The organism is Delftia sp. SD018 (genome assembly GCF_017355445.1).
In the GTDB taxonomy this organism is placed as follows: Bacteria; Pseudomonadota; Gammaproteobacteria; order Burkholderiales; family Burkholderiaceae_C; genus Comamonas; species Comamonas acidovorans.
Genome location: NZ_JADDRN010000001.1, coordinates 110,246 through 165,180 on the forward strand (window position 1 = coordinate 110,246; position 54,935 = coordinate 165,180).

Sequence of the window (54,935 nt, forward strand, 5' to 3'; positions counted from 1 at the left end):
TGGGCTGGTTTCCCAGCGGCGGCAGCTTTTCTGCCGGGGCAGACCTGCAGGGCTGGTCTGCCTGGACGGACCGAGCCTGGCATCTGGCGCTGCCCGCGCTGGCACTGTCCACCTTCTTCGTGGCCATCTATGCGCGGCTGACGCGCGCCGCCATGCTGGAGATGGCCGGGCAGGACTTCGTGCGCACGGCGCGCGCCAAGGGCGTGGGGCCGGTGACCGTGCAGTTGCGCCATGTGCTGCGCAATGCCCTCATTCCCGTCACCACGGTGGCTGGCCTGCACATCGGCAACCTGCTGGGCGGCTCGGTGGTGATCGAAACCGTGTTCGGCTGGCCCGGCATGGGCAGCCTGGCGCTGGAGGCCGTGATGGCGCGCGACTTCCGATTGCTGCTGGGCGTCCTGCTGCTGGCCTCGCTGGTGGTCATCGTGGCCAATGTGCTGGTCGATCTGCTGCATGCGGCCATTGACCCGCGCATGTCCGTGGCATCCAGGGCCGCCACGGCGGCGGGAGGGTAGGGCCATGCCATCGCGCATTTCCCTGTCTGCCCTGCTGGGCCTGGCCATTCTTGCGCTGTTTGTCGTCACCGCCGCGCTGGCGGGCTGGCTCTACCCGGGTGATCCGCTGGATATGGCCGGTCCTGCATTGCTGTGGCCCCTGCAGGACCCCGCCTTTGCGCTGGGAACGGATGCGCTGGGACGTGATCTGGCAGCCCAGCTCGCCCATGGTGCCCGGGCCTCGCTGCAGGTGGGGGCCTGCGCGGCCCTGGTGGGACTGTCCATAGGCACGGTGGCCGGTGCCGTGGGCGGCTACTACGGCGGCTGGGCGGACAAGGCGCTCACGCGCCTGACCGAACTCTTCCAGACCACGCCGACCTTGCTCATGGCCGTGGTCATCGTCGCCATTGCAGGCCCGTCATCGCGCACGGTGGCCTTCGCCATCGGCCTGGCGTCGTGGCCGGGCTGCGCCCGCCTGGTACGGGCCCAGTTTCGCCAGTTGCGGGAGGCCGACTTTGTGCTGGCCGCGCGCAGCCAGGGCTTTGGCGATCTGCACATCATCTGCCGCGAAATCCTGCCCAATGCGCTGGCGCCCGTCATCGTCACCGCCTCGGCGATGGTGGCCAGCGCCATCCTGCTCGAATCCGCGCTGTCCTTCCTGGGCATAGGCGACCCCGAGGTGCTCAGTTGGGGCGGCATGATAGGCGCGGGCCGCGATGCGCTGCGCACCGACTGGTACCTGAGCACATTGCCCGGCGCTGCCATCTCGGTGGTGGTGCTGGCCCTGAACCTGGTGGGCGATGCGCTCAACGACCACCTCAACCCGCGCCTGCGCGGGCGCTGACGGCGGCCCCCCAATGGATATCACCCTGCTGTCCGCCCAGGACCTGGCCCGGCGGTTCGCCGCGCGTGAACTCTCCCCCGTGGAGGTGGCGGTTGCCACCTTCGAACGCATCGAGGCGATGCAGGCGCTGGACACGCCGTTGCGCCTGTTCACCTGGACCGGGCGCGATGCCGCACTGCAGGCCGCGCACCGCGCCGAGCGTGCCTGGCGCGAGCGGCGCGACAACCATCCGCTGTGCGGCGTGCCCTTTTCCGTCAAGGACTGCCTGGCCGTGCGGGCGGCACCGCGCACCCATGGATCGGCACTGTTCGGCGGACAGCTGTGCGCACACGACGATCCGGCGGTGGCGCGGCTGCGCGCTGCTGGCGCTGTCTTCGTCGGCATGAACAACATGCCCGAGTTCGGCCACCGGCCGACCAACCAGAACGCCCACTATGGCACCGCGCTCAACCCCTGGGACGCCCGCCGCACACCGGGTGGCTCCAGCGGCGGCAGTGCGGCCAGCGTGGCCGTGGGCGCCAGCACGCTGGCACTGGGCACGGACGCGGGCGGCTCGGTGCGCGTGCCGGCCGCCTGCTGCGGCGTGCTGGGCCTGAAGGCCACGCATGGCCTGATCCCCAGTGACGATCCGCCCGACGGCTTCGGCTCCCTGGGGCAGACCGGGCCGATGGCGCGTACCGTGCATGACCTGGCCACCGTGCTGCAGACCATTGCAGGCCCCCATGCCGGTGATCCCTGGTCTCAGGCCGCGCCGCCTGCCACGGGCCTGCGTGAAGCGGCCGAGGCTGGCCGCAGCCTGCGCGCCATTCCTGGCTTGCGCCTGCGCTGGTTGCCGTTCATGGCTGCCGGTGAAGGCGCCGAAGGGCTGGACGCGGAAGTGCGCGCGCTGTGCGAGCAGGCACTGACCAGGCTGGCCGGTGCAGGGGCGGGTGTGGAAGAGGGGCACGTGGACCTCGGCGCTTCCAGCGCCATCCTCGGGGCTGTGGCTGCGGCCGTGAACCAGCACCGCTTCGGCGACCTGCTGCGCGAGCACGCTGCCGCACTGCCTCCCACATTCCGCCAACGCCTGCAGGCCGGTGCACGGCTGGGCCGGGAGCCCTTGCTGCAGGGACTGCACGGGCGCACGGCCATGTTCCGGCAGGTGCAGGCGCTGTTCGAGCAGGCCGATGTGGTGGCCACGCCCACGCTGTCGGCCCCGGCCGTGCTGGCCGAGGCCGAACCATCGGCCGATCTGATCATCGACGGACAGGCCTGGGGCCCGCTGCGCACGGCCTGGATACACCACTGTCATCCCTTCAACCTCAGCGGCCATCCTGCCCTGACCGTGCCGGTGGGCTGGACGCGCGCCGGCCTGCCCGTGGGCCTGCAACTGGTCGGCCCCTGGCATGGCGAGCTGCGGCTGCTGCAGCTGGCCGCCGCGCTGGAATGCCTGGCTCCCTGGGCGCAGCAGCGCCCGCCCTGTGTGGCCCCTGGGTGAACCCCGTGCGCATCCCTGTTTCCTTACCTGTCTGACTGGAGTGTCTATGTCTGTTGTCCACGGCATGCCGCGCCGGGGCTTTCTGGCCCTGGCCGGCCCTGGCCTGCTGTTTCCCTGGTGCGCCCGCGCCCAGGACTCTTCCTCCCTGCCCTTACCCCCACCGGTGCGGGGCGGCACGCTCACCGTCATCGGCGCCGAGCCGCCGGCCCTGCTATCGCTGGCGAACATCACCGTGGGCACGCGTGACATCTCGGCCAAGATCACCGAAGGGCTGCTGCGCTTTGACGACCGCTTTGCGCCGCAGCCGCTGCTGGCCACGGCATGGTCGGTCTCGGCCGACGGCCGGCGCTACCGCTTCACGCTGCGCCGGAATGTGCGCTGGCATGACGGCCAGCCCTTTACCTCGGCCGACGTGGCCTTTTCCCTGCAGGAGCTGCAGCGTGTGAATCCGCGCGGGCGTGGCACGCTGGCCCAGCTGGAGCGGGTGGAGACGCCGGATGCGCACACGGCCGTGCTGCACCTGAAGGCGCCTGCGCCCTATCTGCTGCGCTCGCTGTCATCGGCCGAGTCGCCCATCGTGCCGCGCCATCTCCATGCCCAGGGCCCGGAGGCGGCAGCGCGCAACGCGGCCGCGCCCGTGGGCACGGGGCCGTTCCGTTTCAGGCAATGGGTGCGCGGCTCGCATGCCGAGCTGGAGCGCAACCCCGATTACTGGGACGTGGGACTGCCCTATCTGGACCGCCTCATCTACCGCTTTTCGGCAGATCCTGCGGCCATTGCCGCTGCGCTGGAGACGGGGGCCGCAGACTTCAGCACCTCCGTATCGCTCAACGATATCGCCCGGCTGTCAAAACATCCGCGCCTGCATGCACAGGCTCTGCCCAGTGCCTACCTGAACAACATCGCGGCCGTGGAGTTCAATCTCGGCAATCCGCATTTCTCCCATGCCCAGGTGCGCCGTGCCGTGGCCCACGCGCTCAACCTGGACTTTCTCAACAAGGCCGCTTACCAGGGCCTGGCCCAGCCGCTGGCCACGCCCGTGCCACCCGCGCTGGCGCCCTGGCATGACGCCACGCTGCGGCCCTATGCCCACGATGTGGACCGCGCCAACGCGCTGCTGGACCAGGCAGGCTTTGCCCGGGGCCAGGGCGGGCGGCGCTTCTCGGTCACGCTGGACTACTTTCCCACCGCCACGCTCAAGCTGGTGGCCGATTACGTGAAGGCGGCGCTGTCGCGGGTGGGCATCCATGTCACCGTGCGCAGCCAGGACCTGGGTGGCTTTGTGCAGCGCGTGTACAAGCAGCGCGATTTCGACTTCGAGGTCAACGGTCTGGGCGCCCTGTTCGACCCCACTGCGGGCGTGCAGCGCCTGTATGCCTCGGCCGATGCGGGCAAGGGCATTCCCTTTGTCAATGCCTCGGGCTTTCGCAATGCGCAGGCCGACGACTTGCTGGCGCAGGCCGCGCTGGAGACCGACGAGACGCGTCGCACCGCGCTGTGGCATCGCCTGCAGAAGATCGCCATGGACGAGCTGCCGCTGCTGCCCCTGGTCAGCGTGCCGCGCGGCAACGTGTGGAGCCGCCGTGTGCACGGGCTGCTGGAGGGCGTGGAGGAATCTGCCGGCAGCTTCTCCCGTGCCTGGGTGGAGCCCAAGGCGCCGTGATCCCAAACACGCATCGCGTGATCCCCAGCTTCGAATAGTCGAAACCACAGGCGCTGCCTAGACTGGATTTCAAGGGGCAGGACGTTGCGCAGGCGGCGGGTGCCGCGATCCGCTGCAACCCGCCACGGCCCACCGCAACCCCTGCCCCGGCCCGATCTTTCAACGCTTTCCAGAGCACTTTCAGTCAAAGGATTCCCGGTCCATGTACGGCAAGACATTTTTCATCGGCGTGGCCACCGCAGGCACGCTGGCCTCGGCAGTGCCGGCGTTTGCCCAGGCGGATGCAGACACCCAGGAGGCCGCAGGCGGCGGACGCTCGCAGGTCACCCTCTACGGTGCGGTGGACCTGGGCATGGAGCGCGCCAGCAATGGGCAGTCGCATGTGGGTCGGCTCAGCTCGGGGCTGCAGACGGTGTCGCGCTTCGGCTTTCGCGGCAGCGAGGACCTGGGCGGCGGGCTCAGGGCCAGCTTCCGCCTGGAATCGGCCATCAATGCCGATGAAGGCACACAGAACAATGCCTCCAAGTTCTTCGGGCGCTGGGTGCATGTGGGCCTGTCCGGGCCCTGGGGCGCCATCGACATGGGGCGCATGTGGTCGCCGACCTTCGTTGTCGGGCTGACCTCCGATCCGCTGGCGCGCAACCGCACCTCGCTGGGCTGGAACATGTTCCTGCAGCAGACGGGCGCGACATCGACGGCTTTCACGCCGGGCTTTCAGGACAACTCCTTGCGCTACACCAGCCCGCGCGTGGGCGGTGTCTGGAGCGAGGCCATGGTCACGGCGGGCGAGGCCGGTAACAGCTCCGGGCGCGGCCTGGGCTTCAACCTGCAGTATGCGCAGGGCCCGGTCTATCTGGGCTACGGCTACCAGCGCAACTACAACGGTACGGCGGCGGCGCCTGTGGCCCAGCCCCGTTTCAGTGAATCGCACTTTCTGGGCGCCACCTACCGGCTGGGCGATGTCACGCTGTATGCCACCTTCAACCGCAATCTGTCGCAGTTGCCGGGGGTGCCGGCCAGCAGCAACGGCATGCTGTCGGCACGCTGGAACGTGCAGGGGCCGCACGCGCTGATCGCACAACTGGCGCAGCGGCGCGTCAGCGGTACGGACAGCCGGGCCACCGGTCTGCAACTTGGCTACAACTACGCGCTGTCCAAACGCACCACGCTCTATGCCCGCTATGCGCGCGTGAACAACGAAGGGGCTTCCGCCATCACCCTCAACGGCCTGGCCCTCGCCGGCGCAGGCGCCGATCCCTCGTTCACGGCCATCGGCGTGTCCCATCTGTTCTGAGCATCAGGCGTTCCCGGCTGCCCCTGCGCCCAGCAGGTCCCTGAACGCCTGCGCGGCGGGCGCCAGCGGCCGGCCGCGCGGGCGCACCACGCCCACGCTGCGGGCCACGGCCGGCTCCACCAGGGGAATGCCCACCAGGCCCGGGCGCATGGCCAGGCGCGGCACCACGCCCACGCCCACACCGGCCTGCACCAGGCTCAACAGGGCTGGCACATGGCGCACCTCGCAGCTCCAGCGCACGCGCGCCGCGGTGGTGCCCAGCGCCTGGTCGATCAGCATGCGGTTGCCGCTGCCCGGCGCCAGCATCACGCAGTCATGCCCGTCCAGTTCAGCCCATTGCAGCCTGCGCCGGCGCGCCAGCGGGTGGTCGCTGCGGCAGGCCAGCACGAAGGGCTCCGACAGCAGGGGCTCGAAATCCAGGTCCGGCTCCTGCGTGCCCAGGTAGCTGATGCCGAAGTCGGCCTCGCCCCGGGCCACGGCCAGCAGGATGTCGGGCGCGCTCTGGTCCAGCAGCCGCACGCGGATACGCGGGAACTGCTGGTGGAAGGCACGCACGGTGCCGGCCAGGAAATGCTCCACGGCCGATGGAATGCAGGCGATGGAGACCAGGCCGTGGATGCGCTCGGACAGCTCGCCCATGCCCAGCAGCGCGCTCTCCAGTTCGGCCAGCACATGGCGTGCGCGCGGCAGGAAGCTGCGCCCCATGGCATTGAGTTCCACCTTGCGCGTGGTGCGCTCGAACAGGCGAAAGGCCAGCGCCTGCTCCAGCTTGTCCACGCGGCGCGACAGCGCGGGCTGGGAAAGATGCAGCGCCTCGGCCGCCGCGCGAAAGCTGCCCAGGTCGGCAACGGAGACAAAGGCACGCAGGTCGGCCAGGTCGAAATTCATGCGCAGATCGGTTCAATCAAAAGGATTTTTGCAATTTACAGCATGAGTGCGTGCGGTAAACATTCAAGGCATGCGGTGACCGGGTCCGGTGCGCCGCTCCCGAAGACCAAGAACCGGAGACACCGATGCCCCCCTTTCTTCTGCTGCGCGCCACGCTGGCGGCCTTGTTGACCCTGCCGCTGGCCACCCTGGCCCAGCCGTCCTACCCGGCGCGCGCCATCACCCTGGTCGTTCCCTTTGCGCCCGGTGGCGGCACCGACAGCATTGCGCGCGACATCGCCAAGAACCTGGGCGAGCGCCTGGGCCAGCCCGTGGTGGTGGACAACCGGGGCGGTGCCGGCGGCGCCATTGGCGCAGCTGCCGTGGCCAAGGCGCCGGCCGATGGCTACACGCTGCTGTTCGCCACCTCCACCTTCATCACCAATGCCGCCGTGGAGGCCAAGCTGTCCTACGACCCGCTCAAGGACTTCGCGCCCGTGGCCATGATCGGCCGGGGGCCGCTGCTGCTGGTGGCCTCGCGCCAGGTGGGCGCCACCAGCGTGGCCCAGCTGGTGGCGGCGGCCAGGGCGCAGCCGCAGGGGCTGAACTATTGCTCGGCTGGCAACGGCAGCATCAACCACCTGGCCGGCGAGATGTTCCGCCAGCGCGCAGGACTGGAGCTCACGCATGTGCCCTTCAAGGGCAGCGGCCCGGCCACGGTGGAGCTGCTGGCCGGCCGCGTGGACCTGTTCTTTGCCACCGTGCCCACCATCCTGGCCCAGGTGCGCGAGGGCAAGCTGCCGCTGCTGGCCGTCACCAGCGCGCGGCGCTCGCCGCTGTTTCCCGACACGCCCACGGTGGCCGAGGCAGGCCTGCCCGGCTTCGAGGTCGGCACCTGGTGGGGCGTGCTGGCGCCGGGCAAGACGCCCAAAGCCATCGTCGATGCGCTCAACCGCGCCGTCAACGAAGCCGCCGCCGCCGAACCCATGCCCGGCCGACTGGAGCACGAAGGCGCCAGCGCCGTGCGCCTGACGCCGGCCGCCTTCGGCGAGGAGCTGCGCAAGGAACTGGCGCTGTGGCGCGGCATTGCCGCCAAATCAGGGCTGCAGCACAAATGACGGCAGGGGCGCCGGCCGGTGTCCCTTCATCACACCCCTCCCCCAACACCTCTCAACACAGTCTGGAAAACGCTTCATGAAAATCATTGTTCTGCCCGGCGACGGCATCGGCCCGGAAACCATGGCGGCCACCGTGCAGGTGCTGCAGGCCGCATCCCGGCGCTTCGGCCTGGGCCTGGTGCTGGAGCACGATGTGGCCGGCCACGAAAGCCTGCGCCGCCACGGCGCTACGGTTACGCCCGCCCTGCTCGACAAGGTGCGGGCCGCCGACGGCCTGATGCTCGGCCCCATGGCCACCTACGACTTCAAGGACGAGGCCAGGGGCGAGATCAACCCCTCCAAGTTCTTCCGCAAGGAGCTGGACCTGTACGCCAACATCCGCCCCGCGCGCACCTATCCGGGCATGGAGCAGAAGGTGGGCGCGTTCGATCTGGTGGTGGTGCGCGAGAACACCGAGGGCTTTTACGCGGACCGCAACGTGGAGTCGGGCGGCAGCGAGATGCTGATCACGCCCGATGTCGTGGTCTCGCTGCGCCGCATCACGCGCCTGTGCTGCGAGCGCATCGCGCGCAGCGCCTTCGAGCTGGCCATGGCGCGCCGCCGCCACGTGAGCATCGTGCACAAGGCCAATGTGCTCAAGCTGGGCGACGGCATGTTCATCGACGTCTGCCACGAAGTGGCGCGCGACTTCCCCGAGGTGCAGGTCGATGACTTCATCGTGGACGCCATGATGGCCCACGTGGTCCGGGCGCCGCAGCGCTTCGACGTGATCGTCACGACCAACATGTTCGGCGACATCCTGTCGGACCTGACGGCCGAGCTGTCGGGCAGCCTGGGCCTGGGCGGCTCGGTGAATGCGGGCCGGGACCACGCCATGGGCCAAGCCGCACATGGCTCGGCGCCTGACATTGCGGGGCAGGACATTGCCAACCCGTTCTCGCTGATCCTGTCGGCCGGCCAGCTGCTGGGCTGGCATGGCCAGCGCCGGGGACTGCAGGCCTTCGAGGCGGCGGCGCACGCCATCGAGGAGGCCGTTGTGGCCGCCATCCAGGCGGGCGAGTGCACGCGCGACGTGGGCGGCCGCCTGGGCACGGCCGCCACGGGCGACGCCTTTGCAAGACGCCTGGGCTGAGCCCGGGGCTCAACCCCGCCTGCGCGCCGCCAGCCCCTGCACCACGGCCGCCAGCCGGTCGATTTCCTCGGTGGTGTTGTAGAAGGCCAGCGAGGGCCGCACCGTGGTCTCCACGCCGAAGCGCCGCAGGATGGGCTGGGCGCAGTGGTGGCCGGTGCGCACGGCGATGCCTTCGGCGTTGAGCGCCTCGCCCACCTCGGCCGTGGTCCAGCCCTTGAGCACGAAGGACAGCACGCTGGCCTTGTCGGCTGCCGTGCCGATCAGGCGCAGGCCGGGGATGGGCGCCAGCGCCTGCGTGCCGTACTGCAGCAGATCGTGCTCGTAGCGCGCGATGCGCTCCATGCCCAGGGCCTGCACGTAGTCGATGGCGGCGCCCAGGCCCACGGCGTCGGCAATGTTGCCGGTGCCGGCCTCGAAGGTGTTGGGCAGGGGCTGGTAGACGGTTTTCTCGAAGGTCACGTCGGCAATCATGTTGCCGCCGCCCTGCCAGGGCGGCATGTCCTCCAGCACCTCGCGCCGTCCCCAGACCACGCCGATGCCCGTGGGGCCGAAGACCTTGTGGCCCGAGAACACGAAGAAGTCCGCACCGATGGCCTGCACGTCCACGGCCATGTGCGAGACCGACTGCGCGCCATCGACCAGGGCCCGGGCGCCCGCCTGGTGGGCCAGCTCCACGATCTGCTGCACGGGCACGACCGTGCCCAGCGCGTTGGAGACCTGGGTGACGGAGACGATCTTGGTGCGCGGGTTCAGCAGCCTGCGGTATTCATCGATGAGCACCTGGCCCGAGTCGTCCACCGGGATCACGCGGATCTTCGCGCCCTTGGCGGCCGCCAGCTGCTGCCAGGGCACGATGTTGGCGTGGTGCTCCAGGTGGGAGACGATGATCTCGTCGCCCTCGCCCACATGCTGCCAGCCCCAGCTCTTGGCCACGAGATTGATGGCCTCGGTGGTGCCGCGCACGAAGATGACCTCGTTCACGTCGGGCGCGTTGATGAAGCGGCGCACGCGCTCGCGCGCGCCCTCGTAGGCGTCGGTGGCGCGCGCGGCCAGTTCATGCGCGGCGCGGTGGATGTTGGAGTTCTCGTGCTCGTAGAAGTGGCGGATGCGCTCTATCACCGCGCGCGGCTTGTGCGTGGTGGCCGCGTTGTCCAGCCAGGCCAGCGGACGGCCGTTGACGCGCTCTGACAGGATGGGAAAGTCCCGGCGCACGGCATGCACGTCGAAGGGCGCCTGCACGCCGGCCGCTCCATGCCTTGCCCCGTGCGAAGCCTGCTGGCGCTGCAGCGGATGGGCCGGTGTGGTGTAGCCGGAGGGCAGCACCACGGGATCGACAAAGTAAAAGCGCGGCTCGGCCGAAGGCACGGTGGACGCAATGCCGGGCCCTTCGGTGGGCACGCCGATGCGCGGCACGGCGGGTGACGCAGGTGCAGCAGGTGCAGCAGGTGCCGTGAACGGGAGCGCGGCCAGCGCATCCAGCGGATCGCCCTGGCGCTGGGGCACGCCCAGCACCTGCGATCCCAGGCGCGGCTCGTAGGCGGGCAGGGCGCTCACGACATGGTCGGGCACGCCGTTGCCGGCCTGGGCATGGGGCAGCAGCGCGGGTGCGCGGTGGGCCAGCGAGGCCAGCGGCGCGGGCGAGGCCGGCAGCAGGTTGCTGCCCGGCGCCAGGCCCTGCGGGATGGGCGTGCCCGGCACGCCGGGGCCCAGGCCCGCGGGGCTGGCCAGCGGCGAGCCGGGCGGCGCCACGTTCACGGGGGCCTGCACGCCAGCAGGCAGACCGGGAAGACCCGGCAGGGCAGGAGCCGATCCCGGTGCGGCGGAGAACAGGGCGTTGGCCATGCGCGCCAGCGCCTCGGGGTCGAAGGGCGCCTGGGGCGCCACGGAGGTGATTGCAGACACGGTCAACGCCCGGCCTCTTTACTTGTAGGTGTCGGGATAGTCGTGGTACTTGCCGATCTCGACATCGTCGAGCACGGCCAGCGCGTCGGGCGTGAGCACGGCCAGCGAGCAGTACAGCGAGATCAGGTAGGACGCGATGGCATGGTTGTTGATGCCCATGAAGCGCACCGACAGGCCCGGGCTCTGCTCGCCCGGCAGGCCGGGCTGGTACAGGCCGACCACGCCCTGGCGCTTGTCGCCCACGCGCAGCAGCAGGATCTTGCTCTTGCCATCGGCCACGGGCACCTTGTCCGAGGGGATCAGCGGAATGCCGCGCCAGGTGATGAACTGCGAGCCGAACAGGCTGACCGTGGGCGGCGGCGTGCCGCGGCGCGTGGCCTCGCGGCCGAAGGCGGCAATGGCCAGCGGATGGGTCAGGAAGAAGGCGGGCTCCTTCCAGACCTTGGTCAGCAGCTCGTCCAGGTCGTCGGGCGTGGGCGCGCCGGTCAGCGGGAAGATGCGCTGCTCGTCCGTGACCTGGGCCAGCAGGCCGTAGTCGGGGTTGTTGATCAGCTCGCTTTCCTGGTTCTCCTTGATGGTCTCAATGGTCAGGCGCAGCTGTTCCTTGATCTGGTCATGCGGGCTGCTGTAGAGGTCGGAGATGCGCGTGTGCACATCCAGGATGGTGGAGACGGCGTTGAGGAAGTACTCGCGCGGCTGCTCCTCGTAGTCCACATAGGTGCGCGGCAGCTGGTTGTCTTCCTGCTTGGCCGTGCAGGTGACCTTGATGGCCTCCGGGTTCTTGACGCGGTTGAGGCGGTAGATGCCGGCCTCCACCGGCGACCATTGCAGCAGGTGCGTCAGCCAGCGCGGGCTGATGGTCGAAAGCTGGGGAACGGTTTTGGTTGCGTTGGCCAGTTGCCGCGCGGCGTTGTCGCCTAGCGCGGTCGTGCCGCCCACTGTTGCCGACATGTGCAGACTCCGTGATCAGTTCAGGAAAAAGGGAAGGGGAAGGAGGGAAAACAGGGCCAGTGTCCCGGCCCGCGCACATGTCTTCAACATGCTATAGCCGCCAAGCGCAGGCCGCGCACCAACTGGTCGTGGGCCACGGTTTCGCCGCGCATGACCAGGGCCGAGGGCTGCACGCCCAGCGAGACGGCCAGCTTCTCCACGGTCAGCAGCGAGGCGATGACGCGGCCGCGCTCTATCTCTCCCACGTAGGAGCGGTTCAGGTCCGAGTGCTCGGCCAGCCGCTCCTGCGACCAGCCATGGGCCTCGCGCGCCTGGCGCACGGCAATGCCGAAGCTGGTGACAAGACGGGTGCTCATAGGGCCACCTCCCGGGGCTGCTGCGCGTGCTCGCGCGCATGGGCCTGGGTGACGTGGGCGCCGGGCGGCACGTCCTCGGTCACCCAGACATTGCCGCCGATGACGGCGCCGCGCCCCAGCGTGACGCGGCCCAGGATGGTGGCGCCCGCATAGATGACCACGTCGTCCTCCACCACCGGATGGCGCGCCAGGCCCTTGCGCAGGTGGCCGTGCTCGTCGGTGGGAAAGCGCTTGGCGCCCAGGGTGACGGCCTGGTACAGCCGCACGCGCTCGCCGATCACGGCGGTCTCGCCGATCACCACGCCCGTGCCGTGGTCCATGAAAAAGCCCCGCCCGATCTTCGCGCCCGGGTGAATGTCGATGCCCGTCTGCGCATGCGACAGCTCGGCCACGATGCGCGCCAGCAGCGGCTGCTCCAGCAGGTACAGCTGGTGGGCCAGGCGGTGGTGGATCATGGCCAGCACGCCCGGATAGCACAGCAGCACCTCGTCCACGCTGCGCGCGGCGGGATCGCCCTGGAAGGCGGCCAGCACGTCGCTGTCGAGCAGGCGGCGGATCTGGGGCAGGGACTCGGCAAAGGCGCGGGCGATGTCCAGCGCCATGGCGTCGGCGCCCGCTGCCGTGTGGGGCGCGGACAGCCGCAGCTCCAGCCGTATCTGGCCCAGCAGCGCATGCAGGGCCGAGTCCAGCTGGTGGGCCACGAAGATGTCCTCGCTTTCCTGGCGCAGGTCGTGCGGTCCCAGGCGCATGGGAAACAGGGCTGCCTTGAGCTGGTCGATGAGGGTGGAAAGCGCGTCGCGCGAGGGAAACTCGCGCGCCCCGGGCTCCTGGGTGCGGCCGTGTGCCTCGCGCCATTCGCGGCGCGCCGCATGCAGGTTCTGGGTGAGTCCGGCAATGTCGAAACTGGCCATCTGCGTGCTCCTTCAGTCTTGAATCCAGGGCAGGCCGTGGAAGCGCCAGCCGTCGTTTTTGCCGCGCTGCTGACGCGCGTCGATCTCGCCCTCGAAGCCTTCGAGCACGTTGAACACATGGGCGAACCCGGCCTGGGCCGCCACCTGGGCCGCCAGCACCGAGCGCTTGCCGCTGCGGCACAGCAGCAGGGCCACGGCCTCCTTGCCGCCGTGCGGGGCCAGGCGCGCTTCCAGCTCGCGGGCAAAGCGCGGGTTGCGCGTCAGCGCCGTGCCCGTGGCCCAGGGCACGTGCAGGGTATCGGGCACCTGCCCGACGAACTTGCGTTCCTCGGCCGTGCGCACATCGACCAGCACGGCCTGGCCGGCCTGCACCAGCGCCCAGGCCACGGGCGGGCGCACGCCGCCTGCGTGGCCCAGCCCCTGTGCGTGGGCGTGGTCCTGTGCCTCCTGCAGCGCCCGGGGCAAGGCGGTTTCCAAAGTGAGGGCTGTCATGTTGTCGTCCTTGCGGAGAATTCGCGGGTTGGTGGCTATAGGCACCAATCTAAGAACTTCGCGGCAAGCCACCAACGAACAAGAGCGGCGTTTGATAGAAGCAAAACGTCTATGAAGGCGCCGCGTGGCGCCATGCACGGTTCGGGCGATCAGGCTATCAGCAGCCGCTGCAGCATCCACAGGTTCAGCGACACCACCAGGGCCGCGCAGCCCCACAGCACCGCCGACATCCTGGGGCCAAAGGCCAGCTCGCCCAGCGTCTTGCGCCGCGTGGTGAACAGCAGCAGCGGCACGATGGCAAACGGCAATTGCAGGCTCAGCACCACCTGGCTGAACACCAGCAGGGCGCTGGCGCCGGTGCTGCCGTACCAGGCGGTGGCCACCACGGCGGGCACGATGGCGATGCAGCGCGTCAGCAGGGCGCGCAGCGCAGGCGACAGGCGGATCTGCAAGAAACCTTCCATCACGATCTGCCCGGCCAGCGTGCCCGTGACCGAGGAACTCAGCCCCGAGGCCAGCAGCGCCACGCCGAACACCGCGCTGGCGATGCCCACGCCCAGCAGCGGCGACAGCAGGTGGTAGGCGTCCGACAGCTCGGTCACCGGCGCCTGGCCGGGCCGGTTGAACGCGCCGGCCGCCACCACCAGGATGGCGGCGTTCACGAACAGCGCCAGCCCCAGCGCCACCGTGGAGTCCAGCGTGGCCAGGCGGATGGCCTGGCGCGTGCCCTGGGGCGTGGTGTCATGCCGGCGTGTCTGCACGATGGACGAATGCAGGTACAGGTTGTGCGGCATCACCGTGGCCCCCACGATGCCCACGGCCAGGTACAGCATCTGCGGATTGGCCACGATCTCCATGCCCGGCAGCAGGCCGCGCAGCACGGCCGCCACGGGCGGCTGCAGCCACACCAGCTGGGCGGCAAAGCACAGGCCGATCACGGCCACCAGGGCGATCACCACCGACTCCAGGCAGCGAAAGCCCCGGCTTTGCAGCGCCAGGATCAGCATCACATCCACCACCGTGATGCACACCCCGGCCACCAGCGGCAGGCCGAACAGCAGGTTCAGGCCGATGGCCATGCCCAGCACCTCGGCCAGGTTGCAGGCCACGATGGCGATCTCGCAGAAGAACCACAGCACCAGGTTGATGCGCGGTGAAAACTGCGCGCGGCAGGCCTGGGCCAGGTCCCGCCCGCTGGCCAGGCCCAGGCGCACGGCCGCCGCCTGGAACAGCATGGCCATCAGGTTGGAGGCAAAGATCACCGCCAGCAGCGAGTAGCCGAACTGCGAGCCGCCCGCGATGGAAGTGGCCCAGTTGCCCGGGTCCATGTAGCCCACGGCCACCATGTAGCCGGGCCCGGCAAACGCCAGCACGCGGCGCGCGTTGTCCGAGCGGCTGTCGCCGCGCGGCACGGCGATGCTGCGATGCACCTGCGACAGGCTGGGCGTGCCCGCGTGGCCGTGGTCCGGCTCGATGGCGCCGAAGCGGCCCTGTTCGGCCGCAAGCACGGTGTCGTTCATGGGGGCCTTTCCGCCGGCGGGGGCACGCGGTTGCAGGGGCATGCCTATCGGGTGGTCGGCGGCAGGCCGCTGGCGGGCGCAATGGCTGCGGCGGCGGGTGCGGCATCAGTGCCTGCGCCGCGCCACAGCGCCACGAGGTCTCCGGTCACGATGACCGCGCCGGCCAGCAGAATCAGGCTGCCCACGCAGCGGCGCGCCACGGTGGCAGGTTTCAGGCGCCGCGGCGTGCGGCCCGGAGTGCGGGGGGTGGATGAGGAAGGCAGAAGGGACATCATGGCAACTCCTTGGCAGGGGAACGCTTGTCTCGGGCCAGCCCCGGGGAAGCCCGCCTGCCCCGGCCGGTGCGGGGCAGGCGGGCGGTCCGCGTCAGGCGTAGGCGCTGCTCATCACCAGCGAGCCGTTCACGCCGGCCGGGAAGAAGCCGCCCTTGGTCGCCGTGTCCTTGGTCAGGTACACGATGTTCAGCACGTCGCCCGGCGAGCGGCTGAAAGCGATGCCGTTGGAATCCAGCGGCACGATGTTGGACGTGGTGGCGTCCCCCGTGATGCCCTGGTCCACGTCGGTGGAGCCATCCAGGCTGTCGCGCGCATCCGAGATGGCGCCGGCCGCCGTGCGCAGCGCGGGCGTGGCCAGTCCCTTGGCGTACAGCACCGTGCGCACCAGACCTGCGTGGTAGGCCTCGGCGGCCAGGATGCCGGCGGCTGCCTCCAGATAGGTCTTGTTGGTGATCAGCGGCGATGCGCCCTTGTAGGCGGTGACGCCCACGTCCTCGAAGATGAAGGCCCCCAGCAGGAAGTTCTCGTCACTCGCATAGGGATCGAAGGCCATGCCCGCGCCCACCAGCCCGGCCGCTCGCGCGGCCACCGAGAAGGCTCCGTTCGGGTCGGTTCCGCCGATGTCGATCTGCGGCTGCGCCACCGCGGCCGAGCCCAGCGCCGCTCGCAGGAAGGCCACGTGGGCGATCTCGTCCTGGGCGATCTCCTTGGCGTACTGCGCCACCACGGGGTCCTTGAAGGCCACGGCACGGCCGCCCGTGATGGCGCCCTGCGTGCCCACGCCCGACTGCAGGTTGGCGGGCAGGCCGGTGCCGAACACCGCGTAGTGATAGAACTGCGACTCCAGATACTCCAGGTTGAGGGCGAAGTTCAGGATCTCCGCATCCGTGGGCCCGTTGGCCTGCGCATTCGCATCGCCCCCGCCGCCGCCGCAGGCGGACAGGATCACCCCGCCCGCCATGCCTACGGCCACGCCGCTGGTCTTGCGGAAGAACTGGCGCCTGTCCTCCAGCTTCTTGGCACGTTTTTGCAAAACCCCGATCAACACTGATTCGTCAGACATGATGGTTCCTCTCGGTTCGCGGCAGGCGCGAACGGTCAACGTGAAGAATGCGCCTCCGGCCGAAAGCACACGGGTGTGGCGAAAGCGCGTTCCACTGAAGAGGTGGCCACCTGCTCCAGGGGAATGGGATGCGTCCCCGCTATCCGGCAGTACGCAGGCCGCGCAGGTCTGGATGTGCCGCAATTGAAAGTGGTTGTAACTTTTTGTGTTTGACGTCGATTGCCGTTTTTTTTGAATCCAGACCCCGCTGCGCTGCGTATCCAGATCAGCCGGAATCGTTCGGCTTGTCATCAACCCGCTAGGAGCATTCCATGATCTCGATTCAAAACACCCGCAAGCTGGCCTCGTTCGGCCTGGCCATCGTGATGTCGGCTGCCTCCGTGGCTGCCATGGCCGATGTGATGGTGGGCGGCGCACCCATGCTGCCGTCCAAGGACATCATCGACAACGCCGTCAACTCCAAGGACCACACCACCCTGGTCGCAGCCGTCAAGGCGGCGGGCCTGGTCGATACGCTCAAGGGCCCGGGTCCGTTCACCGTGTTCGCGCCCACCAATGCCGCCTTCGAGGCCCTGCCCGCAGGCACGGTGGACACCCTGCTCAAGCCCGAGAACAAGGGCACGCTGACCACCGTGCTGACCTACCACGTGGTGGCCGGCAAGTGGGATGCGGCGGCGCTGTCCAAGATGATCAAGGACGGCAAGGGCATGGCCAGCATCAAGACCGTCAGCGGCGGCACGCTGGTGGCCAAGTCCAGCGGCTCCAAGATCATGCTGACCGATGAAAAGGGCGGCACGGCCACGGTGACCATCCCCGACGTCTACCAGTCCAACGGCGTGATCCACGTGATCGACAAGGTGCTGCTGCCCAAGTGAGCGGCACAGGCAGCGAGCGGGCCGGCCACTGACCGCCGTGGTCAGTGAGCGGAGCCTTGCGCCTTCGCCATGCGCCTTGCGGGCGCGCCGCCGGAGGGCGCTCCGCCGGAGGGCGCGCCGCCAGAGGGCGCTCCGCCATAGGTCGATCCCGCATAGATGGCCGCCAGCGTCAGCGCCATGCCGGCCAACGCCATCGGCGTGGGCCGGGCGGTGAAGAACAGCACGTCGATGGCATAGGTGCCTATGGGCTCGGCCAGCAGGATGAGGCCGGCCAGCGAGGCCTTCACATGCGGCACGGCCGTGCTCACCATGAGCCAGGCCACGCCCTGCACCAGCAGGCCATACAGCAGCAGCGTGCCGAAATCGGCCGCACTGGCAATGGCCAGCGATTCGCCCTCCAGCCACGCGGCCGCCAGCAGGCAGGGCGCGGCGGCGGCGCACAGCACGGCCATGTTGACGGCCGGATGCGTGGCGTGCGGCGGGGTCTGCCCCTTCTTGATGAAGACCACGCACAGCGCATAGGCCGCCGCCGAGGCCAGGCCCAGGGCCACGCCCAGCCAGTGCTCGGACGCCGAATCCGGGCCTGCGGCCAAGGGCAGGCCCGCACCCGACACCATGAGGATGCCGGTGGCCGCCAGCACCAGCGCCACGAAGTAGACGACCGTGATGCGCTCGCGGAACACCGCCCAGGCCAGCCCCGCCAGAAAGAACGACTGGCAGTTGGTCAGGATGGCGCCCAGGCCCGGCCCCACCATGCGTATGCTCTTGTGCCACCAGTACAGGTCCAGCGCCAGCGCGGCGCCGGCCAGGCAGGCGTACAGCAGGGCCTGGCGCGTCATGCGCCAGCGCAGGCCGCGCCACAGGGCAAAGCCGGCCAGCCCCAGGCCGCCCAGCAGCATGCGGTAAAAGCCCATGGCGCTCGTGCCCATGCTGCTGAAAGCCACGGCCACGCCGGACAGGCTCAGGATCAGCCCGCCCACGGCCAGCAGCGCCAGGTAGCTTGTCTTTCCGTTCATGCGCCTGGCCCCGTCACGCTTGCCGGTCGGCGGCATCGCGCCGCCGGTATTCGAGCTGGCGCGCCGTCTCGGCCGCGATCTCCGCGCCCAGCAGGCGCTCCACCAGGTGCAGGGCCATGTCGATGCCCGCCGCAAACCCGCCCGAGGTGACGATGGCGCCCTCATCGATCCACAGCCTGTCGGCGCTCACGCGGGCGGCCGGCGCAATGGCGCGCAGGTCTTCCGTGTCCTCGAAGTGCGTGGTGGCCTCGCGCTGGTCCAGGAGCCCTGCCCGCCCCAGCAGGAAGGAGCCCACGCAGACGGAGCCCGTCACCTCGCTGCTGCCGGCCACCTGCCGCAGCCAGGCGGCGACCTCGGGTGCGGCCAGTTCGGCCTGCAGCGCGCCGCCGGCCACGATCAGCAGGTCCAGCGGGGGATGGTCCTGCAGGCTGGCCTGTGCCTGTATGCCCACGCCTTCGCGCGTGCGCACGGCGGCGCCGCTGCGGCTGATCACCACGGGCTGAAACGGGGGCGAGGCCGCCAGCCCGCGCCGCACGGCCACGCGCGCGGCCACGTCGAATACCTGCAAAGGCCCTGCAAACTCCAGCAGCACCACGCCATCAAAGACGAAAAATCCAACGGTCCGGGTCTTCATCCACCACTCCTGTCTGTCGAGGAGTGGCAGCTTAGGCAGGCCGCAGCGCGCGGTCTTGGACGGAATTGATCAGGCCGGGCCGCTCAAGGCCGCTCAGGGCCGCTCAGGGCCGCATGGCCTGGCGGTACTGCGAAGGCGCCACGCCGTGCGCGCGGCGGAACCAGTTGGAGAAATGGCTCTGGTCGTAGAAGCCCAGCGACAGTGCCACCTCGCTCAGCGCCAGCGTGCCGCGCAGCAGGCCGCGGGCGCTTTCGGCGCGGCGGGCCTGGTGGTAGGCATGGGGCGTGATGCCGTAGCGGCGGCTGAAGCTGCGGATGGCGTGCTCGGGACTGAGCCCGCAGACGGCGGCCAGCCGCGCGGCGCCCAGCTCCTGGTCCGCATGGGCGTCGATGAACTCGCGCAGCAGCGCCGCGCTGGCGCCATCGGGCGCATGCGGCCGGCCGGGGCTGTGCACCACGCGGCGCAGCAGCGCCAGCAGGGCCTCGTCGGCGGCCAGGCCGTCCTGCGGGCCTTGCAGCAACTGCCGGGCGCAGGCCCGGGTCTGCGGGTCGCGCAGGCTGACGGCGTCGAACCAGCCATCGCGCACGCCCAGCAGCGCGTGCATGCGGGCGGGCTCGACATGCAGCATGTCGTAGGTCCAGCCCTGCTCGCCGCCCGGGCGCCCGTCGTGGATCTCGCCGGCGTTGAACAGCGCGATATCGCCACCCGTGAACTCGCGCTCGGCGCCCCGGCTCCAGCACAGCTCGCGCCCGCCGTGGATGACGGCAATGCCCATGGTGTCGTGGAAGTGGCGCGGATAGCGGTGCTGCACGGCATGGCCGCTGAGAATCTCCACGCCGCCCAGCGCGCAGTGGCGGCGGTAGGTCAGGGCGCGTTGCGGGCGCTTGCCGGGTAGGGGCGCGGCCATGGCTGGTCTCAATCCGCGCCGGGGGCCGTTGCCGGCGTCCTGGCCTGCGCGGCCAGCTTGGACAGCCGCCAGCGCGTCAGGTCGTCCGCGCCGGGGCCGGCCTCCACGCGCAGCTCGGAAAAGGGCACGCTCTGGCCCGACTCCTCCTCCACCAGCGCCAGCCGCAGGGGCGTGCCCGATTGCGCGCGCACAAAGCGCATGGGCGGCTGGGCCTGCTGCTGCAGGCGCCACCGGTCGCCGACCTGGGCCAGCGCCTGGATCACCAGGGACAGGTCGCGGCCCTTGGGCGTGAGCAGGTACTCGTAGCGGTCCGGGCCGCTTTGGTAGAGGCGGCGCTCGACCAGGCCGGTCTGCTCCAGCTGGCGCAGGCGGTCGGTCAGCGTGGCATTGGTGATGTCCGTGGACTTTCTCAGGTCGTCATAGCGGCTCAGGCCCAGCATCAGGTCGCGCAGCACCAGCATGGCCCAGCGGTCGCCTACGGCCTCCAGCGCGGTGGCGATCGAGCAGGCCATGCCCTCGAAGCTCTTGGATCGCATGGGGTTTCCCTTGTGTGTTCGCGGTTGTCGCAGGCCTGGAGTGTCTCAGCAAAACGCAAGCCCGGTCCGCAAAGGTGGATTGCGTGCTTGTAACTCTAATGATTGGAGTTTATATTTGGAGCCACTATCAACCACGGCTTTTCAAGCAAGGACTTCCTTCATGAGCACGCATCAAGGCACCGCCATCGTCACTGGCGCCTCATCCGGCATTGGCGCCGTCTACGCAGACCGCCTGGCCGCCAGGGGCCATTCCCTGATCCTGGTGGCCCGCCGCGAGGACCGGCTGCAGGCGCTGGCGCAGCGGCTGCGCAGCGCGCATGGCCGCGAGGTGGAGGTAGTGGCCGCCGACCTGGCTGACGCCGCCGGCCTGCAGCGCGTGGCGGCGCTGCTGTCGGGTGAGCGTGACATCCGCATGCTGGTGAACTGCGCCGGCCTGGGAGCCCTGGGCCCGGCCGCCCAGGTGGATGCAGGCGAGGTCGATCGCATGGTCATGGTCAACATCCATGCGCTGACGCGGCTGTCGCTGGCGGCGGCGCGGCTTTTCGCCACGCGCGGCCGGGGCACGCTGATCAACATCGGCTCCATCCTGGCCCTGATGCCGGTGCCGGGCGCCTCCAGCTACGGCGCCTCCAAGGCCTATGTGCTGAACTTCACGCGCTCGCTGCAGGCCGAGCTCGCTTCCAGCGGCGTCATGGTGCAGGCAGTGATGCCCAGCCTGGTGCACTCCGAATTCTTCGGCGGCAAGCCCGCGCCGTTTCCCGAGCACCTGTTCATGTCGCCCGAGTCCTTGGTGGATACGGCCCTGGTCGCACTCGACCAGGGCGAGGCCATCTGCTTTCCCACGCTGGGCAGCACGACCGCCTGGCTGGACTTTGACCAATCGCGCGCCAATCTCGTCAAGGCGCTGACGCTCAGCGGCGTGCCGGCAGCGCGCTACCAGGGCGCGGATGCAGGCCAGCCCGCCTGACGCCTGACGCCTGACGGCCCGCCGCGTCGCCAGCCCGGATTTCCCGAAACCCCTTCTTTTTGCACCCGGAGAAAACCATGCCCCTGTGGAAGATCTACCACCCCGAAAACGCCTTCAGCGATGAAGACAAACAGGCCATTGCCCAGCGCATCACGGCCGTCTACGGCGACCTGCCGCGCTTTTACGTGGGCGTGGTGTTCGAGGCCGTCGCGCGCACTTCGTTCTTTATCGGCGGCGAGCCTGCGGATGATTTCGTGCGCATCTCCGTGGACCACATCGCGCGGCAGATACGCGACGAGGAGACCAAGACACGGTTCCTGGAAGGCGTGCGGCGGCAGCTGTCCCCCTTCATCGCCGACCGGGGCCTGCGCTGGGAGATGCATGTGGACGAGACGCCCTTCAGCCTCTGGAGCATCCAGGGCCTGCGCCCGCCCGTGCCGGGCACGCCCGAGGGGGAGAAGTGGCGCCTGGACAATCGGCCCTCTCCCCTCTGAGAGCCTGCCATCAGCGCAGCGACAGCCCCGCCGACTGAATCGCGCGGGCGTAGCGCGGGCGCTCGCTTTGCAGGCTCTGGCCCAGGTCGGCCGGGGAGCCGCCCGCCACCTTGAAGCCCATGTGCTCCAGCTGGGCGCGCACATCGGGCGCCTGCAGCACGGTCTGCAGGTCGCGGTTGATCTTGGCGACGATGGGCGCGGGCGTGCCGGCCGGCGCGAAGTAGCCCTGCCAGCTTTCCACCGAGAAGCCGGGCACGCCGGCCTCGGCCATGGTGGGTACCTGGGGCAGGGCGTCGGAGCGGTAGGGCGTGGTCACGGCCAGGGCGCGCAGCTTGCCGGCGCGCACGTACTCGGTCACGGCGGCCAGCGTGATCAGCGTGGCGTCGGTATGGCCGCCCAGCACGTCCAGCGAGGCCGGGCCACCGCCCGGGTAGGGGATGTAGTTGACCTTGGCGCCCGTCTCCTGCGTGAGGATTTCATGCGCCACATGGGCAATGCCGCCATTGCCGGGCAGGCCCAGGCTGATGCTTTGCGGCTTGGCCTTGGCGCGGGCCAGGTAGTCGCCCAGCGTGTTCAGGCCCGTGCCGGGGTTGACCACCAGCACCTGCGGATTGACCACGGCCTTGATGATGGGCGTGAAGGCCTTTTGCGTGTCGTAGGGCAGCTGGGCGAACAGCAGGCCGTTGAGCGTGAGGCCCTCGCCCTGCTGCAGCAGGGTGTAGCCGTCGGGCGCGGCCTTGGCCACCTTGGCCGCGCCGATGGTGCCGCTGGCCCCGGCCACGTTCTCCACCACCACCGACTGGCCCCACAGCGCGGCCAGCTTGTCGGCCAGCGTGCGCGTGAGCTTGTCGGCGCTGCCCCCGGGCGCCACGGGCACGATGATGCGCACCGGCTTGTTCGGAAAACTGTCGGCCGAGGCCAGGGCCACCGGCGCGTGCAGGGCCAGGGCGGAGAACAGGGGAAGCAGCAGTGCGCGCAGCGCAGACGGGGTGCGGATCATGGGAGTGCCGGAGTGCAGAGAGTCGATGTCCGCAGTCTGGGAGGCTCCTGGCGCGGCGTGAACTAAGCATTGCGGCTATGCATATGCGGCTGCCGCACAACGTGCGTCACGCTTGCCCCACGCATGCGCGCGCAGTGCCCAAAGCTCATATCCATATCTGCAATGCGTCGTTGGCGCCGGGGCGGGAGAGGCCTAACTTCGTGTCCTCCCGCGAACGTCCTCCCAGGCACTCCTATGACACAGACCCATCTCTCCATCGACTTCAGCGGCAGCGACGTGGCCAGCCGCCGCGCAGCCGCCATCACCGGCTTCATCGCCACGGCCCGGCGCCTGCTCCCCGATCCCGAGCGGGCCACGCCCGAGCAACTGCAAGCCGTGGCCCGCGAGCTGGAGGCGCTGGGCCTGCAGCGCGAACTGTTCCCGCACGCGCACTTCCCCGTCTCGGCCAGCAACCCGGCCCAGGTCTACCGCCTCAGCGAAGACCTGGGCGGGCGCTATGCGCTGTACCTGTCCACCGGCCTGCCGGGCAAGTCCCAGCCGCCGCATGACCACACCACCTGGGCCATCATCGCGGGCGTCGAAGGCGTGGAGCGCAACGTGTTCTTCACACGCGGCAAGACCGACGACCCGCTGCGCGACACCCTGGCGGTGGGGCGCGGCGTCGATGTGGGCAGCGGAACCTCGGTAGTGCTCACGCCCACCGATGTGCACACCATCGAGCTGATCGGCGAGGAGCCCGGCCTGCACCTGCACTTCTATGGGCGCGGCCTGGAGCGCATGCCCGATCGCGTGGTCTTCGAGAGCCTGGAGGGCGGCAGCTTCCGCACCTTCGGCCCGCCCAAGTCGATTCGCCATGCGCTGGTCACGCCCGCCGCGCTCCGGCAGGCCCTGGCCGATGGCGAGGAAATCGCCGTGCTCGACGTGCGCGAGGCCGGTGTCTTCGCACACCGCCACATCCTGTTCGCGGCGCCGGCCCCGGCCTGGCGGCTGGAGCAGCTCATCGACCGCCTGGTGCCGCGCCGCGGCACGCGCATCGTGCTGGTGGATGGCGACGGCTCCCTGGCCCATGAGGCTGCGGCCAAGCTCGTGCGCCTGGGCTGGCCCAATGTCTCCGTGCTCGAAGGCGGCACCGAAGGCTGGGCGGCCGAGGGGCTGGAAATCTTCAGCGGCACCAACGTGCCCAGCAAGGCCTTCGGCGAAGTCATCGAGCATGAAAAGCACACGCCCTGGATCACCTCGGACGAGCTGGGCGCGCGCGTGCAGCGCGGCGACAACATCGTCGTCGTCGACAGCCGCACGCCCGAGGAATTTGCGGCCTTCAGCCTGCCCTTTGCCCTGAGCGTGCCGGGGGCCGAACTGGTCTACCGCATCGGCGAAATCGCCCCGGACCCGCAAACCCTGGTCGTCGTCAACTGCGCGGGCCGCACGCGCTCCATCGTGGGCGCGCAGACCCTGATCGACGCCGGCATCCCCAACCAGGTCGTCTCGCTGCGCAACGGCACCATGGACTGGCTGCTCACCGGCCGCAGGCTGGCCCATGGCCGCCGCACCCCGCTGCCCGAGCCCGGCGCCGTCGCCCTGGCCACGGCACGCGAACGCGCAGCCAGCGTGGCACAGCGCGCGGGCGTGCAATCCATTGATGCGGCCGAACTGGCCCGCTTCGAGTCCGAAGCCACCGAACGCACGCTCTACCGCTTCGACGTGCGCACCCGCGAGGAATATCAGGCCGGCCACCTGCCCGGCTGGCGCTGGGCGCCGGGCGGCCAACTCGTGCAGGCCACCGACGAATACGCGGCCACGCGCGGCGCACGCATCGTGCTGGCCGACTGGGACGGCGTGCGCGCCCTCACCACCGGCGCCTGGCTGGCCCAGCTGGGCTGGGAAGTCTTCATCTACGTTCCGCCCACGCTGGCCACCCTGGAGATCGGCGCCGAACCCGTGCGCGTGCTCGCCTCCCACGCGCCTGCGCCCCAGCTGTCCGTGCAGCAGGCGCAGGAGCTGCTGGGCGAAGGCCGGGCCATCGTCTTCGACGTGGACAGCCGGCCCGCCTTCGAGAAGCAGCACATCGCCGGCGCGCGCTTTGCCGTGCCTGATCGTCTGCCCTCCTTCGTGCAGGCCCTGCCGCCAGCGCAGGTCGTGGTGCTGACCTCGCCGGACGGCGTGCTGGCGCGCAGCGTGGCGGCCGAACTGGCTGCGCGCACCGGGCGCGATGTGCGCTCCGTCGTTGGCGGCACTTCTGCCTGGGCCGCTGCCGGGCTGCCGCTGGGGCAGGGGGATGCGGATGTGCTGACGGGGGATGATGACCAGTGGTACAGCCCTTATGCGCATCGGGATCTGGGGTTGAGGGATGCGGGGTTTCGGGCTTATCTGGATTGGGAGTTGGGGCTGGTGGGGCAGTTGGAGAGGGATGGGTGGGCTGCTGAGATTCGGCTGGTGCCTGCTGTTTGAGTCTGGCTCTGGGTCTGCTTTTTGTCCCTGCCGGGTGGTTATTTCTCGAGGCCGGGTCTCGGCCCGGCAGCCGACTCCCTTTCTTATCGCGCGATAAGAAAGGAAGCAAAGAAGCGCGCCCCGCACTGCCCACGACCCTTCGCTTCGCTGCGGGCGACCTGCGTTGGGCGGGATGCGGGGTGTGCCGCAGAACTCGCTGCGCGCTGGCGCGCTTCGCTCAAACAACTGCGGCAAGTCAGATGACGAAGCAAGCCTGTCCTTCGGCAGGCTTGCCACCCCGCATCCCGCCCAACGCAGGCGTGGGCAGAAGGGGGGAGGCTTGGGAACAGCCAACAGCCAACAGCCAACAGCCAACAGCCAACAGCCGGCGCCATCACTGCGTTCGGCTTCAAACCAGGGGCCGAGCGAAGCGAAGGCCCGCACCAACTTCCCGTATGTCAGCGCCTGCGGCGTGGTGGTTGCGGGGTTGCAGTCCTGCCGAAGGACAGGACTGCTTCGTGATCTGACTCGCCGTGATGTTTGAACGTAGCGCGCAGCGCGAAGTGAGTTTCACGGCGAACCCCGCAACCGCCACGACGCAGGTTGCCCCGCAGCGAAGCGAAGGGGTCGCGGACATTCGGGTCGCCTTTGCTTTGCCTACTTTCCTTTGGCGAAACAAAGGAAAGTAGGTCGGCCGCCGGGCCGAGACCCGGCCTCGAAAAGAAACCCCCCGGCAGGGCCAGAACCAGCAAACGCAGCAAACGCAGCAAACGCAGCAAACGTAGCAAACGCAGCAGCGCCCAAAAAATCTCAGGCAGCCAGCCTGAACCGCTCCACCACCCCCCCAAACCCCCTCTCCAGATCCGCAATCAAATCCAAAGGATCCTCCAGCCCCACATGCAGCCGCACCACAGGCGCAGTCCCCGTCCACACACTGTGCTCCCGCAACCGCTCAGGCTGCGCCACCAGCGCCAGGCTCTCGTACCCGCCCCACGAAGCCCCCTGCGCAAACTGCCGCAACGAGTCAACGAACACGGCGCCGGCACCGGCGTCCACCCCTTCGGCAAACGCGAATGACACCAGCCCGCTGGCCCCGCTGAAGTCACGCTTCCACAGCGCATGGCCGGGGTCGGACGGCAGGGCCGGGTAGAAGACGCGGCCGACCTGGGGCTGATGCTCCAGCCATTGCGCGATTTCGGTGGCGTGGCGCTGGTGCTGGGCCAGGCGCACGGGCAGGGTGCGCAGGCCGCGCAGTGCCAGGTAGGCGTCGTCGGCGCCTATGGTCAGGCCCAGGGCCTCGTAGGCGGTGGATATCTTCTTCGACAGCGCGGGGCCGTCGGTGATGACGATGCCCTGCATCACGTCGGAGTGGCCGGCGATGTACTTGGTCGCGGCCTGGATGGAGAGGTTGGCGCCGTGCTCCAGGGGCTGGTAGAACCAGCCGCCGCTCCAGGTGTTGTCGGTGGCCACGGCAATGCCGTGCTGGCGCGCCACGGCGGCCAGGGCGGGCAGGTCCAGCACTTCGTAGAGCAGGGAGCTGGGCGATTCCAGGTAGACCAGGCGGGTGTTGGGGCGGATCTTGCCGGCCAGATCGTCGCGCGAGGGAGAGAAGTACTCCAGCGTGATGCCCAGGCGCTGCAGCAAGGTGGCGTCCACGCGGCGCACGGGGGAGTAGACGCTGTCGGCCACCAGGGCATGGTCGCCGGGCGAGAGCAGGGCGATGAGCACCAGGGTGATGGCGGACAGGCCCGAGGGCGTGAGAAAGGCGCGGTGCCCGCCCTCCAGCGCGACCACGGCGTCTTCCAGCGCGCGGTGCGTGTCCAGGCCGTGGCGGCCGTAGGAGGCCACGCGCTCGCCGGCCTCGCGGCGGTGGTGCAGGTCGGCGTAGGCGGCGCTGTCGGCAAAGCGCACGGTGCTGGTGCGCACCACGGGCACGTTGACGGGGCCGGAGCCGCCCTGCAGCGGCGGCGTGCCTGCGTGCAGCAGGCGGGTCGACGGGCCCAGGGGCCGTTGCTTGTCTTGGGGGGTGCTCATGCCACGGCCTCGCTGGGACGGAAGTAGGCGGCGTTGTAGTTCTTGACTTCGCCGGTGTCGGGGTCGATGGCCACGCGGCCGCTCAGGGTTTCCAGCGGTTGGCCGTAGAGATGGAAGTGCAGCGTGGGCTGCTCGCCCACGACGGCAATGCTGTGGATGTCATCGGGCAGGAAGGCGATGGAGGCACCGGGCTGCACGGTGAATTCGCGCGCCAGGTGGATGCTGGCGCGTGCGGGGTCGCTGCGGTCGTCCGTGCGCTCGTAGAGGCGGTTGAGCTCCTGGCCTTCGACGGCAACGATCACGGCCCAGGTCGTGTGGTTGTGCGGCGCCGTGGTCTTGCCGGGGTTGATGGAGTTCAGGTACAGGGCCAGGCCCGCATCGCCATCGGCCGGGTTGAGGCGGTAGCGCGTGGAGGCGCCCACGCCCTCGGTCTGCGCGGGCGGGGGAAAGTCCGCGCGGCTGAACAAGGCCTTGTGCGCGGCCAGCTGCTCCAGGCGTGCGGTGATGGCCGACAGGGTGCTGCGGTCGGGCGCGCCGGCCTGCAGCAGCTGGCGCACGTCGGCCAGGGCGGCGTCCACGGCCTGGCGGCGCCGGGTGGTGGCGTCTGTATGGGTGCCTGTGCCGGCCGGGGTTTCAGGCGTTGTTTCTGCGGTCATGGGGATGTGCTCCTGGAGGTGGGGGATCAAAGGGCAAAGCGCAGGCTGTTGAAGGGCAGCGGCGTTGTGGCCGGGGCGGCTGGCGCAGCCCTGGGCCGGGCACCATCGCCCAGGGCGCGCTGCAGGAATTCGCGCGTGCGCTCGCTGCGCGGGCTGCCGAAGATCTGGGCGGCCGGGCCGTGCTCGACGATGCGGCCGGCCTCGGTGAAATACACCTGGTCGCTGACCTCTTCGGCAAAGCGCATTTCGTGCGTGACCAGCACGCAGGTCATGCCGTCCCTGACCAGGTCGCGGATCACGGTCAGCACCTCGCCCACGGTCTCGGGGTCCAGGGCGGAGGTCACTTCGTCGAACAGGATCAGCTCGGGCCGCATGGCCAGGGCGCGCGCAATGGCCACGCGCTGCTGCTGGCCGCCGGACAGCTCGCCGGGGTAGGCGGATTCCTTGTGGTCCAGGCGCACCTTCTGCAGCAGGGCGCGGGCCTCGCGCTCGGCCGTGGCGCGGTCGCGGCCGACCACGCGCGTGGGGGCGATGACCAGGTTCTCCAGCACCGACAGATGGGGGAACAGGTTGTACTGCTGGAAGACGAAGCCCACACGCTTGCGCAGGGCGATCAGCTCGGCCTCGGTGCGCAGCTGGTCCACGCGCGTGCCCGCCACCGAGATGGCGCCGCGCTGGGGCCGCAGCAGGCCGGTGATGCAGCGCAGGATGGTGGACTTGCCCGAGCCCGAGGGCCCGATGATGGTCACCGCTTCGCCGCGCCGCACCTGCACGTCGATGCCCTTGAGCACCTGGTTGTCGCCAAAGGACAGGTGCACATCCTGCAGGTGGACCAGTGCGGGCGCCGTGCCTGCGGGGGCATCGGCCGTGGCGAGTTGGGAGAGAAAGGAGTCAGTGGCGTTCATGGCGTCGCTCCAATGCCCGGGTTGCCCGGGCGATGGGATAGCAATAGGCAAAGAAAAGCGCGAGCAGCGTGAAGTACACAAGGATGGTGAAGTCCGTGCGTGCCACGGTGTTGCTGGCGATCTGGGCGGTGTCCACCACGTCGTGCACGCCCACCAGCGAGGCCAGCGAGGTGCTCATGGTGATGCTGGCGTAGAGGTTCATCCACGGCGGCAGCATGCGGCGTACGCACTGCGGCAGCACGATGAGGCGGAAGATCTCGCTGCGGCGAAAGGCCAGCGACTGGGCCGCCTCCCACTGCGCGCTGGGAATGGACTGGATGGCGCCCCGGAAGATCTCGGCCACGTTGGCGCTGGTGGGCAGGGCCAGGCCCAGCACCACCTTGACCCAGTCGGGGAACGGAAAGGTCCAGCTCACCAGCTTCAGCTCGAACGGGAACACATAGGTGGTGAAGTAGATGAGCACCAGGATGGGCGCATTGCGAAACAGCTGCACATACCAGCGCACGCCCGTGCGCACGGCCGGCGTGGGCGACAGCGACAGGGCGCCCAGCACCAGGCCGGCCACGGTGCCGATGGCCACGGCCAGCACGCTGATCTCGATGTTGACCAGGAGGCCGCGCAGCAGCGCGGGCAGCCATTTCCACAGGTGCAAGAAGGCGGGCGGGGCGCTGTCCGTGGCGGCCCAGCAGGCGCACAGGGCCAGCAGTGCGGCGCCTGCGATCAGCCAGGGGCTGCGCGCCGCGCGCAGCAGGGCGGCGGGCAGCGGGCGGGGCGCGCCGCCGGTGTTCAGGGTGGCTTCATTGGCCATAGCCGGGCATCCTCAGGTGTTGTTCCAGCCAGCGGCCCGCCAGGCTGACCAGCCAGGTCAGCAGGCCGAACCACAGCAGGATGAGCAGCAGCAGCTCCAGCACGTTGTCGCGCTGCGACCAGATCATGATGGACTCGTAGGTCACATCGCCCACGGCAATGGCCGAGGCCACGGCCGTCATCTTCACCAGGTCCACCAGGTTGTTGGTCAGCGAGGGCAGGGCAAAGCGCACGGCCAGCGGCAGCTGCACGCGCACCAGCAGCTGGCGCTGCGAAAAGCCCAGCGAGCGCGCGGCCTCCAGCGTGGTGGCGGGCACGGCCTCGATGCCGGCGCGCAGCGCCTCGGCATGGAACACGCCCTTGTGCAGCGAGACCACGATCACCACCCAGACAAAAGGCGTGAGAGGGTTGTTGCCCGCGCCCCAGTCGCGCAGCTGCTGGGTGATCAGCATGTTGAGCACCAGGAAGGCGCAGTACAGCTGCACCAGCGTGGGTGTGTTGCGCGTGACCTCCACAAAGGCGCGCGCAGGCCGTGCCAGCCAGGCGCGGCCCGAGGTCAGGGCCGCCGCCAGCGCCACGCCGGCCGCCAGGCTGCCGGCAATGGTCAGCAGGGCCAGCTGCACGGTCACGAACATGCCGCGCACAAAGGCCTGGCGTTCGGACACATCCAGCACGAAGGCGTAGTTCAGGCCCAGGCCCTTGAGCGCTTGCACGCCCTGGGCAAGCAGGCTGTCGTTCATGGCACGGCCTCCAGGGCAGCCGGCTGTGCATGCGCTTGCGCTTGCGCAGCGGGGTCTTTCAGCGCGGCCACGGCGCGTGCGATGCGGGCCGTGGCCTCGGCCAGCACCTCGTCGCTGGCGGCGGTGGAGATGCGGAAGTACGGCGACAGGCCGTAGGCCCCGCCATCCACGGCAGCCACGCCTTCGGACTCCAGCAGCCATTCGGTCAGGTCGGTGTCGCTGGCGATGGGCTGGCCGTCCGGGCGCAGGTGGCCTATCAGCGCGCCGCAGTGCACAAAGGCAAAGAACGATCCGCCCGGCGGCAGCAGGGCCAGGCCCGGCACCTGGTCCAGCGCCTGGGTGACCCGTTGCGCGCGCCGCGCATAGGCGTTGCGGGCCTGCTGCACAAAGCTCTGGTCGGGCGACTGCAGCGCCGCCGTGGCTGCGGCCTGGGCCACGGAATTGGGGCCTGACGAGGCCTGCGACTGGATCACCACCATGGCCTGCACCAGCGCGGCCGGGCCTGCGCCCCAGCCGATGCGCCAGCCAGTCATGGCATAGGTCTTGGAGACGCCGTTGACCAGCAGCGTGCGATCGCGCAGGTCGGGGGCCACGGCCAGCCAGTGCGCGGGGGCCTGGGGCGTGAACCAGATGTGCTCGTACAGCTCGTCCAGCAGCACCAGAACCTGCGGGTGCTGGCGCAGCACCTGGGCCAGGGCGGCCAGTTCCTCGCGGCTGTAGACGGCGCCCGAGGGGTTGCCCGGCGTGTTCAGCACCAGCCAGCGCGTGCGCGGCGTGATGGCGGCCTGCAGCGCGGCCGGCGTGAGCTTGAAGCCCTGCTCAATGCCGCAGTCCACGATGACCGGCGTGCCGTCGTTCACGCGCACGATGTCGGGAAACGAAGGCCAGTACGGCGCGGGCACGATGACCTCGTCGCCCGCATCCAGCGTAGCCGCCAGCGCGTTGTAGATCACCTGCTTGCCGCCGTTGCTGACGATGATCTGCCCGGCGTCGAAGTCCAGCCCGTTCTCGCGCCGGTACTTGGCGCTGATGGCCTGGCGCAGCGCGGCCGTGCCGGGCGTGGGCGTGTACTTGGTTTCGCCACGGGCCAGGGCCGCGATGGCGGCCTGCTTGATGGGCTCGGGCGTGTCGAAATCGGGCTCGCCCGTGGTCAGCGCAATGATGTCGCGGCCCTGGCGGGCCAGGGCCGTGGCCCGCGCGCTGGCTGCGGCATTGGGCGAGAGCCTGACGCGCTGCACGCGCTGCGAAAGGGGAAAGGGCGTGGTCATGGCGTGGGGCCTTCCTGGAATGCGGCGGCTGGCGTTGGAGAAACCTGCGGCAAGTCGTGCGGCAAATCGTCCGGCAGGGCTTGCAGCACCTTGCCGGGATTGAGCAGGCCCAGCGGGTCGAAGGCCTGCTTGAGACGCCGCATGAGCTGCAGCTCCACGGCGCTCTTGTAGCGGGGCAGCAGGTCGCGCTTGGTCTGGCCCACGCCGTGCTCGGCGCTGATGGAGCCGCCATGGGCGTGCACGCTGTCGTGCACCACCTCGTGGATGGCGTCTTCCTGGACAAACAGCTGCGCGGGCGTGCTGTCCGGCGCGTGCGACACGTTGTAGTGCAGGTTGCCGTCGCCCAGGTGCCCGAAGGCCACGGGCCGCACGGCGCCAAAGCGCGCCTGCAGCAGCGCGGCCGTGGCCGCAAGAAAGTCGGGGATGCGCGAGATGGGCACCGACACGTCGTGCTTGATGTTGCGGCCGTCGCGCCGCTGGGCCTCGCCCAGGGCCTGGTCGCGCAGCCGCCACAGGGCCTGGCTTTGCTGCAGGCTCTCGGCAATGGCGGCATCGGTGACCAGGCCGTCCTCGAAGGCCTGGCCCACCACGCACTCTAAGCGCTGGCGCGCATGGTCCTCGCCCTCGCTGTCGGACAGCTCGATCAGCGCAAACCAGGGCGCGTTGAGCGCCAGCGGTATCGGCTGCTCGGGCACATGGCGGGCTATCAGGCCCAGGGCCGTGTCCGACATCAGCTCGAACGCCGTCAGGCTGGCGCCGAAGCCCGCCCGCGCCTGGCTGAGGAAGGCCACCGCATCGCGTATGCAGCCAAAGGCCAGCAGGGCCGTGTGCTGGGCGCGGGGCAGCGGATGCAGGCGCAGCGTGGCCGCCGTGATGATGCCCAGCGTGCCTTCGCTGCCCACGTACAGGTCGCGCAGCGCATAGCCGGTGTTGTCCTTGCGCAGCCCGCGCAGGCCGTCCCAGATGTCGCCCTCGGCCGTCACCACTTCCAGGCCCAGCACCAGCTCGCGCGCGTTGCCGTAGCGCAGCACCTGGGTGCCGCCCGCGTTGGTGGACAGGTTGCCGCCAATGGTGCAGCTGCCCTCGGAGCCCAGGCTGAGGGGAAACAGCCGGTCCGCATCGCGCGCTGCCTGCTGCACATGGGCCAGCACGGCGCCGGCTTCCACGGTCAGGGTGTCGTTGTTGGTGTCGATGGCGCGCACGCGGTTCAGGCGCGCCAGCGACAGCAGCACGGCGTGGCCCGAGGCGTCGGGCGTGGCGCCGCCCATCAGCCCGGTGTTGCCGCCCTGGGCCACGATGGGCGTGCGGTGGGCGCGGCACAGGCGCACCAGCTGCGCCACCTGGGCCGTGTCGGCAGGCCGTGCCACGGCCAGGGCCTGGCCCGTGAGGCGGCCATGCTGGTCGGTCAGGTAGCCGGCCGCATCGGCACCCGTGAGCACATGGGCATCGCCCAGGGCGTGGCGCAGCGCGGTGACCAGGTCGGCGGGGCCGGTGATGTGGCCGCTGGTGTGGGTGTGGGTGTGGGTGCTCATGCGGGCGCCTTCCTGAACTTGTCGTGCAGCTGGTGCAGCAGCGGCGTGGGCGTCATGCCGTTGCGCTGCTCCACCTCGATCAGCCAGCCCGTGCGGTGCCAGTCCTGCACGATGCGGTCGATGGCCGTCTGCGTGTCGGACTCGCCCTTGCGCAGCCAGATCACCGAGGGCGAGGGAATGATGTCCGCGGGCGAGACGATCTCGTAGTCCTTCCAGTCCGCATTGCTGGCCACGAGTTCGCGCAGCGTGGGGCTGACATGCACGGCGGCCGCGCAGTTGCCGCCCTTGAGGGCCAGCAGCGACTCGGGCTGGCCCCGGAAGGCCTTGATCTGGGCGCCGTATTGATCGGCCAGTGGCTTGGTGAAATTGCTGCCCTGCGACACGCACACGGGCTTGCCGCGCAGGTCGTCCCACTGGCGCACGCCGCTGTCCTTCTTGGCGATGGCGGCGCCGCCGACTTCCTCGAACGGCGTGGGCACGAAGGACAGGATCTCGCTGCGCTCCTGCGTCCACTGCATGTTGGCGATCAGGATGTCCACCTTGCCCTGCTGCAGGAACTGCATGCGGTTGGACGGCTGGACCTGCACGGTCTCCACCCCCACGCCCAGGCCCTTGGCCACGCCTTCGGACAGCTGCACGTTGTAGCCCACGTGCCTTTGCGTGACGGGGTCGATGGTGCCGAACGGCGGCCCCGAAAGCATCACCCCCACCACGATCTTGCCGCGCTGCTTGATGCGGTCCAGCGTGGCGTCGGCATGGGCTGCCAGGGCCGTGAGGGCGAGCAGGGCCGCCAGTGCGGTGCGAGTCGGCTTCATGGCTTGGCTCCCTTGGCGGCGGCCTGGGTTGCCTGCGCATCGGCCTGCGCTGCCGCATACACCGCGAAGTCGTAGGGCGCGCGGTCGAACTGGCCCTTCAGCGCGCGTTCGTGGCGCTCGGCGATCCAGGTGTCGGGCACGCCGCTGGCGCGGGCCACCTTGAGCAGAAAGCCCGTGCGGTGCCAGTCCTGGATGGCCTTGTCCACGAAGGCCTGGGTGTCGGCCTCGCCGCGGCGCGTCCACACCACGGTGGGCGAGGGAATCAACTGGTCCTGCGTGCCCAGCTCGAAGTCCTTCCACTCGGCTGCATTCGGGCCGGTGAGCTTTTCATAGAGCGCGGGCTGGATATGGACCGAAGCCGCGCAGGTGCCGCCCTTGAGCGCCAGCAGCGACTCGGGAATGCCGCGCAGGCCCTTGACCACGGCGCCATAGCTCTCGGCCAGGGGCTTGGCGAAGTTGCTGCCCTGCGACACGCAGGCCACCTTGCCGCGCAGGTCTTCCCAGCGCTTGATGCCGCTGGCCTTGGCCACCAGGGCGCCGCCGCCGATCAGGTCATAGGGCGTGGGCGCGAACGAGAGGATCTCGCTGCGCTCCTGCGTCCACTGGATGTTGGCGATCAACAGGTCCACCTTGCCGCTTTGCAGGAACTGCACGCGCGTGGAGGCCGTCACGGGAACCGTCTCCAGCGGCACGCCCAGGCGGCGCGCGATGTCGGCGGCCAGCTCGGTCTGGTAGCCGCCGGTCTTGCCGGTGGCGGGGTCCAGCACGCCGAACGGCGGGCTGGCGCCGTCGATGCCCACGGACAGCTTGCCGCGTTGCTTGATCTTGTCCAGCGTGGCATCGGCGTGGGCGGCACCGGCGCCCAGCAGCAGGGCCAGGGCGGCGGCAAGGGGGGAAAGGAGGCGGGGCATGCGTGAATCCATCAGGGAACGGAAGGCCCGGCCCCGTCTTGCGGGGCCTGGGCCTGGGTGGTCGAAAAAAAGCAGGGGTGGACCGCCGTGGCGGTCGGCGGTCAGCTGGCGGACTTGAACTTGGCCTGCAGCTCGGGCAGCAGCGGGTTGGCCGGCTCGATGCCCACGCGCTTTTCGGCGGCGATCAGCCAGCCTGTGCGGTGCCAGTCCTGCACCACCTTGTCCACGGCGGCGATGGTGTCGGCCTCGCCCTTGCGGGTCCAGACCACGGAAGGCGCGGGCAGCACCTCGCTGGCGATGGGGGCCGAGTACTGCGCCCATTCGGGGTTGCTGCGCAGCAGCGGGTAGATCAGCGTGCTGTCATGCACGGCGGCCACGCAGTTGCCGCCCTTGAGCGCCAGCAGCGAGTCCGACGAGCTCTTGTAGCCATGCACCTGGGCGCCGTACTCGCTGGCCAGCGGCTTGGCAAAACTGCTGCCCTGGGACACGCACACGGGCTTGCCGCGCAGGTCTTCCCACTTGGCGATGCCGCTGCCCTTGCGCACGGCGGCAATGCCGCCCACGCGGTAGAAGGGCGTGGGCGCGTAGCCCAGGGTCTCGGCACGGTCGGGGTTCAGTTCCATGGAGGCGATCAGCAGATCCACCTTGCCGGCCTGCAGAAACTGCACGCGCGTGGCGGTCTGCACCTGGACCAGCTCGGCCTCCACGCCCAGGCCCTTGGCCAGGGCGCGTGCCAGCTCGGGGTTCCAGCCCACCAGCTGCTGGGTGGAAGGGTCGATGGAGCCGAAGGGCCCGCCATTGACCAGCACGCCAATGGTGACCTTGCCGCGCTGCTTGATCTTGTCCAGCGTGGCATCGGCCCGGGCCTGGGTGCAGGCCAGGGCCAGCGCGGCGGCGATGAAGGTCAGGGATGCGGAAAGGGTGGCGCGGGGCTGGCGGCGCAGGGTGGGGCTTGTGTGCATGGCGGGAGCGGGGGAGCGGGGAATAACAGGGCCAACGAAAGATGCGTACGCCTGCATCTTCTGGCCGCCCTTGACCCACGGCAACAAAGCTTTGGGAGCATGTTTATGCACTTTGCGTCGCTGCATCAGGGTGATCACCAGGGGAATGTGGGCCCGAGGCAGGGCGGGTCGATGGTGTAATCGCGACGGCCGGGGTGCTGCGCTCACCGGCACCTCCCAGCGAGCCCTCTTCCATGCACCAAGCCCTAGCGTCCCTACTCGCCCCTCTCGCCTGCGCCGCCCTGCTGTGTGCCAGCCCCGTGGCCTGGGCCGCCAATCCCACCAGCTCGGGCAATTGCGAGGAAAGCTCCACCAACATGTCCGAGGTGCGCGCCTGCCTGCACGAGCAGAACGTGGCCATGGTCAAGGCCGCCTACGCCTCGCTGTCGCTCAAGCTCAAGGCCCGCATGCCCCAGGCGTCGGAAGAGCTGGAAGTGGCGCAGAGAAACTGGGTGCAGTACGCGCGCAGTGCCTGCGAGTTCCTCTCTGAATTCAATTCCGCCAGCTTTGCCAAGGACGATGCCCGCGCCAACTGCTGGAGCGACTTCGCCCGCGCCCGCACCAAGCAGCTCAAGTCCTGGGAAATGCAACTGGACAAGAAGCCCTGAGGGCGGGGACGCTGCTCACTGGTAGTTCAGCGTGAAGGTGGCCCTGCCGTTGGCCTGCCCCGTCGTGACTGCCGCAGCGGTCTGCACGTATTTGGCAGTCAGCGGGATCTTGAACTGGGCAACGCCCTGGACGATGGTTCCCGCACTCCATTGGTTGGTGTTGCCAGGCACGTTGGAGTCCGGGCCGTATCCGAGTGCGGTGCCATCCTTCAGTATCTGTATGCCTATTCCCGTGGCAACCGGCTTGCCGTCTGGCGCGGTCTGGCTCAAGGTCAGGACGTTGCTCTGATTGCTGGTGTCGTTGGCATCGGTGAGTGTGATGTGGGGGCGCAGAACGCTTTCGGGCGCGCCGCCCTTGCATTCCAGCGTGATGTCGAAGTGCTGGGGGATGGAGGTGGATTGGAGGCCCGTGAATCGCAGGATGGGCACAGCGCCCATGGGTACGGAGATGGTCGAGGCGGCCACCGAGCAGGAGGGACCGACCACCACCCTGGTGCGGCCGGACAGGTTGACGTTTCCTGCGGTGCAGCTGGGGCACTGGAATCGCATATCGACGTTCATCCCGGAGCCCGTTAGCGTGCCAGCGGAAACGTTGCCGGTTTTCACCAGCTCGATCCAGACATCCTGGGGATGTGAACTGACATTCCAAAAATAACCCAGTGCGCCCGAATGATTTTCTGATTCGGTGGTAATGGGCATGGTTCTGCCACTGGGAGCGTTGGGGCCTCGCCATGTGGCCCACCAGCGGATTCCAATGCCGGGAATATTGGTGCTGTAGACATTATTGTATCCGGGCGTCTTGTTCCCGGATTGAACATTGGCGGCTACAACGGCTTTTCCAACATCGTACTCGAATGCCGTGTTAAGCACTGCTCGAAGATTAAATACGGTTGTCGTAGACTTCCATAGCGTCGATCCGTTGGAGTAATTTCCGGGTACTGTTATTTCATCGGGCAGTGAAATGCTGGAGCTGGTGGGGGAGAATACGCCCCCGGAAAAGGCATTGGTGTTCATCGTTGCCGCTGAAAAGGCGATGAGAAATGGAAGGGCGATCAATGCAAGGCGGCGTACTTGCGAGAAAAATGAGGGAATGAAAGAAGAATGCATGATACTGATTCGCTCCATTGCTGAAGTATGATTCTCGAAAATATCACGCAATAGTTTTATTGAACTTTTGAGTGAATAATGAGGGGCTGGAAATGAAAGCATCGAATCATTCGATGGGTGGCCTCTTTAGTATTTCGCACTCTACGCCGAAGATATGAGGTGATGCAATCAGACTGCTCTGATAATGGAGCGTGGCTCAGTCAAAAGCCGACCATGCACGCCATTCGTAAAGAGCAAGGCCTGCGTGTCACGGAGCTCGGGCGCGTGGGAGGTCGTGCAGACAAGCCAGGTCCAGTCCGCTCGCGGCCCCGGCGACTGTCGTGAGCGCGCCAGGCCGCTCAGTTGCTGAGAGGTGCGGTCGGAGAAGCGTCCCTGGCACCTCTGGCGGCTTGCCAGAGCGCATCGGCCAGGGCTGTGATCTCAGGGGCCAGGTGCAGGCGTTCCAGCCAGCGGTCCGCAATGCCGCTGGCGCCGTGGAGGGCTCCGGCCAACTGGCCCGTGATGGCTGCCGTGGTGTCGGCGTCATCGCCCAGGTTGGCGGCCTGCAGTACCGCGCCTTCAAAGCTGTCATGCCTCGCAAAGCACCACAGGGCCGCCTCCAGGCTGTCCACCACGTAGCCGCTGCCACGAATCTGTGCGGCCGGCTTGTCGCGATAGTCGCCACGGGCAATCTCCCGCAGGCGCGGGCTGGCGCCGTTTTGCAGAACGCCGCCCAGGTCCAGAACCTGCTGCCGGGGCAGGCCGCGCAGTGCCCGGCACAGCGCCACGGCGAACAGGCGGCAGGCCTGCAGGCATTCGGGTGCCGCGTGGGTAGTGCTTGAGCTGAGTTCAGCCATGCGCTGTACCAGGTCCTCGTCGGGGCCGAAGAACATGGGCACGGGTGCCAGCCGCATCAGGGAGCCGTTGCCGGCCTGGTCCGGGTCGGGCGAGCCGGCCAGCGGATCGCCGGTGGCCAGGAAGCGCTGGATGGCCGCCCTGGTGGCCATGCCGATGTCAAAGCAGTTGCCGGTGGAACTCCAGTACCCCCATTCGTACCAGTTGGCATAGCGCGTCATCTGGTCCTGCGGGTCGCAGCCGCCACGCTGGAGCAGGCTTTCGGCCAGGCACAGGGCCATGGAGGTGTCGTCGGTCCACTTGCCTGCGGGCAGCGAGAACGGGCCGCCGCCCACCATGTCGGTCAGTGGCGCAAAGCTGCCGCGCGGCTGGAATTCCAGCGTCGTTCCCACGGCGTCGCCACAGGCCAGGCCCAGCAGGGCACCACGGTATCGGTCCAGCGTGTCCATGGCCATGCCTGTGCTCTCGCTCATGGTCCTGGAGCGGTGCTGCGCAGCCGCGCGCGCACCTGCATGAGGGCAAAGCCCAGCAGGTTCAGGCCCTGCCAGCGCGCGGGGTCGGTGGCTCGCACATCGTCGGCGGCTAGGCCGATGCCCCAGATGGCATCCACGGGGCTGGCCTCCACCAGAACCCGGTCGCCCGTGTTCAGCAGATAGCTGGCCAGGGCCGGGTTCTGGGAGAACTTGGCCTGGTTGGCGCGCACCACGATGCCCATGCGCGCGGCCACCCAGGCCGCTTCATCAAAGCCCTGGATGCCACGCCCCAGCTTCTTGGCCTCGCCCGGCGTGCGGCAGCGCACGATGGCCGCGTGCGCCGCCTCGTCGCCAAACAGCCGTGCCTTGCCCGCCATCATGAAATGCTCGGCCGTGGGGTAGTGCTGGCCATCGACCTCGAAGCCCGCCTCGAACCACTGGCTCATGCAGGTCTTGCCGATGGAGCCATCGGCTGCAGGCTGGTGGCCCCAGAACGGCAGGAAGCGCGGGGTGAGGCCCTGGGCCATGGCGCGCTGGAGGTCTTGCAGGGAGGCGATGTGGTCTGTGGTGGTCATACGGAGTTCTCAGGTGCGCAATTCTTCCTGTCGAGCCGCACGTAGACGCGCTCCACGGGAGTCAAGAGCATCGGATTTCCATCCTGGGCATGGGCCCGCTGCTCGATGACGAAGGATGTCATGTCGATGACCTCCAGCAGTTCCTCCGTGGCGAAACGGCGTAGCAGCTTGCCACGCAAGCCCAGCTGGATGGCACGCAACGGCAGCTTGGCGCCGCTGGGGGCATGGTCCGGATCCCATTGCTGGCGCACCTCGGAGGTGGCCACCGCTTGCTGCCACTCGGGCAGGCCAGCGTAGAGCTGGGGGTTGAAGGTGGAAGGTACGGCGGCATCCAGCAGGCTCTCGAAGAAAGTCCGGCGTATTCGCAGGCCGAGGATGACTTCCTGGCCGGCCTTGGTCGCCCAGCCGCAGCGATACATCATCCAGAGGAAATTGGGCTTGATCCAGCTCATGCGCGTGAAGCTGAAGTCCGGGCCGCCGAACTGGCCATGCTCCAGCGCGTGAAGGCCGATGGCCGGGCGATAGGCCTGGTAGACCACCACGGTGGAGTCGTCGTAGTGGGCGAGGATGTGCTCTCCCTCGGAAGGCCAGGTGGCAGATTGCTGCAGGTAGGGTGCTGTTGCGAGATTCATGGTCTATTCGTTGTCGTTGTCGTTGTCGTTGTCGTTGTAGGTGTTCTGAGGACACTGCGCCACGCTGCAGGGCCGGTCCTTCACACCACCAGGCAGCCCTGCCGGTCCGACAGGCCGATGGTGGCCTGCATGCCCGCCGTGAACTGCAGGTAGTCGGCCTCCATGCCGTCCGAGAAGATGACGCCATGGTCGGGCATGCGCGAGCGCAGGGTCAGCGGCTGGCCGGCGGTGACCTGGCCGTAGACCAGCTCGGCCGTGGAGGAGCGGCTGGGAAAGGGCTCGCGCACGGCGAAGTCCAGGCGTGGTGCATCCCAGGCGAAGGGCTGGTAGTCGAAGTCGGTGGACGCGCCGCGCACGGCGCGGGCAATGCCCATCGATCCCGTGACGATGCTCTTGATCCATGCAGACGAGCCCAGCCCCGTGGCGACGATGAGACCGGAGGACGACTGGGATTCGCGCCGCTCGCCCAGCGTGATGTCGTACAGGGCCGAGGTATGGCTGCGCGGGCCGATGAACAGGTCGTTGGCGGCGCGCAGCACCTGGCCGTCGCTCAGGCGCGCTTCGGCCAGGGTGACGGCGCGCGTGGGGCGGCGGTTGGCGGCCACGTCGCCCAGCAGGGCGGCCAGGTCGGCGGGGGCGAAGGGCAGCAGCAGGCCGTCCCAGCGCGCGGGCTCGGGGTTGACGCCGATGAGCGGCTGGCCGTCCAGGTATTTCATGGTGTTGGCCACCATGCCGTCCTGGCCCAGCGCCACCACGATGTCGTCGGCGCCGAAGACGAAGTTGGGCACCAGGGCGCGGTCCACGATCTGGTAGCGGCCGCGCGCCTCCAGCGCCTGCACCACGGCCTGCAGGGCGGTGGCGTAGGCGGCGCTTTCGCGCAGGTAGTCGCCGAAGTCGGCACCCAGGTGCTCGATGTAGAAGCGCGCCTGGGACAGCGTGTGGTACCTGGCCACCAGCTCATCGAGCCGCGTGCGCCGCACCACCAGCACGGTCTTGCGTTCATTGGCGTTCACGGCGGCTCCTTGCGGGTTCGGGATCGGGTACGGCGGCTGCATGGCCTGCACCGGCGCCCATGAGCGACTGCAGCAGCTCGGGCGAGACATTGAGCTGGCCGATGCGCTCGGCCTTCTCGGCAATGCCGCCAAAGGCCTGGGCGATGAGCTGGCCCGGCTGCATGCCCACGGCGGCCAGCGATTGCACGATGCGCGGGTCGGCCTTTTCCAGGGCCTGCATGACGGCGCCCACGCGGTAGGCCTCGGCCTCGGCCAGGGTGCGGCTGTTGGCGGCCTGGCCTTCGACGAAGTCGCGGCGGCTGGTCTCCAGCGCCACGTCGGCAGACATCTGTTCGGCGCGCAGCTCGTTTTCCTTGCGCATCTGGGCGGCCTTGGCTTCCAGCTGGGCCTCGCGGATCTGGCGCTTTTTCTTTTCCACCGCCACGTCGGTATCGAGCTCGTTCTGGCGGATGGCGCGCTCGTTTTCCACGGCAGCCATGCGGCGGGCATAAACGGCGTCGTCCGCGGCCTTGAGGTTGGACTCGCGCGCCTCGGCTTCCAGGGCGCGGGCGATGTCGGGCGTGGGTTTGACGGCCATGACCGAGACGCCCAGGATCTCCAGCCCCAGTGCCTCGATCTCGGGCTGGGCGGCCAGCTCCTGCTGGGCCGTGCGCGCAATGAGCGCCGAGGAGCGCAGCGCCTGCTTGAGGTCCAGCGCCTGCACGGCCTGCTGGATGATGACCTCGGCCTGCATGGTCACGCGGTCGCCCAGGCGCTGCGGGTCTTCGGACATGTATTTCTGGCCGTCGCGCGCCAGGGAGAAGTCCATCAGCGTGGCGGTCTGGCGCGGTGTGCTGATGCGGTAGGTGACCTGGCCCTGCACGGTGACGCTCTGGAAGTCGGCCGTCACCAGCTCCAGCATGAAGTGGCAGTCCTGGCTGCCCACGGGCACGGCGACCAGGGTGGTGGTGGGCGCGTAGTAGAAGAAGGACTGGCCCGCACCCTCGCGCACCACCTTGCCGGCGCGGAACTGCATGAGGTGGACCGTGGGTTGGGACTTGATGAAACGGATGCCGAACATGGTGCTTCTCCTTTAAGTTGCTCTGTGCAACTTATATGGGTTGCATAGTGCAACTTAAAATTCGGCACGTCAAGCACAATCCATCCCATGGCTGAAAAAAATTCCCCATCCCCGCAGGGCGCGCTGGACTTCCCGCGCCCGTTCACCACGGTGGACGTGGTCATCTTCACGGTGGCAGACGATGCCCTGCAGGTGCTGCTGGTGCAGCGCCCCACGGCGGGCAGCGAGCCCTTTCCGGGGCTGTGGGCGCTGCCCGGCGGCTTTGTGGATGTGCGCCAGGACGCGGACCTGCTGGCCTGCGCTCGGCGCAAGCTGCTGGACAAGACGGGCGTGGACAGCCCCTACCTGGAGCAGCTGGGAAGCTGGGGCGGCGCGGCGCGCGACCCGCGTGGCTGGTCGGCCACGCATGTGTATTTCGCGCTGATCCCGGGGCACGACCTGATCCTGGCCAAGGGCGCGAATGCGGCCGATGTGTCGTGGTTTGCCGTCGATGAACTACTGCGCGCGCCTGCGCTGGCCTTCGACCACGGCGAGATCCTGCGCGCAGCGGTGGAGCGGCTGCGGGGCAAGGTGGAATACACCTCGCTGCCGGCCTTTCTGCTGCCCGAGCCTTTCACGCTGCCGCAGCTGCAGCAGGCCTACGAAGTGGTGCTGGGCCGCCCCGTGGACAAGAGCGGTTTTCGCACGCGCATGATGGCGGCCGGCTTTCTGGTGGAGGCCGGCCAGGTGGAGGGCACGTCACGCCGCCCCGCCATGGGCTACCGCCTGGCCGACCGCAGCGCGCCCGTGGTGTTTCCGCGCACCTTCAGCCCGCGGGGGTGAGGGCGGCCTTCGATCAGGACCAGGATCAGGCGCCAAGCAGGCTGCAAAAGCGCTGCATGTCCACATTGCCGCCGCTGAGGATGATGCCCACGCGCTGGCCGCGCAGCTCTTCGCTTTTCTGGCGCGCGGCGGCCAGGCCCAGGCAGCCGGTGGGCTCGACCACGAGCTTCATGCGCGTGGCCAGGAAGCCCATGGCGTCGACCAGCTCGGCATCGCTGGCGGTGAGGATGTCGGTCACGTCGCGCTGGATGATGGGGAAGGTGATGCCGCCCAGGTGCTGGGTCTGGGCGCCGTCGGCAATGGTCTTGGGCGTTTCGATGTGGACGATGCGGCCCGCGCGCAGCGACTGCTGGCCGTCGTTGCCGGCCTCTGGTTCCACGCCGTAGAGCGCGCACTCGGGGCTGAGCGCGCGTGTGGACAGCGCGGTGCCTGACAGCAGGCCGCCGCCGCCCAGCGGCACGAAGAGGGCGTCCAGCGGGCCGGTTTCCTCGAACAGTTCCTTGGCGGCCGTGCCCTGGCCGGCCAGCACGTCGGCATGGTCGTAGGGCGGGATCAGGGTCAGGCCGTGGCGCTCGGCCAGGTCGCGGCCGATCTGCTCGCGGTCTTCGGTATAGCGGTCGTAGACCACCACCTGGCCGCCATAGCCCTTGGTGGCCGCCACCTTGGCGGCGGGCGCGTCATGCGGCATGACGATGGTGGCGGGGATCTCCAGCAGCCGCGCTGCCAGGGCGATGGCCTGGGCGTGGTTGCCCGAGGAAAACGCCACCACGCCGGCCTTGCGCTGGGTGGGGCTGAAGCGCGACAGCGCATTGAACGCGCCGCGGAACTTGAAGGCGCCCATGCGCTGCAGGTTCTCGCACTTGAGGAAGACGCGGGCGCCCAGCGCATCGTCCAGCGTGCGCGAGGTGAGCACGGGCGTGCGGTGGGCATGGCCCTGGATGCGTTGGGCCGCTGCGGCCACGTCGTCGTAGGTGGGAAGGCTTGTCATCGGTACGGGAGAGAAGGGGTTGCAGATCGGCGGGGTGCCGGGAGCTATTTGGCGTAGCTGTAGACCGTGGCGCGCGACACGCCCAGGTGGGCGGCAATGGTCTCCATGGAGCGGCGCACATCGAGCAGGCCGGCGCCCTTGAGTTCGCGGACCAGGGCGCGGCGCTCCTCGGGCTTGAGGGCGCGCGGCGTGGTCGCCAGGCGGGCCGCGAACTGGTCGATGCGGGCACGCACCGTGTCGGCGCCTGCGCCAGCGCCCGTGGGGTCCAGCATTTCGCGCGCGGGGGTGTCGCCGCTGACGGCGGCAAAGCGGTTGAGCATGCCCTGGAAGCCCTGGAACATCGTCAGGTCCACATTCATGCACAGGGCGGCGATGTAGCGGCCCTCGGAGTCGCGGATGCCGATGGACGTGCTCTTGGCCTGGCGGCCATCGGCGAACTGGTTGGGGTAGTTGGCGATGACCTGCTCGTAGCCGGGGTCGAGGATGCGGGCCAGGCCCAGCTCCGTCGCGCCCTGGCCCACTTCGCGGCCCGACAGGTTGTTGTGGATGGCCAGCACCGCATGGGACGGGTCGAGCAGGTCATGCACCACCACCTCGCAGAACGGGGCAAAGGTCTGGCCCAGGCCTTCGGCGATCTGGGCCAGCTGGTCCAGAAGCTGGCGCTGTTCAGGGGTTCGTTGGGTCATATTGGACATTTTGTTTTGAATTGGACAAAATGTCAAAATCCAGACGACTTCTCTGCGCTTTCCACCATGTTCGACACCCTTGTAGACCTGTTGCAATCCCAGGGCGCGCGTTTTCGCGTGCTGGAACATCCGGCCGAAGGCCGCTCCGATTTAGTCGCCGAAATCCGGGGCACCGCCCCCGGCCAGGGCGCCAAGGCCATGCTCTGCAAGAGCCGCGACGCGGCCGGTGCGGGCGATCCCCAGCTGTTCCTGGCCGTGCTGCCCGGCGACCGCAAGCTGGATTTCAAGCGCCTGGCCCAGGCCGTGGGCGTGCGCAAGGCCACGCTGGCCTCGCCCGAGGAGGCCCAGGCCGCCACGGGCTGCGTGATGGGATCGGTGCCGCCGTTCTCCTTCAACCCGCAGGTGCGCCTGGTGGTGGACCCGGCCCTGGTCGAGCGCTTTGGCGAGATCGCCTTCAACGCGGGCCGGCTGGACCGCTCCATCGTGCTGGACTCGGCCGACTATGTGCGAATTGCCCGGCCCGCGCTGCACAGCCTGAGCGGGGAGGGCGCCGATTGACCATGGATTGACCCTGGCGCGGGGCTGCGCCCACAATCGTCGGCAACGTCCACATCTCCTTGCCTGACCATGTCCACCCCTGCGAAGCAGCACCCTGACCGGCCCGATGCGGCCGGCTTTGTGCGTGCGGCGCTGGCTGCTGCCCTGGCCCAGGTGCAGTCGCATCTGGCGGTTTTGGAGGGCGGTGGCAGCGATGCCGAGACCATCCACCAGCTGCGCGTGGCCCTGCGGCGCCTGCGCACCGTGCTGCGTGAGTGCACAGGGCTGGCGCCCGGCATGCGCGCCGAATGGGATGACCCCCTGGCCCAGGCATTTGCGCAACTGGGCACGCTGCGCGATGCCGATACGCTGGCCGATGTGGTGCGCCCGCTGCTGCAGGCAGCCCATGCGCCCCTGTGCAAGTGGCAGGCGCCGCAGGCCGTGCAGGCGGATGCAGCCGCTGCCGTGCGCGAGCCGCCGTTCCAGCACGCGCTGGCCGGTATCCAGGCGCTGGCGCAGGCGCCGCAGGCAGAGCCATCGGCCCGTTTTGCCCACCTGTCCGCCGCAGGCACGCGCAAGTACCTGGCACGGCGGCTGGCGCGCCTGCACCGCCAGGTGCTGCGCGATGGCCTGCACTTCGACCGCCTGCCGCTGGCGCAGCAGCACCGTGTGCGCAAGCGGCTCAAGCGCCTGCGCTACCTGGCGGACTTTGCCCGGGAATTCGCGCCCGGAATGTGGCCCGGCAAAAAGGGCCGGCGCTTTGCCGAGGCGCTGGTGCCCGCCCAGGACGCGCTGGGCCTGCACAACGACATGGCCGTGGCGGCCGCGCATTTCCATGCCGAAGCCGCGCGCGACCCGCGCGCCTGGTTCGCGGCCGGCTACCTGCAGGCCCGCCTGGCCAGCAGCGCGCGCAGCAGCCGCCGCGCGCTGCGGGCGCTGGCCCGGGTGCCGGGCTTCTGGGCTGGGCGATAATCCGCCGCTGGCGCACCGCCGCAGCCCCTGGGCCGTGGCGGTGCGCTGTTGCTGAAGGTGCCCCATGCCGTTCACCGGCCAGGGGTTCAACGGGAAGCAGGTGCGCGATGCCATCGAGGTGGCCGCTCGCAATGCCTGCGCTGCCCCCGCAACGGTCAGCGGAATACAACTCCCCACGCTGGCGCGCCACCCACCGGTTGCGCGCCGCAAGCCACTGTGTCTGGACGGACATGGGAAGGCGGGGATGCCTGCTGCAGCGCGCCCACGATGCGCGCCGCAGCGTTCCGCAAGCCCGGATACCGGCCTTCTGCACTGCTTTCGGACGCCGCGGGAGTGCGCCTGTCCGGTCCGGCCCCAGCCTGCGCTGCCGTGGCCGGCTCCGGCGTGCGCGCTGTGCGGCGTGGTTCAGACGATAGGCCCCGCGGGTGAGTGGGGCAGTTGGGTTCAACGCATGCGCTTCGCTTCTTCGGCCGCCGATTCCTCCGGCCTTCTCTCTGTTCTCCCTCTTGTCTCCAGACTGCGGCCTGCAGCGGCTGCCGTCCTGCTGGCCAGCTGCGCTGCAGCGGCCGGCGCCGCGCAGGAGCCGGCTTCCGGGCGATCCACGGACTCCGCCGACGATGCGCTGGACGCCGTCTTCGTGACCGCCACCGCGCGGCCCGAGGCGCGCAGCCGCATCGCGGGCACCACGCAGACCATCGACCGCGAGGCCATAGAGCGCTCCAGCGCGCGCTCGGTCACCGACCTGCTGGCCGAGAACGCCGTGGGCTTTCTCAGCGAATGGACGGCGGCCCAGACCTCGATGAACCTGCGCGGCGCCTCCACCGACGGCCAGGGGCGCGACTTCCGCAGCCAGGTGCTGGTGCTGGTCAACGGCCGGCGCGCGGGCACGGCCAACCTGTCCAAGCTCAGCCCCTCGGATGTGGAGCGCATCGAGATCGTGCGCGGCCCGTCCTCGGTGATCTACGGCAGCCAGGCCATGGGCGGGGTGGTCAACATCATCATGAAGACGGGGGCTACGGCGCCCGGCACGCGTGCCCAGGTCCAGGCCGGTTCATGGGACCTGTGGCGCACCGATGCGCAGACGGCCGGCGCCAATGACCGCTTCGACTGGTACTTCGGCGTGAGCGCAGGCGGGCGCGGCGACTACGAGTCGGGCGACGGCGGCACGCGCATGGAGAACACGGGCTGGAAGCGGCGCGGCGCCAGCGGCGCCCTGGGCTGGCAGCTGCACGAGCTGCACCGCGTGGAGCTGCAGCTGCGCACGGACGGCATCTACAACGCGGGCTTTCGCGGATCGGGCGCCAACATCTACAGCCGCGACAACCGCAGCAACCGCTCGCTGGACCTGACCTACGAGGGCGCGCTGCCCGGCCAGCGCCTGAGCTGGACGATCCACCTCTACAGCCTGGTCGATACCGATGAGTTCAACTGGGCATCGCCCGTGATCCGCTCGGGCAACAGTGCGGTGCCCGGCACGGCGCGCGACTACAACCACCGTCAGCTGGACGCCACGGGCCTGCGCTTTCAGCCGCGCCTGCGTGTCAGCCAGACCAATGACCTGCTGATGGGCTTTGACTGGGAGCGCAGCAAGCTGCGCTCCGACCGTCTGCGCGTGGCCATGCCCGGCGGCCCGGCGGGCCAGGTTGCGCCCTACGACAACAACCAGACCGAGCAGGTGCACGCGCTGTACTTCGAGGACGCGCAGACCCTGTTCGACGACCGCCTGACCCTGCGTGCCGGCCTGCGCAAGACCTGGGGCACGACGCGTTTCGACGATACGCCCAACCTCGCCCTTGCCCAGGCCAGCACGCGCGACTACGACAACCACACCTGGTCGGCCGGCGCCACCTGGAAGGCCACGGACCGGCTCACGCTGCGCGCTGCGGCCTCCACGGGTTTCCGCGCGCCCACGGCCACGGAGCTGGCCTCGGACTTCACGGCCGTCGGCGGTGGCCGCACCTTCGGCAACCCCAACCTCAAGCCCGAGACCAGCCGCCAGATCGAGGTCGGCGCCGCGCTGCAGCAGCCCGGCTGGCGCGTGGATGCGGCCCTGTTCCAGAACACCATCATCGACCGCATCATCACCGTCTCGCGCGGGGCCACGACCAACACCTCGGACTACGCCAACAACGCGGCCGACATCGTGGCGCGCGGCCTGGAAATGCAGGCCGACATGGACCTGGCGCGGGCGCTGAACCTGACGGGCCACCAGCTCAAGGCCTGGGCTGGCGGCTACTACCACTTCAGCATGCGGGACAAGGGATCGCCAGCGTCGGCCAATACCGACAAGGTGCAGCGCATGTACCGCTACGAGGCCTCGGCCGGCGTGCGCTACGGCCAGGGCAGCGGGCGCCTGCAGGGCGACTGGAGCCTGCAGCTGTCCACGCTGCTTCGCGGTCCCATGTGGTACGACACGGAAGAGGCGCTGCTCATCCCGCAGGGCGAGCCCAGCAGCACCTTCATCCACCGCAAGGGCGCCTTCACCATCTGGAACCTGCGGGCCGACTATCGCGTGTCACGCGGCGTCAAGCTGTTCGCAGCCGTCAACAACCTGTTCGACCTGAACCGCCATCCCATCTTCATCGCGCTGGACCGCGCGCCCTGCATCGCCAACCCGGCGTACCAGAACGGCGGCTGCGGAACGTCGATGGCCGGGCGCGAACTCATGGTCGGCCTGCAAGCAGAGTTTTGAGGACCATGGCATGAGGCAATCCAGCACCACGCGCCGCCAGTTGCTGCGCCAGGGCGCGGCGGCGGCCCTGGGCTGCGGCCTGCCCGCGGCCTGGGCCGACACCGTCGCTGCAGGCGGGCCGGTGGTGCTGCAGGATGCGCTGGGCCGGCGCGTGGAGATTGCCGCGCCGCCGCAGCGCATCGTCTCCATCTTTGCCTCCAATACCGAGCTGGTGGCCGCGCTGGGCCTGCTGGACCGCGTGGTGGGCGTGGAGGATTTCACGCGCTTTCCACCGGGCGTGGAGCGCATTCCCAAGGTGGGCGGGCGGCTGGGGTTCTCGGTGGACGCCGTGGTGGCGCGCCAGCCGGACCTGGTCATCGTCACGCCCGCGCGCCAGGCGGCGCACCAGCTGGTCGATCCCATGGAGCGCATCGGCGTGCCGGTGATGGTGCTGCTCAGCCGCTCGCTGGCCGAGGTGATGGACAACCTGCGCCTGGTGGCCCGCGCCACGGGCGTGCAGGCGCGCGGCCAGGCGCTGGCCACGGCGCAGGAAGCGCGGCTGCTGCGCGTGGACCGGCAGGTGGCCGGCCAGCCCCGGCCGCGCGCGCTCATGGTCACGGGCCGGCTGGGCAACGGCATGCTGCTGGCGGCCCGGCCTGGCACCTATACCGGCGAGGCCATGGTGCGCGCGGGCGCCGCGTTCGCGCTGGACGGCCTGGGCACCGTGCCCCAGGTCTCGCCTGAGGCGGTGCTGGCGGCCGACCCCGACGTGCTGCTGTTCGCAGGCACCCAGGAGGCCATGCAGGACCTGATCGGCCAGCGCGGCTGGCGCGACCTGCGTGCCGTGCGCGGCGGCCGGGCCACCACGGTGGCGCGTGCCGAGTTCCTGATTCCCGGGCCGCGCACCTTTGGCGGCGTGGAAAAACTCTCGCGCTGGCTGCACCCTGCGGCCTGGGCCGGGGAGGCCGCATGAATTCCCTTTCACGGACACCCGCGTGGCGCCCCTGGGCCGGTGCGGTCCTGCTGCTGCTGGCCAGCTTGCTGATTGCCGCCTGCGCGGGCCACCAGTGGGCCAGCCCGGCCGACCTGCTGGCCGCGCTGGGCGGCGAAGACAGCCTGCGCAGCCGGCTGCTGCTGCAGTGGCGCGTGCCGCGCGTGCTGGCAGCCGCCCTGGTGGGCGCGCTGCTGGGCCTGTCGGGCGCCATCTTCCAGGGCGTGTTCCGCAATCCGCTGGCCGAGCCCTATCTGCTGGGCGCCTTGGGCGGCGCGGCGCTGGGGGCGACTGTCGCCCTGCTGGTTCCCATGCATCTATTGTTCGGCCTGCCCCAGGCATGGACGCTGCCCGTGCTGGCCTTTGCGGGCGCCTGGGGCTCGACCGTGCTGGTGCTGGCCGTCTCGCGCGTGGCCGGTGCCACCGATGCGGCCGGCATGCTGCTGGCCGGCGTGGCGCTGGCGGCCGTGCTGGGCGCGCTGCGCTCGTTCCTGATGCTGGCGCTGTCCGATGAAACCGTGAGCCTGCAGGTGGTGCTCAGCTGGGTGCTGGGCGGCATACAGACGCCGTCCTGGAGCGGGCTGGGTCTGCTGGCGGGCGCCTCCCTGGCTTGCCTGGCCGGGGCCATGGCGCTGGCGCGCGGGCTCGACCTGCTGGGCCTGGGTGCCGATGCGGCCCAGGGCTTCGGCCTGGATGTGGCGCGCTTCACGCCGCTGGCCGTGCTGGCCGGCTCGCTGGTGGTGGCCGTGGCCGTGGCCTATGGCGGGCTGGTGGCCTTCGTGGGCCTGGCTGCGCCGCACATCGCGCGCTGGATGGCGGGACCGCTGCACCGCGCGGCCCTGCCGGCGTCGGCGCTCACGGGCGCCATCATCGTCACGTTGGCCGATGCGATTGCGCGCAGCGTGCTACCGCCGGCCGAGATCCCGCTGGGCCTGGTCACGGCTGTGGCCGGCGGGCCCTTCTTCATCGTGCTGCTCGCGCGCAGGCTGAGGTCCGCATGAACGGTGCCATCCCTTGCGCCCCACCGCGCCTGCAGGCCCGGTCCCTCACGCTGCGCCACCGTGGCCGCAGCGTGCTGGACGCCGTCTCGCTGCAGCTGCCCGCCTGCGGCGCCGTGGCCCTGGTGGGACCCAATGGCGCGGGCAAGTCCAGCCTGCTGTCCCTGCTGGCGGGGCTGCAGGCGCCTGCATCCGGCAGTGTGCTGCTGGACGGGCGAGACATTGCAACCCTGCCCGTGGCCGAGCGCGCACGCCGCGTGGGCTACATGCCGCAGCGCTTTGCGCCGCACTGGGACCTGACGCTGGCCGAGCTCATGCACATGCGGCTGGCGGGCCGGGGTGATGTCGAGGCGGCCATTGCAGGCGCCGGGCTGCAGGGTTTCACGCGCAGGCGCTGGTCCACGCTGTCCGGCGGCGAGCAGGCGCGTGCCCTGCTGGCCACCGTGCTGGCCACCGACCCGCCCGTGCTGCTGGCCGACGAGCCCGGCGCCGCGCTGGACGTGCGCCACCGCCTGGCCCTGGTGCAGGCGCTGGCGCAGCGCGGGCGCGAGCGGCTGGTGCTGGTGGTCATGCATGACCTGGACCTGGCGCTGGCGCACTTCGGGCGCGTCATCGTGCTGGACCAGGGGCGCATTGCGCTCGATGGAGCCCCTGCCGAGCTGCTGCATGCGCCGGGGCTGGATGCCGTCTTCGGCGTGGATTTCGAGCGCATCGACGCACCCCCGCAAACCTTGCTGCGCGCGCGGCTGAAACAGGAGAACTGAACCCATGCGCATCGATCTGGCCGGCTGGACGCGCGACGCCACGCGCGGCGGGCACCGTGAATTCCTGGCGCTGTTCGAGCGCGCCGAGCGCCTGGGTTTCGAGGGCGTGTGGTTCAACGAATTCCGCGTGCCCGATACCGCCTGGCCCTATCCCTCGCCCCTGCTGCTGGCCGCCGCCGTGCTGGCGCGCACCGAGCGGCTGCGCGTGGGAACCTCGGTGCTGGTGCTGCCGCTGCACCATCCGCTGATGCTGGCCGAGGAGATTGCCCAGCTGGACCTGCAAAGCGCCGGCCGCATCGACGTGGGCGTGGGCAGGGGCACGGAGCCGGCCGCGCTGCGCGCCCTGCAGATCGATGCGGACAGCACGCGCGAGCGCTTCGAGCAGTCCTGCCGCATCCTGGTGGAGGCGCTGTCCGGCAAGCCCATCGTGGCGGGGCAGGGGCCGTGGCGCTTCGAGGACCGGCCCGCCCTGCCTTCGACCGTGCAGCGCCCGCATCCTCCCTTGTATGTGGCCGGCTCCACGGCAGAGACCCTGGGCTTTGCCGTCAATCAGAATCTGCCCCTGCTGCTGAGCCTGGAGCCGCCCGAAGGCATGCAGCTGGAGCGCCTGGAGGCCGCTGCCCGGGAGCGCGGGCGCGATGCCGCCGCGCTGCGCGCGCGTTCATCGCTGGCGCGCTATGTCTGCATCGGTGCTGATGAGGCCGCCGTGCAGGCCCAGCTGGCCACGCTGTGGCCGCAGCTGTACCAGCGGCGCGTGTACTTTGCGGGCAAGCGCGGCGTGCCGGCCGACCAGGTGCTGCCCATCGATGTGCCGCGCGTGCTGGCCGAGCAATTCATCCATGGCACGCCCGAACAGTGCCATGCGCAGATCACCGCATTGCGCGAGCGCACGGGCATTGGCCAGCTGCGCTGCGTCTTCAACTCCAACGGCCTGTGGAGCGATGCCCAGGCCCTCGCCGGCATGGAACTGTTTGCGCAGGAGGTTCTCCCTTCATTGCGCAGCGCCGTGCCTTTCGCCACCGTCTGACTTCCTCTTTTTTCTGGAGAACCTTCCATGCAAACCGCCAAGATTCCCGCCACCATCGTCACCGGCTTCCTGGGCAGCGGCAAGACCACGCTGCTGCGCCACATCCTTGACAACGCGGGCGGCCGGCGCATCGCTGTCATCGTCAACGAGTTCGGCGAGCTGGGCATCGACGGCGAGATCCTCAAGGGCTGCGGCATCGGCTGCGACGATGACGGCAACGAGCGCGAAGGCGCGCTGTACGAGCTGGCCAACGGCTGCATGTGCTGCACGGTGCAGGAAGAGTTCTTCCCCGTGATGCGCGCGCTGGCCGAGCGCCGCGACCAGATCGACGCCGTGATCATCGAGACCTCGGGCCTGGCCCTGCCCAAGCCCCTGGTCCAGGCCTTCCAGTGGCCCGAGATCGCCAACGTGTTCACCGTGGACGCGGTGGTCACCGTGGTGGACACGCCGGCGGCCGCCAGCGGCCAGTTCGCCGCCAATCCCCAGGCCGTGGACGAGCTGCGCCGCGCCGACCCCAACCTGGACCATGAATCGCCGCTGCACGAACTGTTCGAGGACCAGCTGGGCGCGGCCGACCTGGTGGTGCTCAACAAGACCGACCTGGCCGATGCCGATGCCCTGGCCCGCGTGACCGCCCTGGTGCGCGAGGAGCTGCCGCCCGAGGTCAAGATCGTGCAATCGTCCCAGGGCCGCCTGCCGCTGGACGTGGTGCTGGGCCTGGCCAAGGCGGCCGAGACCACCATCGACCAGCGCGTGAGCCACCATGACCACGACGAGGACCATGACCACGACGACTTCGACTCCTACGTGATCGACCTGCCCGCCGTGGACCGCGACCGCCTGCTGGCCGCGCTGGAGACGCTGGTGGAGCAGCACAGCATCCTGCGCGTCAAGGGCTTTGCCGAGATCCCGGGCAAGCCCATGCGCTGGCTGCTGCAGGGCGTGGGCCGCCGCTTCGACCACCATTTCGACCGCGCCTGGCGCGAGGGCGAGGCACGCGGCACGCGCCTGGTGTTCATCGGGCAAGACCTTGACGAAGCAGCGCTGCGCAAGGGCCTGGAGAATGTGGCCGCCTGACCTTCCGATTCCGTACTGAAACCTGTTCCATGCACCTGCTGTCCACGCGCCCCGGCGGCTTCGTCGAGGATGAGAGCATCGTCACCCGCCTCGACCAGACGCCGGCCGACATCGTCATCCTGAGCTCGGCCGACACCACGCTGGCCCTGCTGTCATCGGCTGTGGCCGCGCTGGCCGGGGCGTCGGCGGACTTCCCCTCGGTGCGGCTGGCCAATCTGCTGTACCTGCGCCAGCCGGCCTCGCTGGACCTGTATGTGGACGAGGTGCTGCGCCATGCGCGCGTGGTCATCGTGGACCACCTGGGCTCGGAGTCGGCCTGGCCCTACGGCATCGAGCAGATCGGCTCGCTGGCGCGCCGCAAGGGCCAGCGCCTGGCCATGTTCTCGGGTGACCTGCAGGAAGACCCGCACCTGCTGGCGCGCAGCACGCTGCCGGCCGCCGCCTGCCGCCAGCTGTGGCAGTACCTGCGCTCGGGCGGCGCGGCCAATGCGCGCGAGTTCCTCAAGGCCACCGTCTACCACGGGCTGGACCGGGGCGATGCGCCGCTGCCGCCGCGCACCCTGCCGCAGGCGGCTGTCCACGTTCCCCCGGCGCTGTTCGCTGCCAGGAGCCATGCCCAGGCCCAGGTCCATGCCCATGAGGTGGCCGGCATCGACGACCTGCAGCGCGCCTGGACGCCGGGCGCGCCCACCGTGGCCCTGGTGTTCTACCGCTCCCACCTGCTGGCGGGCAATACGGCGGCCTTCGACGCCATGGCCCTGTCGCTGCAGCAGCGCGGCATGAACCCGCTGCCCGTGGCGCTGGACTCGCTCAAGGACCCGCTGTGCCTGGCCACGCTGCGCCAGCTCTGCGAAGACCATGCCGTGCAGCTGGTGCTCAACACCACGGCGTTCTCGGCGCTGGAATCGGGCACGGCCCTGGCCGGCGATGCGCCCGTGCTGCAGGTCATTGCCAGCGGCGGCAACCGCGAGGACTGGTGGGCCGACAGCCAGGGCCTGCGCCCGCGCGACATCGCCATGCAGGTGGTGCTGCCGGAGATGGATGGCCGCATCATCACGCGCGCCATCAGCTTCAAGGGCCTGTCCCACCGCTGCGCCTTCACCCAGGCCGACGTGGTGGCCTACCAGCCCGAGCCCGACCGCGTGGATTTCGTGGCCGACCTGGCCTGGCGCTGGTGCCGCCTGCGCAGCCTGCCCGCGCGCGACAAGCGCCTGGC

54 protein-coding genes and 1 riboswitch (2 of these 55 running past the window's edge) are annotated in these 54,935 nt (G+C 69.5%); of the genes, 22 read left to right on the forward strand and 32 right to left on the reverse strand.

What is annotated here, in order from left to right:
• From INR38_RS00525 to INR38_RS00545, 5 genes are all read left to right on the forward strand, one after another.
• A protein-coding gene (locus tag INR38_RS00525; protein WP_207442427.1) for an ABC transporter permease crosses the window boundary here: on the forward strand, positions 1-515 show its 3' portion. The gene continues 499 nt to the left of window position 1, outside the view; 515 of the gene's 1,014 nt are visible here — the last part of the coding sequence; the start codon falls outside the window, past its left edge; it ends in the stop codon at positions 513-515.
• Between the two features lie 4 nt (positions 516-519).
• On the forward strand, positions 520-1,338 hold the full coding sequence (locus INR38_RS00530; RefSeq protein ID WP_063328427.1) for an ABC transporter permease: 819 nt from the start codon (positions 520-522) through the stop codon (positions 1,336-1,338).
• Between the two features lie 13 nt (positions 1,339-1,351).
• The gene (locus INR38_RS00535) at positions 1,352-2,815 is read left to right on the forward strand and encodes an amidase (protein WP_199962237.1); all 1,464 of its coding nucleotides are present in this window, start codon (positions 1,352-1,354) and stop codon (positions 2,813-2,815) included.
• A 46-nt stretch (positions 2,816-2,861) separates the two neighbouring features.
• A complete protein-coding gene (locus INR38_RS00540; protein WP_192368331.1) occupies positions 2,862-4,478 on the forward strand; it encodes an ABC transporter substrate-binding protein in 1,617 nt (538 codons plus the stop codon).
• Positions 4,479-4,680: 202 nt separating this feature from the next.
• Entirely contained in the window at positions 4,681-5,772 is a 1,092-nt protein-coding gene (locus INR38_RS00545; RefSeq protein WP_063328424.1) for a porin, read from the forward strand.
• Positions 5,773-5,775: 3 nt separating this feature from the next.
• Here INR38_RS00545 and INR38_RS00550 read toward each other — a convergent pair whose 3' ends face one another.
• Complete coding sequence (locus INR38_RS00550; protein WP_207442426.1) at positions 5,776-6,660, reverse strand: LysR family transcriptional regulator; 885 nt, start codon at positions 6,658-6,660, stop codon at positions 5,776-5,778.
• A gap of 125 nt (positions 6,661-6,785) precedes the next feature.
• On the opposite strand from INR38_RS00550, the gene INR38_RS00555 reads away from it, so the two are divergent.
• Both INR38_RS00555 and INR38_RS00560 read left to right on the forward strand, forming a co-directional pair.
• Positions 6,786-7,757: a tripartite tricarboxylate transporter substrate binding protein gene (locus INR38_RS00555; protein WP_207442425.1), complete on the forward strand. Its 972-nt coding sequence runs from the start codon at positions 6,786-6,788 to the stop codon at positions 7,755-7,757.
• Positions 7,758-7,833: 76 nt separating this feature from the next.
• A complete protein-coding gene (locus INR38_RS00560) occupies positions 7,834-8,889 on the forward strand; it encodes an isocitrate/isopropylmalate family dehydrogenase (protein WP_063328421.1) in 1,056 nt (351 codons plus the stop codon).
• Positions 8,890-8,898: 9 nt separating this feature from the next.
• Here INR38_RS00560 and INR38_RS00565 read toward each other — a convergent pair whose 3' ends face one another.
• The 8 genes from INR38_RS00565 to INR38_RS00600 form a co-directional block, all read right to left on the reverse strand.
• On the reverse strand, positions 8,899-10,797 hold the full coding sequence (locus INR38_RS00565; protein ID WP_207442424.1) for a family 2A encapsulin nanocompartment cargo protein cysteine desulfurase: 1,899 nt from the start codon (positions 10,795-10,797) through the stop codon (positions 8,899-8,901).
• Between the two features lie 12 nt (positions 10,798-10,809).
• Positions 10,810-11,742 (reverse strand): family 2A encapsulin nanocompartment shell protein, encoded by a 933-nt coding sequence (locus tag INR38_RS00570; protein ID WP_013800566.1) that lies wholly within the window; start codon positions 11,740-11,742, stop codon positions 10,810-10,812.
• A gap of 83 nt (positions 11,743-11,825) precedes the next feature.
• Entirely contained in the window at positions 11,826-12,098 is a 273-nt protein-coding gene (locus INR38_RS00575; RefSeq protein WP_012207587.1) for a helix-turn-helix transcriptional regulator, read from the reverse strand.
• Positions 12,095-13,009: a serine O-acetyltransferase EpsC gene (epsC, locus tag INR38_RS00580; RefSeq protein WP_013800567.1), complete on the reverse strand. Its 915-nt coding sequence runs from the start codon at positions 13,007-13,009 to the stop codon at positions 12,095-12,097. Before epsC ends, INR38_RS00575 begins: the two co-directional genes overlap by 4 nt.
• 12 nt (positions 13,010-13,021) lie before the next feature.
• Entirely contained in the window at positions 13,022-13,501 is a 480-nt protein-coding gene (locus INR38_RS00585) for a rhodanese-like domain-containing protein (RefSeq protein WP_207442423.1), read from the reverse strand.
• Positions 13,502-13,650: 149 nt separating this feature from the next.
• Complete coding sequence (locus INR38_RS00590) at positions 13,651-15,021, reverse strand: Nramp family divalent metal transporter (protein ID WP_207442422.1); 1,371 nt, start codon at positions 15,019-15,021, stop codon at positions 13,651-13,653.
• 44 nt (positions 15,022-15,065) lie between these two features.
• Entirely contained in the window at positions 15,066-15,293 is a 228-nt protein-coding gene (locus INR38_RS00595; RefSeq protein ID WP_242698923.1) for a hypothetical protein, read from the reverse strand.
• Between the two features lie 94 nt (positions 15,294-15,387).
• On the reverse strand, positions 15,388-16,359 hold the full coding sequence (locus INR38_RS00600) for a ferritin-like domain-containing protein (protein ID WP_207442420.1): 972 nt from the start codon (positions 16,357-16,359) through the stop codon (positions 15,388-15,390).
• 311 nt (positions 16,360-16,670) lie between these two features.
• On the opposite strand from INR38_RS00600, the gene INR38_RS00605 reads away from it, so the two are divergent.
• Complete coding sequence (locus INR38_RS00605; protein WP_012207581.1) at positions 16,671-17,234, forward strand: fasciclin domain-containing protein; 564 nt, start codon at positions 16,671-16,673, stop codon at positions 17,232-17,234.
• A 41-nt stretch (positions 17,235-17,275) separates the two neighbouring features.
• Here INR38_RS00605 and INR38_RS00610 read toward each other — a convergent pair whose 3' ends face one another.
• From INR38_RS00610 to INR38_RS00625, 4 genes are all read right to left on the reverse strand, one after another.
• Positions 17,276-18,250 carry a DMT family transporter gene (locus tag INR38_RS00610; protein WP_207442419.1) on the reverse strand — a complete coding sequence of 325 codons (975 nt, stop codon included), beginning with the start codon at positions 18,248-18,250 and terminating at the stop codon, positions 17,276-17,278.
• Positions 18,251-18,263: 13 nt separating this feature from the next.
• On the reverse strand, positions 18,264-18,884 hold the full coding sequence (locus INR38_RS00615) for a DJ-1/PfpI family protein (protein WP_065348053.1): 621 nt from the start codon (positions 18,882-18,884) through the stop codon (positions 18,264-18,266).
• A gap of 103 nt (positions 18,885-18,987) precedes the next feature.
• Positions 18,988-19,791 (reverse strand): AraC family transcriptional regulator, encoded by an 804-nt coding sequence (locus tag INR38_RS00620; protein ID WP_012207578.1) that lies wholly within the window; start codon positions 19,789-19,791, stop codon positions 18,988-18,990.
• A gap of 8 nt (positions 19,792-19,799) precedes the next feature.
• On the reverse strand, positions 19,800-20,327 hold the full coding sequence (locus INR38_RS00625) for a helix-turn-helix domain-containing protein (protein ID WP_207442418.1): 528 nt from the start codon (positions 20,325-20,327) through the stop codon (positions 19,800-19,802).
• Positions 20,328-20,487: 160 nt separating this feature from the next.
• Here INR38_RS00625 and INR38_RS00630 point away from each other — a divergent pair, with 160 nt between their 5' ends.
• The gene (locus tag INR38_RS00630; protein ID WP_207442417.1) at positions 20,488-21,294 is read left to right on the forward strand and encodes an SDR family NAD(P)-dependent oxidoreductase; all 807 of its coding nucleotides are present in this window, start codon (positions 20,488-20,490) and stop codon (positions 21,292-21,294) included.
• A 77-nt stretch (positions 21,295-21,371) separates the two neighbouring features.
• Positions 21,372-21,788, forward strand: a complete 417-nt coding sequence (locus INR38_RS00635; protein ID WP_013800576.1) for a tautomerase family protein — start codon at positions 21,372-21,374, stop codon at positions 21,786-21,788.
• 10 nt (positions 21,789-21,798) lie between these two features.
• Here the strand turns inward: INR38_RS00635 and INR38_RS00640 are convergent, their stop codons facing one another.
• Positions 21,799-22,788 carry a tripartite tricarboxylate transporter substrate binding protein gene (locus INR38_RS00640; RefSeq protein WP_207442409.1) on the reverse strand — a complete coding sequence of 330 codons (990 nt, stop codon included), beginning with the start codon at positions 22,786-22,788 and terminating at the stop codon, positions 21,799-21,801.
• A 234-nt stretch (positions 22,789-23,022) separates the two neighbouring features.
• On the opposite strand from INR38_RS00640, the gene INR38_RS00645 reads away from it, so the two are divergent.
• Positions 23,023-25,236, forward strand: a complete 2,214-nt coding sequence (locus INR38_RS00645; protein WP_207442407.1) for a rhodanese-like domain-containing protein — start codon at positions 23,023-23,025, stop codon at positions 25,234-25,236.
• A gap of 789 nt (positions 25,237-26,025) precedes the next feature.
• Here INR38_RS00645 and metC read toward each other — a convergent pair.
• From metC to INR38_RS00695, 10 genes are all read right to left on the reverse strand, one after another.
• Positions 26,026-27,249: a cystathionine beta-lyase gene (gene metC, locus INR38_RS00650; RefSeq protein ID WP_207442405.1), complete on the reverse strand. Its 1,224-nt coding sequence runs from the start codon at positions 27,247-27,249 to the stop codon at positions 26,026-26,028.
• Entirely contained in the window at positions 27,246-27,905 is a 660-nt protein-coding gene (locus tag INR38_RS00655; RefSeq protein WP_207442403.1) for a cysteine dioxygenase family protein, read from the reverse strand. Before INR38_RS00655 ends, metC begins: the two co-directional genes overlap by 4 nt.
• Before the next feature lie 26 nt (positions 27,906-27,931).
• Positions 27,932-28,810 (reverse strand): amino acid ABC transporter ATP-binding protein, encoded by an 879-nt coding sequence (locus INR38_RS00660; protein ID WP_242698924.1) that lies wholly within the window; start codon positions 28,808-28,810, stop codon positions 27,932-27,934.
• Positions 28,797-29,618: an amino acid ABC transporter permease gene (locus INR38_RS00665; RefSeq protein WP_207442401.1), complete on the reverse strand. Its 822-nt coding sequence runs from the start codon at positions 29,616-29,618 to the stop codon at positions 28,797-28,799. Before INR38_RS00665 ends, INR38_RS00660 begins: the two co-directional genes overlap by 14 nt.
• Complete coding sequence (locus INR38_RS00670) at positions 29,608-30,357, reverse strand: amino acid ABC transporter permease (RefSeq protein WP_034397155.1); 750 nt, start codon at positions 30,355-30,357, stop codon at positions 29,608-29,610. Before INR38_RS00670 ends, INR38_RS00665 begins: the two co-directional genes overlap by 11 nt.
• Positions 30,354-31,625, reverse strand: coding sequence for an aminotransferase class I/II-fold pyridoxal phosphate-dependent enzyme (locus INR38_RS00675; RefSeq protein WP_207442399.1), 1,272 nt, complete (start codon positions 31,623-31,625; stop codon positions 30,354-30,356). The genes INR38_RS00670 and INR38_RS00675 overlap by 4 nt, the downstream gene beginning before the upstream one ends.
• Complete coding sequence (locus tag INR38_RS00680; protein WP_207442393.1) at positions 31,622-33,157, reverse strand: FAD-binding oxidoreductase; 1,536 nt, start codon at positions 33,155-33,157, stop codon at positions 31,622-31,624. Before INR38_RS00680 ends, INR38_RS00675 begins: the two co-directional genes overlap by 4 nt.
• The gene (locus INR38_RS00685) at positions 33,154-33,972 is read right to left on the reverse strand and encodes a transporter substrate-binding domain-containing protein (RefSeq protein ID WP_207442392.1); all 819 of its coding nucleotides are present in this window, start codon (positions 33,970-33,972) and stop codon (positions 33,154-33,156) included. Before INR38_RS00685 ends, INR38_RS00680 begins: the two co-directional genes overlap by 4 nt.
• Positions 33,969-34,883 carry a transporter substrate-binding domain-containing protein gene (locus tag INR38_RS00690; protein ID WP_013800587.1) on the reverse strand — a complete coding sequence of 305 codons (915 nt, stop codon included), beginning with the start codon at positions 34,881-34,883 and terminating at the stop codon, positions 33,969-33,971. Before INR38_RS00690 ends, INR38_RS00685 begins: the two co-directional genes overlap by 4 nt.
• A 101-nt stretch (positions 34,884-34,984) precedes the next feature.
• Positions 34,985-35,845: a transporter substrate-binding domain-containing protein gene (locus INR38_RS00695; RefSeq protein WP_047219606.1), complete on the reverse strand. Its 861-nt coding sequence runs from the start codon at positions 35,843-35,845 to the stop codon at positions 34,985-34,987.
• 233 nt (positions 35,846-36,078) lie between these two features.
• Here INR38_RS00695 and INR38_RS00700 point away from each other — a divergent pair, with 233 nt between their 5' ends.
• Complete coding sequence (locus tag INR38_RS00700; protein ID WP_034397148.1) at positions 36,079-36,492, forward strand: lysozyme inhibitor LprI family protein; 414 nt, start codon at positions 36,079-36,081, stop codon at positions 36,490-36,492.
• A gap of 15 nt (positions 36,493-36,507) precedes the next feature.
• On the opposite strand, the gene INR38_RS00705 is transcribed toward INR38_RS00700, so the two are convergent.
• The 6 genes from INR38_RS00705 to INR38_RS00730 all read right to left on the reverse strand — a co-directional run bounded on the left by INR38_RS00705 (position 36,508) and on the right by INR38_RS00730 (position 42,186).
• On the reverse strand, positions 36,508-37,599 hold the full coding sequence (locus INR38_RS00705) for a fimbrial protein (RefSeq protein ID WP_242698925.1): 1,092 nt from the start codon (positions 37,597-37,599) through the stop codon (positions 36,508-36,510).
• Between the two features lie 338 nt (positions 37,600-37,937).
• The gene (locus INR38_RS00710) at positions 37,938-38,906 is read right to left on the reverse strand and encodes an ADP-ribosylglycohydrolase family protein (protein ID WP_242698926.1); all 969 of its coding nucleotides are present in this window, start codon (positions 38,904-38,906) and stop codon (positions 37,938-37,940) included.
• Positions 38,903-39,481 carry an NADAR family protein gene (locus INR38_RS00715; protein WP_207441530.1) on the reverse strand — a complete coding sequence of 193 codons (579 nt, stop codon included), beginning with the start codon at positions 39,479-39,481 and terminating at the stop codon, positions 38,903-38,905. Before INR38_RS00715 ends, INR38_RS00710 begins: the two co-directional genes overlap by 4 nt.
• On the reverse strand, positions 39,478-40,113 hold the full coding sequence (locus tag INR38_RS00720) for a DUF4291 domain-containing protein (protein WP_242698927.1): 636 nt from the start codon (positions 40,111-40,113) through the stop codon (positions 39,478-39,480). Before INR38_RS00720 ends, INR38_RS00715 begins: the two co-directional genes overlap by 4 nt.
• An 80-nt stretch (positions 40,114-40,193) precedes the next feature.
• Positions 40,194-41,126, reverse strand: coding sequence for a sugar kinase (locus INR38_RS00725; RefSeq protein ID WP_207441532.1), 933 nt, complete (start codon positions 41,124-41,126; stop codon positions 40,194-40,196).
• On the reverse strand, positions 41,113-42,186 hold the full coding sequence (locus INR38_RS00730; protein WP_043823884.1) for an SPFH domain-containing protein: 1,074 nt from the start codon (positions 42,184-42,186) through the stop codon (positions 41,113-41,115). The genes INR38_RS00725 and INR38_RS00730 overlap by 14 nt, the downstream gene beginning before the upstream one ends.
• 87 nt (positions 42,187-42,273) lie before the next feature.
• Here INR38_RS00730 and INR38_RS00735 point away from each other — a divergent pair, with 87 nt between their 5' ends.
• On the forward strand, positions 42,274-43,008 hold the full coding sequence (locus INR38_RS00735; protein WP_016448794.1) for an NUDIX domain-containing protein: 735 nt from the start codon (positions 42,274-42,276) through the stop codon (positions 43,006-43,008).
• Positions 43,009-43,033: 25 nt separating this feature from the next.
• Here the strand turns inward: INR38_RS00735 and INR38_RS00740 are convergent, their stop codons facing one another.
• Together INR38_RS00740 and INR38_RS00745 are read right to left on the reverse strand one after the other, a co-directional pair.
• Entirely contained in the window at positions 43,034-43,996 is a 963-nt protein-coding gene (locus INR38_RS00740) for a threo-3-hydroxy-L-aspartate ammonia-lyase (protein ID WP_207441533.1), read from the reverse strand.
• Positions 43,997-44,040: 44 nt separating this feature from the next.
• A complete protein-coding gene (locus tag INR38_RS00745; RefSeq protein WP_013800599.1) occupies positions 44,041-44,682 on the reverse strand; it encodes a helix-turn-helix transcriptional regulator in 642 nt (213 codons plus the stop codon).
• A gap of 66 nt (positions 44,683-44,748) precedes the next feature.
• Here INR38_RS00745 and INR38_RS00750 point away from each other — a divergent pair, with 66 nt between their 5' ends.
• From INR38_RS00750 to cobN, 9 genes are all read left to right on the forward strand, one after another.
• Positions 44,749-45,240, forward strand: a complete 492-nt coding sequence (locus INR38_RS00750) for a YbaK/prolyl-tRNA synthetase associated domain-containing protein (RefSeq protein ID WP_012207551.1) — start codon at positions 44,749-44,751, stop codon at positions 45,238-45,240.
• Positions 45,241-45,309: 69 nt separating this feature from the next.
• Positions 45,310-46,191 carry a CHAD domain-containing protein gene (locus tag INR38_RS00755; protein ID WP_207441535.1) on the forward strand — a complete coding sequence of 294 codons (882 nt, stop codon included), beginning with the start codon at positions 45,310-45,312 and terminating at the stop codon, positions 46,189-46,191.
• 38 nt (positions 46,192-46,229) lie between these two features.
• Positions 46,230-46,514, forward strand: a riboswitch (cobalamin riboswitch).
• 128 nt (positions 46,515-46,642) lie between these two features.
• Positions 46,643-48,883, forward strand: a complete 2,241-nt coding sequence (locus tag INR38_RS00760) for a TonB-dependent receptor (protein WP_207441537.1) — start codon at positions 46,643-46,645, stop codon at positions 48,881-48,883.
• Positions 48,884-48,893: 10 nt separating this feature from the next.
• Positions 48,894-49,835, forward strand: a complete 942-nt coding sequence (locus INR38_RS00765) for an ABC transporter substrate-binding protein (RefSeq protein ID WP_199135911.1) — start codon at positions 48,894-48,896, stop codon at positions 49,833-49,835.
• The gene (locus tag INR38_RS00770; protein ID WP_207441540.1) at positions 49,832-50,854 is read left to right on the forward strand and encodes an iron ABC transporter permease; all 1,023 of its coding nucleotides are present in this window, start codon (positions 49,832-49,834) and stop codon (positions 50,852-50,854) included. The genes INR38_RS00765 and INR38_RS00770 overlap by 4 nt, the downstream gene beginning before the upstream one ends.
• A complete protein-coding gene (locus tag INR38_RS00775) occupies positions 50,851-51,615 on the forward strand; it encodes an ABC transporter ATP-binding protein (protein ID WP_207441542.1) in 765 nt (254 codons plus the stop codon). Before INR38_RS00770 ends, INR38_RS00775 begins: the two co-directional genes overlap by 4 nt.
• Positions 51,616-51,619: 4 nt before the next feature.
• Positions 51,620-52,642 carry an LLM class flavin-dependent oxidoreductase gene (locus INR38_RS00780; protein WP_207441544.1) on the forward strand — a complete coding sequence of 341 codons (1,023 nt, stop codon included), beginning with the start codon at positions 51,620-51,622 and terminating at the stop codon, positions 52,640-52,642.
• Between the two features lie 27 nt (positions 52,643-52,669).
• Complete coding sequence (gene cobW, locus INR38_RS00785) at positions 52,670-53,719, forward strand: cobalamin biosynthesis protein CobW (protein ID WP_207441546.1); 1,050 nt, start codon at positions 52,670-52,672, stop codon at positions 53,717-53,719.
• A 29-nt stretch (positions 53,720-53,748) separates the two neighbouring features.
• Positions 53,749-54,935, forward strand: the beginning of a protein-coding gene (cobN, locus tag INR38_RS00790) for a cobaltochelatase subunit CobN (RefSeq protein ID WP_207441548.1). Its footprint extends 2,638 nt past the window's final position; 1,187 of the gene's 3,825 nt are visible here — the first part of the coding sequence; the start codon lies at positions 53,749-53,751; the stop codon falls past the right edge of the window.

Excerpts from the sequence above, each read along its gene's own strand:
- INR38_RS00585 (WP_207442423.1), bottom strand. The coding sequence starts at position 13,501 with ATGACAGCCCTCACTTTGGAAACCGCCTTGCCCCGGGCGCTGCAGGAG.
- INR38_RS00700 (WP_034397148.1), top strand. The coding sequence starts at position 36,079 with ATGCACCAAGCCCTAGCGTCCCTACTCGCCCCTCTCGCCTGCGCCGCC.
- INR38_RS00685 (WP_207442392.1), bottom strand. The coding sequence starts at position 33,972 with ATGAAGCCGACTCGCACCGCACTGGCGGCCCTGCTCGCCCTCACGGCC.
- INR38_RS00695 (WP_047219606.1), bottom strand. The coding sequence starts at position 35,845 with ATGCACACAAGCCCCACCCTGCGCCGCCAGCCCCGCGCCACCCTTTCC.
- INR38_RS00745 (WP_013800599.1), bottom strand. The coding sequence starts at position 44,682 with ATGACCCAACGAACCCCTGAACAGCGCCAGCTTCTGGACCAGCTGGCC.
- INR38_RS00665 (WP_207442401.1), bottom strand. The coding sequence starts at position 29,618 with ATGGCCAATGAAGCCACCCTGAACACCGGCGGCGCGCCCCGCCCGCTG.
- INR38_RS00605 (WP_012207581.1), top strand. The coding sequence starts at position 16,671 with ATGATCTCGATTCAAAACACCCGCAAGCTGGCCTCGTTCGGCCTGGCC.
- INR38_RS00530 (WP_063328427.1), top strand. The coding sequence starts at position 520 with ATGCCATCGCGCATTTCCCTGTCTGCCCTGCTGGGCCTGGCCATTCTT.
- INR38_RS00720 (WP_242698927.1), bottom strand. The coding sequence starts at position 40,113 with ATGAATCTCGCAACAGCACCCTACCTGCAGCAATCTGCCACCTGGCCT.
- INR38_RS00705 (WP_242698925.1), bottom strand. The coding sequence starts at position 37,599 with ATGCATTCTTCTTTCATTCCCTCATTTTTCTCGCAAGTACGCCGCCTT.
- INR38_RS00680 (WP_207442393.1), bottom strand. The coding sequence starts at position 33,157 with ATGAGCACCCACACCCACACCCACACCAGCGGCCACATCACCGGCCCC.
- INR38_RS00615 (WP_065348053.1), bottom strand. The coding sequence starts at position 18,884 with ATGAAGACCCGGACCGTTGGATTTTTCGTCTTTGATGGCGTGGTGCTG.
- INR38_RS00590 (WP_207442422.1), bottom strand. The coding sequence starts at position 15,021 with ATGAACGACACCGTGCTTGCGGCCGAACAGGGCCGCTTCGGCGCCATC.
- INR38_RS00550 (WP_207442426.1), bottom strand. The coding sequence starts at position 6,660 with ATGAATTTCGACCTGGCCGACCTGCGTGCCTTTGTCTCCGTTGCCGAC.
- INR38_RS00765 (WP_199135911.1), top strand. The coding sequence starts at position 48,894 with ATGAGGCAATCCAGCACCACGCGCCGCCAGTTGCTGCGCCAGGGCGCG.
- INR38_RS00635 (WP_013800576.1), top strand. The coding sequence starts at position 21,372 with ATGCCCCTGTGGAAGATCTACCACCCCGAAAACGCCTTCAGCGATGAA.
- INR38_RS00570 (WP_013800566.1), bottom strand. The coding sequence starts at position 11,742 with ATGTCGGCAACAGTGGGCGGCACGACCGCGCTAGGCGACAACGCCGCG.
- INR38_RS00710 (WP_242698926.1), bottom strand. The coding sequence starts at position 38,906 with ATGAGCGAGAGCACAGGCATGGCCATGGACACGCTGGACCGATACCGT.
- INR38_RS00640 (WP_207442409.1), bottom strand. The coding sequence starts at position 22,788 with ATGATCCGCACCCCGTCTGCGCTGCGCGCACTGCTGCTTCCCCTGTTC.
- INR38_RS00690 (WP_013800587.1), bottom strand. The coding sequence starts at position 34,883 with ATGCCCCGCCTCCTTTCCCCCCTTGCCGCCGCCCTGGCCCTGCTGCTG.
- INR38_RS00535 (WP_199962237.1), top strand. The coding sequence starts at position 1,352 with ATGGATATCACCCTGCTGTCCGCCCAGGACCTGGCCCGGCGGTTCGCC.
- INR38_RS00740 (WP_207441533.1), bottom strand. The coding sequence starts at position 43,996 with ATGACAAGCCTTCCCACCTACGACGACGTGGCCGCAGCGGCCCAACGC.
- INR38_RS00595 (WP_242698923.1), bottom strand. The coding sequence starts at position 15,293 with ATGTCCCTTCTGCCTTCCTCATCCACCCCCCGCACTCCGGGCCGCACG.
- cobW (WP_207441546.1), top strand. The coding sequence starts at position 52,670 with ATGCAAACCGCCAAGATTCCCGCCACCATCGTCACCGGCTTCCTGGGC.
- INR38_RS00730 (WP_043823884.1), bottom strand. The coding sequence starts at position 42,186 with ATGTTCGGCATCCGTTTCATCAAGTCCCAACCCACGGTCCACCTCATG.
- INR38_RS00750 (WP_012207551.1), top strand. The coding sequence starts at position 44,749 with ATGTTCGACACCCTTGTAGACCTGTTGCAATCCCAGGGCGCGCGTTTT.
- INR38_RS00780 (WP_207441544.1), top strand. The coding sequence starts at position 51,620 with ATGCGCATCGATCTGGCCGGCTGGACGCGCGACGCCACGCGCGGCGGG.
- INR38_RS00555 (WP_207442425.1), top strand. The coding sequence starts at position 6,786 with ATGCCCCCCTTTCTTCTGCTGCGCGCCACGCTGGCGGCCTTGTTGACC.
- INR38_RS00670 (WP_034397155.1), bottom strand. The coding sequence starts at position 30,357 with ATGAACGACAGCCTGCTTGCCCAGGGCGTGCAAGCGCTCAAGGGCCTG.
- INR38_RS00560 (WP_063328421.1), top strand. The coding sequence starts at position 7,834 with ATGAAAATCATTGTTCTGCCCGGCGACGGCATCGGCCCGGAAACCATG.
- epsC (WP_013800567.1), bottom strand. The coding sequence starts at position 13,009 with ATGGCCAGTTTCGACATTGCCGGACTCACCCAGAACCTGCATGCGGCG.
- INR38_RS00735 (WP_016448794.1), top strand. The coding sequence starts at position 42,274 with ATGGCTGAAAAAAATTCCCCATCCCCGCAGGGCGCGCTGGACTTCCCG.
- INR38_RS00770 (WP_207441540.1), top strand. The coding sequence starts at position 49,832 with ATGAATTCCCTTTCACGGACACCCGCGTGGCGCCCCTGGGCCGGTGCG.
- INR38_RS00660 (WP_242698924.1), bottom strand. The coding sequence starts at position 28,810 with ATGAACGCCACTGACTCCTTTCTCTCCCAACTCGCCACGGCCGATGCC.
- INR38_RS00540 (WP_192368331.1), top strand. The coding sequence starts at position 2,862 with ATGTCTGTTGTCCACGGCATGCCGCGCCGGGGCTTTCTGGCCCTGGCC.
- INR38_RS00630 (WP_207442417.1), top strand. The coding sequence starts at position 20,488 with ATGAGCACGCATCAAGGCACCGCCATCGTCACTGGCGCCTCATCCGGC.
- INR38_RS00775 (WP_207441542.1), top strand. The coding sequence starts at position 50,851 with ATGAACGGTGCCATCCCTTGCGCCCCACCGCGCCTGCAGGCCCGGTCC.
- INR38_RS00620 (WP_012207578.1), bottom strand. The coding sequence starts at position 19,791 with ATGGCCGCGCCCCTACCCGGCAAGCGCCCGCAACGCGCCCTGACCTAC.
- metC (WP_207442405.1), bottom strand. The coding sequence starts at position 27,249 with ATGAGCACCCCCCAAGACAAGCAACGGCCCCTGGGCCCGTCGACCCGC.
- INR38_RS00755 (WP_207441535.1), top strand. The coding sequence starts at position 45,310 with ATGTCCACCCCTGCGAAGCAGCACCCTGACCGGCCCGATGCGGCCGGC.
- INR38_RS00600 (WP_207442420.1), bottom strand. The coding sequence starts at position 16,359 with ATGTCTGACGAATCAGTGTTGATCGGGGTTTTGCAAAAACGTGCCAAG.
- INR38_RS00610 (WP_207442419.1), bottom strand. The coding sequence starts at position 18,250 with ATGAACGGAAAGACAAGCTACCTGGCGCTGCTGGCCGTGGGCGGGCTG.
- INR38_RS00675 (WP_207442399.1), bottom strand. The coding sequence starts at position 31,625 with ATGACCACGCCCTTTCCCCTTTCGCAGCGCGTGCAGCGCGTCAGGCTC.
- INR38_RS00760 (WP_207441537.1), top strand. The coding sequence starts at position 46,643 with ATGCGCTTCGCTTCTTCGGCCGCCGATTCCTCCGGCCTTCTCTCTGTT.
- INR38_RS00715 (WP_207441530.1), bottom strand. The coding sequence starts at position 39,481 with ATGACCACCACAGACCACATCGCCTCCCTGCAAGACCTCCAGCGCGCC.
- INR38_RS00645 (WP_207442407.1), top strand. The coding sequence starts at position 23,023 with ATGACACAGACCCATCTCTCCATCGACTTCAGCGGCAGCGACGTGGCC.
- INR38_RS00545 (WP_063328424.1), top strand. The coding sequence starts at position 4,681 with ATGTACGGCAAGACATTTTTCATCGGCGTGGCCACCGCAGGCACGCTG.
- INR38_RS00655 (WP_207442403.1), bottom strand. The coding sequence starts at position 27,905 with ATGACCGCAGAAACAACGCCTGAAACCCCGGCCGGCACAGGCACCCAT.
- INR38_RS00575 (WP_012207587.1), bottom strand. The coding sequence starts at position 12,098 with ATGAGCACCCGTCTTGTCACCAGCTTCGGCATTGCCGTGCGCCAGGCG.
- INR38_RS00625 (WP_207442418.1), bottom strand. The coding sequence starts at position 20,327 with ATGCGATCCAAGAGCTTCGAGGGCATGGCCTGCTCGATCGCCACCGCG.